Here is a 57,531-nt window from a genome sequence, read left to right on the forward strand (position 1 = left end):
CTCAGAAGTGAAACGCCGTAGCGCCGATGGTAGTGTGGGGTCTCCCCATGCGAGAGTAGGGAACTGCCAGGCATCAATTTAAGCAGTAAACTGATGTAAAAATCAGTGGTTGTAAAAGAATTCGGTGGAGCGGTAGTTCAGTTGGTTAGAATACCTGCCTGTCACGCAGGGGGTCGCGGGTTCGAGTCCCGTCCGTTCCGCCACTTATTAAGAGCCCTGAGCATTAGCTCAGGGCTTTTTCTTTGCCTGTCATTTAATTATTGCTCAATTCGCAAAAATCCTCTGCATTTTTCGCTCTTTTTCTACAAAGCGCTGAAGGTCATAATCCCCTCAGTTAACGAACATAGTGATTAAAAAGAGGAATTCTATGACTATCCCTGCATTCGGTTTAGGTACTTTTCGCCTGAAAGACGACGTGGTTATCGCTTCTGTGAAAACGGCGCTTGAACTGGGCTACCGTGCTGTCGACACTGCGCAAATCTATGATAATGAAGCGGCTGTTGGACAGGCGATTGCTGAGAGCGGCGTACCACGTAGCGAGCTGTACATCACCACCAAGATCTGGATTGAAAACCTTAGCAAAGACAAACTAATCCCAAGCCTGAAAGAGAGCCTGAAAAAACTGCGTACCGATTATGTCGATCTGACGCTGATCCACTGGCCATCTCCGGGTGATGCCGTGTCTGTCGAAGAATTTATGCTGGCATTGCTGGAAGCTAAAAAACAAGGCCTGACTCGCGAAATTGGCATTTCAAACTTTACCATTCCGTTGATGGAAAATGCTATTGCCGCGGTGGGCGCAGACCATATCGCCACCAACCAGATTGAGCTATCTCCGTATCTGCAGAATCGTAAGGTGGTTGACTGGGCGAAAGCGCACGGTATCCACATCACCTCTTATATGACGCTGGCATACGGCAAAGCGCTGAAAGATGAAGTGATTGCGCGCATTGCGGCTAAACATAATGCGACGCCGGCGCAGGTTATTCTGGCATGGGCAATGGGTGAAGGTTACTCCGTGATCCCTTCATCCACCAGGCGTGAAAACCTGGCAAGCAACCTGCTGGCGCAGGATCTGCATCTGGATGCCGAAGATAAAAATGCGATCGCGGCACTGGACTGCAACGATCGTCTGGTTAGCCCGGAAGGACTGGCTCCTGCCTGGGATTAATTACCCGATCCTTTGTACCTTTAACCCTCTTTCACAGCTCCTGCGGGAGCTGTTCTTATATATTCGCTCAAAAAGTCGATAAATGCCCGAATGCGTGTGCTGACGGCGCGATCGCTGTAGTAAACGGCGCTGAAAGGCATTTCTACCGGCAGACGTTTATCGGCCAGCAGTTCCACCAGTTCTCCCCGCGCGATCTCTTTATCAATCATATAATCTGAAAGACATGCAATGCCGTTACCGTTCAGGCAAAGTTGTTTTAACGTTTCCCCGCTGTTGGAAGAAATCCCACATTCAACCTCATGGAGCTGCCCATCGCTACAGGCTATTGGCCAGGTATTGAGCGAAACAGGTTCTGAGAACCCCAGGCACAGATGCCGTTTTAACTCTTCAACGGTCTCTGGCTTGCCAAAACGGGCAATATAATCCGGTGAAGCGATAATCTTACGATAACTGGTAAATAACGGACGCGCGCGCAGACTTGAATCTGTCAACGTGCCTGCGCGTATCGCAACATCCACTTTTCGTTCAATAAGATTGATGAACGTTTCTGAGGAGACAAGAGACAACGTTATTTCCGGATACCGTTCACGAAAAGGTTTAATCAGCGGCATCAGGAAATGCAGCATTACCGGCGTTGCCGCATCGATACGCAGTAAGCCGCGCGGGGTATTACGCGACTCCATGATTTCCGTTTCTGCGGCGGCCATTTCTTGCAGTATCTGCTGCACGCGCCTGAAATATCGCTCTCCTTCTTCAGTCAGGCTCAGCTGTCGTGTCGTACGATTAAGCAGACTGACGCCGAGCTTCATCTCCAGCTTTTTAACTGCCCGGCTGACAGCGGAATTGGCCTGTCCAAGCTGCTCTGCCGCCCGGCTGAAGCTGCCGCTTTCCACGACAGCGACAAAAATTGCGAGTTCTTCGGAGGTGGCTTTCATTTTTGCTCCTGCAGCAAAATTAAATTGATATTTTGGCTATTTTTGTCATTAAAACATCCAGGCATACTGCGTGTCATCTGATTACTGTTGTTATGGAGTTATGTATGCCTCTCGCTTTATTTGCACTGACAATAAGTGCTTTCGCTATCGGTACGACTGAGTTTGTGATTGTCGGCCTGGTGCCGACCATTGCACAACAACTGGCTGTCTCGTTACCTTCCGCCGGAATGCTGGTTTCAATCTATGCGCTGGGGGTGGCTATTGGCGCGCCGGTGCTGACCGCTCTGACCGGACGCCTGCCGCGTAAGCAGTTACTGGTTGCGCTGATGGTCTTGTTTACGGTGGGGAATTTACTGGCATGGCAGGCGCCGGGCTATATGACATTAATCGCTGCCCGTTTGCTGACGGGCCTGGCGCACGGCGTGTTCTTCTCGATTGGCTCTACCATCGCGACAAGTCTGGTGCCAAAAGAGAAAGCGGCTTCTGCTATCGCTATTATGTTTGGTGGTTTAACGGTCGCGTTGGTCACAGGCGTTCCGCTGGGCACATTTATCGGTCAGCATTTTGGCTGGCGTGAGACCTTCCTTGCGGTATCACTGTTAGGCGTGATTGCGCTGATGAGTAGTCAATTGCTGATCCCGACCAATATTCCCGGTCGGGCGGCCGCCAGCATTCGTGACCAGGTGAAAGTACTGACTCATCCTCGTCTGTTGCTGATTTACGCCGTTACAGCGCTGGGCTACGGCGGGGTATTCACGGCATTCACCTTCCTGGCGCCGATGATGCAGGATCTGGCGGGATTCTCCCCGGCAGCGGTAAGCTGGATCTTACTGGGGTATGGCGTATCTGTGGCTATCGGCAATATCTGGGGCGGTAAACTGGCGGATAAGCATGGTGCCGTGCCGGCGCTGAAATTCATTTTCGCCGCGCTGTTTGTTCTGCTGATGGTCTTCCAGGTGACGGCCTCCACGCAGTATGCCGCGCTGGCTACCATTCTGGTGATGGGGATCTTTGCCTTCGGTAACGTACCGGGGTTGCAGGTCTACGTGGTACAGAAAGCGGAACAATTTACGCCCAATGCCGTTGATGTGGCGTCAGGTCTGAACATTGCGGCGTTTAACATTGGTATTGCGCTGGGCTCCGTGATTGGCGGGCAAACGGTGGCGCATTACGGTTTGGCGCAGACGCCGTGGATTGGCGCCCTCATTGTTCTGGTGGCTTTCCTGCTGATGGGTGTCAGCGGACGTCTTGATAAACCTGTACGCATTGCTCTGGAGTAAATTATTGATGTAAGCGCCTACTTACAAAACAAACTGCAATTGTTCGTTGAAAGTGAGTGCTAAAATCCCTATAACAGAAGAACCAGTCCGGTTGAGGACTGGTTGACGTTACAGAGGTTTGAAAGTCAAAAGTGCGAAAAAACACCTATGCGATGCGCTATGTTGCCGGACAGCCCGCCGAGCGGATTTTGCCGCCCGGGTCGTTTGCGAGCATCGGCCAGGCATTGCCCGCCGGGGAACCGCTAAGCAGTGAAGAGCGGATCCGTATCCTCGTGTGGAATATATTCAAGCAGCAGCGAGCCGAATGGTTATCGGTGCTGAAGAACTACGGCAAAGATGCGCATCTGGTCCTGTTGCAGGAGGCGCAGACGACGCCTGAACTGGTACAGTTTGCCACCGCTAACTATCTTGCCGCCGATCAGGTTCCCGCTTTTGTATTACCTCAGCATCCGTCTGGCGTCATGACGCTTTCTGCCGCCCATCCTGTTTACTGCTGCCCTTTACGGGAAAGAGAACCGATTTTACGTTTGGCGAAATCAGCCCTGGTGACGGTATATCCCTTGCCGGATACCCGTTTATTAATGGTAGTAAATGTTCATGCGGTAAATTTTAGTCTGGGCGTGGACGTATACAGTAAGCAGTTACTTCCGATCGGCGACCAGATTGCGCACCATAGCGGCCCTGTCATTATGGCGGGTGATTTTAATGCCTGGAGCCGTCCACGTATGAATGCGTTGTACCGCTTTGCACGTGAGATGTCGCTGCGCCAGGTGCGTTTCACTGACGATCAGCGCCGTCGTGCGTTTGGACGACCGCTGGATTTTGTTTTTTATCGTGGGTTAAACGTGAATGAAGCCTCCGTACTGGTGACGCGCGCTTCCGATCACAATCCGCTACTCGTTGAATTCAGTCCCGGCAAACCTGAGCAATAAAGGTGCGTCAGGTCTGCCGTGGGGCAGGCCTCTGCGGGTGCTGCCCTCTATTTTTCTCATAACAGAAGGGCACTACCATGACAACGCATTCCCACCATGACAATGTTGAAAAGCAGTTTGGTTCACAGGCGAACGCCTATTTACATAGCGCCGTTCACGCAGCGGGTCGTGACTTAGCGCGGCTGGCGCAAAGGTTGTCTGATTTTTCCCACGCGAACGTACTGGATATGGGATGTGGGGCTGGACACGCGAGTTTTGTCGCTGCGCAACATGCCAACTCGGTCGTGGCATACGATTTATCCGCCAGCATGCTTGAGGTTGTCGCTGGAGCGGCGGAAGAAAGACATTTAAGTAATATTACTCTCCGGCAAGGCTATGCCGAAAAACTGCCCTTTGAAGATGCATCGTTTGAGGTGGTGATTAGCCGCTATTCCGCGCATCACTGGCACGACGTTGGTCAGGCATTGCGTGAGGTTTATCGTGTATTAAAACCCGGCGGCGTGCTGATTATCATGGATGTCATGTCGCCTGGACATCCTGTACGCGATATCTGGCTGCAAACGGTGGAGGCGTTACGCGACACGTCGCATGTCCGTAACTATTCCAGTGGCGAATGGCTGGCGATGGTCAATAACGCGATGCTGGTAACGAATACCGTGATAACCGATCGTTTATCGCTGGAGTTTCGCTCATGGGTAACGCGGATGCGTACGCCAGCGCCGTTGGTTGAAGCGATTCGATTATATCAGGCGAGTGCCCCGGTAGAGGTGAAGCGTTATTTTGAGTTGCAGGATGACGGCTCGTTTAGCAGCGATACTATCATGCTGGAAGCGCATAAAGCGGTATAGCAATTTAAAAGGCGCCGGGGGAAGCGGCGCCTTTTGGCTTTTTCGTCGGACAATATCAGGAGTCTGGCGTGCTATTGTCCTTCACAAACAACGTAAGCTGATCGCCCGGTTGTAGATTATCCGTATCATGGTTCCAGCGCATTACATCTTTGATATTCACCCCGTGACGTCTGGCGATACTGGAAAGCGAATCGCCTTTACGGACACGATAGGTAATGCTATCGCTATTGTTTGCCAGTCGTTGCGCGCTGCTGCCAGCACCTACGGTCAGGCTTTGCCCGATTTTCAGGCGCGAACCACGCAGGTTGTTCCACTGCTGCAAGTCCTTCGTGCTTACGCCAAGCCGCGAAGCAATACCGGAAAGCGTATCGCCAGAGCGCACCTTATAGCTACGGCTATTCAACGGCGTATTGTCGGCGATCAGTTGGGACTGAACGGCGTCAATCTCACCGGAAGCCAGCGACTCACGCAACTGCTCGGCATGCTTTTTGGGCACCATAACATATTGCGGACCGCTTACGCCTAAGGTAGACCCTTTTACACCGGCATTAAACGTCTTCAGCTTGCTGATAGACATGCCCGCCATATCCGCAACCTGGGCCATTTCAACTGGACTGTTTAAACGAACTCGTGCCAGCGCTCGGCTTTCATCTGTTGTTGGCAGACGTACGCCGTAGCGTTTGCTGTTTTTGAGAATTTCACTCAATGCCAGCATCTTAGGTACGTAGAGTTTTGTTTCTCTGGGCAAAGAAAGCGACCAGAAATCCGTCGGTTTTCCACGCGCTTTGTTTGCTTTAATTGCCCGCATAACACGGCCTTCGCCGCTGTTATACGCTGCAACGGTTAACAGCCAGTCGCCGTCAAACATTTTGTTCAGACGCTGCATCATGTCTAACGCGGCGGTCGTAGAGGCTACAACATCGCGACGCGCGTCATAATTACGGGTCTGCTTTAAACCATAATTGCGCCCTGTGCTCGGTATGATCTGCCAGATGCCTGCGGCATTGGCGCCAGACGTTGCGTGAGGATCAAAAGCGCTCTCCACTATGGGTAGTAGTACCAGCTCCATAGGCATGTTACGTTTCTTAACCTGCCCCGCTATCCAGTACATATACGGCTCTGCCCGTAAAGTTACATCGTGGAGATAGCTCTTATTGCGTAAATACTTCTGTTTCTGTTCGCGAATCCGGCTGTTTTCCGGAATTCCCATCTTTAGCTCGTCGCCAATGAAAGCCCACAAGTCCTGATCTGGCGCGATAGACGTTCCGTCGTCCATCCATCGTGCCTGACTCGTAAACTTTCCTGCTTCCCCTTGACCAGCTGCAGAAAGGCTCTGTGCGTGCTGTTGGACGTTGCCAGTGTTCTGAGACGTCTGGCACCCCACAAGCAGGACAGAGGCGAGTAATATCGCTTTTGCCTTCATGTGTGTGTCAATAGTTGCTTAAAAGACGACCGATCATAACGGCGAAGTTAGCGAATGACAAGTAAGAATTATCAGAACGTGTCTTTCTTTGACCTTAACCATGCAAAACGCGCTTCTGGTTGTTGCAATATTGTTTCTTTGTTTATTTCGTTAATTAAATCAATATCTTCAGTTCTTAAAAAAAGATTAATCTTACGCTCATTTTTAAGAATAACGGGTAATGTCATTTGTTTTTTTACACGTAACTCTTTAACTTTACGATAATATTCATTTATGAACGAATCGTGCGGAAGTATGCTCAATGCGAACTTAATGTTAGCTAAAGTGTATTCGTGAGCACAGCAAATGAGCGTGTCGTCAGGCAGAGAGTTAATTTTCATAAGTGACTGATACATCTGTGATGGCGTGCCTTCAAACAGTCGACCACAGCCACCAGAAAACAGCGTGTCGCCGCAGAATAAGTAAGGGTGGCTAAAGTAACAGACGTGTCCTAACGTGTGGCCCGGCGTGGCAAAAAGAGTAAATTTCTCGCCTAAAACGCGAATAGTATCGCCATCGCCAACAAGATGGGTTGCTCCCTTGTCTTGCGTTTCCGCCGGTCCATAAACCGTCATTTGCGGGAAGTGTTGCAACAGCTCCTTGACTCCGCCAACATGGTCGTGATGGTGATGCGTCAGAAAAATCGCCTCCGGCATCCACTTATGTTCAGCAATGGCCTTTAAGACGGGTGCCGCTTCGCCGGGATCAACAATCACACAGCGGCCTTCATCATTGGTCAGCACCCAGATGTAATTGTCCTGAAACGCGGGAATACTGTTAAGATTCATATATTACCTCTCAAATAATTAGCGGAAGGTTGCGATGAAACCGGCAAGGCTCTCTCAAACTGTCGTTGCGCCCGGATGTTGGGGTGAGTTGCCCTGGGGCAATTACTACCGTGAGGCGCTGGAACAGCAGCTCAATCCGTGGTTTGCAAAAATGTATGGTTTCCATTTGCTTAAAATCGGTAATTTAAGCGCAGAAATCAATTCCGAAGCGTGCGCGGTCTCCCATCAGGTGAATGTTTCATCGCAGGGGTCGCCGATGCAGGTTCTGGCCGATCCGCTACATCTTCCTTTTGCGGATAAATCCGTCGATGTTTGTCTGCTGGCGCATACTTTGCCGTGGTGTACCGACCCGCACCGTTTATTACGGGAAGCCGACCGCGTATTGATTGATGACGGTTGGCTGGTCATCAGTGGATTTAACCCGCTGAGTTTGATGGGGTTACGTAAACTGGTACCCGTTTTACGTAAAACACCGCCCTATAATAGTCGGATGTTTACCCTTATGCGGCAACTGGACTGGCTGTCTTTACTCAATTTCGAAGTGCTACATTATAGCCGTTTTCATGTCTTACCCTGGAAAAAGCAGGGAGGGCGGCTTTTAAATACGCATATCCCGGCGCTGGGCTGTTTACAGCTTATTGTGGCCCGTAAGCGGACCATCCCGCTTACGCTTAATCCGCTGCGACATAATAAAAGTAAAACCCCTATCCGCCAGACCGTTGGCGCCACCCGGCAATATCGCAAACCGGATGGCTAAGCTTCCGCCTGGTAGCCACTATCTTCCTGCGTGGGATTCATTGCCGCGGCGCGCGCCAGTTCATCACAACGCTCGTTTTCGGGATGGCCTGCATGGCCTTTGACCCATACCCATTTGATCTGATGCTGACCTAACGCAGCATCGAGACGTTTCCAGAGATCGACATTTTTTACGGGTTTCTTTTCCGCTGTTTTCCAGCCGCGTTTCTTCCAGTTATGAATCCATTGGGTAATTCCTTGCCGCACATATTGGCTGTCGGTGCTCAATGTCACTTCGCAATGTTCTTTTAACGCTTCAAGCGCGACGATCGCCGCCATCAGTTCCATACGGTTATTGGTGGTCAGCGTGTAACCTTCACTAAACGTTTTTTCATGACCGCGATAGCGTAAGATAGCGCCATAACCACCAGGCCCTGGATTCCCCAGGCAAGAGCCATCGGTGAAAATTTCTACCTGTTTAAGCATCTCTGGTAGACTTCCTGTAATTGAAATCGATAACAAAACGCAAGTCTGACATAAATGACCGATATGAGCACTGCAATTACACGACAGATTGTCCTCGATACCGAAACCACCGGTATGAACCAGATAGGCGCGCACTATGAAGGTCACAAGATTATTGAGATCGGTGCGGTTGAGGTGATAAACCGTCGTCTGACCGGTAATAACTTCCACGTTTACCTGAAGCCGGATCGGCTGGTGGATCCGGAAGCGTTTGGCGTACACGGCATCGCCGATGAGTTTCTGCTGGATAAGCCGGTTTTTGCTGATGTGGTCGATGAGTTTCTCGATTATATCCGCGGCGCGGAGCTGGTCATCCATAACGCATCGTTCGATATCGGCTTTATGGATTATGAGTTTGGTCTGCTTAAACGCGATATTCCTAAAACCAATACTTTCTGCAAAGTTACCGACAGCCTGGCGTTGGCGCGGAAAATGTTCCCCGGCAAGCGTAACAGCCTTGATGCGCTGTGTTCGCGTTATGAGATAGATAATAGCAAACGTACTTTGCACGGCGCATTGCTCGATGCCCAGATCCTTGCTGAAGTGTATCTGGCGATGACGGGCGGGCAAACGTCCATGACGTTTGCGATGGAAGGAGAGACGCAACGGCAGCAAGGTGAAGAGACCATTCAGCGAATCGTTCGCCAGGCCAGCCGGTTACGGGTCGTTTTCGCCTCTGATGAAGAGCTGGCTGCGCATGAATCGCGGCTTGATCTGGTGCAGAAAAAGGGCGGAAGTTGCCTTTGGCGGGCGTAATTTATTCCTTTTTAGGCTATAAAAATCATCCTTCGGGCGATTTTTGCAGCAACTGATTCAAAAGGTGAGAAAAAGCGTTGACGGGCGACACCGCAAACCGTAATATTCGCCTCGTTCCCAGCGGGAACATAACGGAGCGGTAGTTCAGTTGGTTAGAATACCTGCCTGTCACGCAGGGGGTCGCGGGTTCGAGTCCCGTCCGTTCCGCCAGATACAAATCTCAGGGTGTTTTTATACATCCTGTGAAGTAAAAAAACCGTATCACTGTAAAAGGGATACGGTTTTTTTTCGTCTTCAAGAAGTTCCTCCGTCTATCGTGGAATCTGACGCAAATGGGCCTACGCCTGGATGACGAACAGGATATTACCGCCACTTCTTTCACTGCCATGGTTATTTTGTCCCACTGACATTTAAGGCGCGGCCTCATGGCGGTGCTTAACCGGGATCGGGACATATTCAGCGCAGAAGCAGACTGCGTAAGGTTGATGTCACTCAGATAATCACGGAGAACCGCCAGACATGGGCATCATCACTCCAGGGCATCCCACTTCTCCAGTAACTCCACCGGGATTTCATTGATCACCTCCGAGAACCGTTTTCCCACCAGTCTTTCAGCCTGGCGTAACAGTGGGATGGTCGGGCTGCTGGGTTCACGGCTCTCAAACCAGCGACGAATGCACCGCAGGCGTTCCAGCGCATCATTACGATCGCGAATTGGCCCCGGTTCAGCATTGTGTGGGAGGGATATACCGGGGGGCGTGTTGACAGGCGGCACATCCTCTGCCCGTGCCGGAACGGCATTATCCATAACCGTGCCTGCGGGGGCTGGCGCTGGCGACGGAGGAATTTCCGGCGTGGTTGTCTGTACCACGTCAGGCAGTAGCGCCAACAACTGCCGCAGGCGTGAAAAATCTGGAGCCAGATCGCCTAATGTCTCACGCGCCCACACTTGCAGGCGTTCTGCGCTTTCCTGCGCTTCGCGAAACGCCGCCAGCGGTAATGCCCCACGGGCTTCGAGGTCGGCCAGTTGCTGGCGGACGGATTCGGGGGCCAGCGCATCAGCCGGGCGGGGAGCGGATAACGCGCGCTCGACATCCCGTACCTGCAGGCGCAGGGCGGCACTGTTTGACAGCGTGATACCGCGAATGTCTGCCATCACGCCTTCGTGATCCAGCAGCGCCGCCAGGGCATTACTGCGCGCCAGCGCCGCATCTTCAATAGATTCTGCGGATGCGCCTTCGCCGGTAAGCAGCTGTGGATGGAGTGCATCAGACCAGATTACGCTCAGTTCTGCCAGTTGTGTGAGCATTTCCGCCAGTCCCTGTGCGCCAGCCTGCTGGATGCGACTGCGCAGCAGCAGGATCAACACCCGGATATCCTTACTGCGCGTGAGCAGACGGCGCGCATCACGCTCAATTTCCGGCCAGTTCACGGCTTCCGGCGTACTGACAAAATCACCATATTGCGCCTCCGCCTGGGGGGCGGCGCGGCTGAACAGCAGCAGGTATTCCGGATCGTACTCCGGATCGGGGCCGCAGGGTTGTTCCGCGCTTACCGGTTTAGTCAGGGACATGTCCATATCATTACTCTCAGTGGGTTAAGCCGTGTTCAGGTTCAAAAATCATGCCGGTCACCGGACGGTCATGCATGGCTTTACCTGCCCAGGCCGTCCAGCCAAGCCGCTGCGCGCCGCCGATCACCGCAGGCGGTGCGGCATGAGGCTTCAACTGCAGCTCAATTTCCCAGCAATATTCAAAACCGATGAACGTACGCACCAGTTCTGTCAGCACGGGCAGATTGTTGCCGCCGGGCAGAAAACGCAGGTAATCCTCCAGCGTGAGCGGGCCGATAATTAGCCGGAATTTGTACTGCATATCCGGTACGGCCTGGCCGATAAGCGCCCCGTTGCCCAGCACCGAAGACTGCGCGGGCGTGCCCAGACGGGTGATTTCATCGTTCGCCACCGTTATCCAGTGCAGGGCGAATTCTTTCACCGCAAAAGGTACGCTGAAATAGTGTGCCAGCGTGGCGGCCAGTCCGTCAGGATTACGCGATTCGCGTACCAGATGAGCGGAGGCTGCCAGGCGAACATGATCTGACAGCGGGCTTTCGGCGCTTTCCCGTAGATCCTGCCCGCTGAGACTGGCGATATAAAACGCAAAACGGTCGTGTTCCGGTTTGTCCAGCCCGCCACCAGCGGACTGGGCGCTGCGCCATGCCTGCCAGAACTGCGTCAGCCAGCGGTGGTGAAAAATATTGGAAAAATGAACCAGCGTCGGATCGTGACGGCTCTCTGAGCGATTTAGCGCCAGCTCGGTATAGTGCAGCGGCAACGGGCCGTTTGGCCCCCACAGTCCGAGGCTGTACAGGCTCAGGTGCAGGCGTCCATCCTGCCAGCTGACCTGGGCGATTTCCCGTGGCGCAAAGGTCATCGTCGGCGTCTGTCCCAGACGGAATTTTTCCATCCGTGGCTGCCAGATACTGCCTGCCGGAGTATCACAGAGCTGGGCATCCACGCGCCGCATCAGGTTCAGGAATCCGTAACGCCATGGGGTTTTCTGCGCCTGGTCGAGAGCGCCGGTCATACGCTCCCCCGTTGCCCGGTTCTTACCGGCCAGGTCATGACATGCCCGCGTTGCATCGAGTGCAGCGTCATCTGCGAGAAGGTATTAATGGAAACATGGCGGGCAATATAGTGTTCCAGCACCAGACCGAACAGGTAAGGACTGATACCGGAAAATCCTTCTTCGTCCACGGTCAGTTCGCAACTGACGCCCCGGCCATAGACCAACAGACCGGAGCCGGGCAGGCGGCGGGTCACCGGGGTGGTTTTGCAGCCAATCAGGCTGCGCACCTGGCGCGACTGCGGGCTGTCGTGAGCCGGAATAAACAGATTCAGCAGATCGCGCAGCGCCTGGCCGCCGGTGCGGTGATCCAGATCGGCCAGCGGCAGATAATTAAACGACAACTGCCGGATCAGCCGCCAGGCCATTTCGCGTTCAGTCAGCGGCGGCTGCGGCGGGCGCGGCGGTCTGATAAGACCCACGCCCGCCACCGGGATCGCCGCATCTACGGTCAGATCATCCCGGCCATTACGTGGAATAAGGCAGGGCAGATCGCGGTTAGTTACCATTGCCGTGACGGTGATATGGCGTAGATTTTCCGGGTAGGGCGCTTCATGCTGATCAACCAGCGACAGGAAGATTTCCGAGCCGGTATAGGGGGTTCGGGTGCCATAGCGGCGGGCATTTTCTGACGAGCGGCGCGGTTCACGACGCAGTGAAAAATAACGCCCGTGGTTGCCTTCGTCATTATTACGGGTGTGATACAGCGGACGAAAAATCATCTTCCGTGTGGTTTCCGCTTCCAGGCCTTCGACTTCCTGAACAGAAAACACCTCGTAATCCAGCGGACGGGTACGATCTACCACCAGATGCTGTTCCGTCACGCTGTGAGTGACTTCAATCCGGGTGGTGGTGCGGGGAAACAGGTTGATCACCGGCGTACAGAACAGGCTGAACTGTGCAGCGTCCGTCTGATGAATCAGCCAGTCCGGCGGCAGGCGATTAAGCAGTATGACAATTTCCGCCACATTGCCCTGCACCTTTTGTAACCCGGCAGACAATCCGGTCGGGGTGAAGAAGTAAAACCGTTCCGGACAGGCGAAAAATTCATGCAGCAGATTATGGCCGTGAAACACGTTCCAGGCGAGCGGCAGCAGCCCCTGCCCTGGCTCCAGCCCTTCGTGCGCCACCGGGTGTTGAAGATTCACATTCAGTTCGCCGTCAAAGTGACCGGGTTCACCGGCCAGTGTGGCGACGGCGCTGGTATGCAGCAGCTCAAACAGGTGTGACGCAATGCGTTCTTCGCCGCAGAGGTAAAAGGGCAGCCGTGCCGGACCGGCCAGCTCGCTGAAAGTCAGTTCCCCGAAGGTTCGCAGGGTGATGCGCAATGCCCCGGCGACATGAATATTAGGCGGCAGATAGCGGTGCAGGGCGGGCATATCCGGTGGCGCGGCGGTCAGGCGTACCTCCTCGATGGACAGCGGCCACAGCGTGACGTCCTGGCTGCTGCGAAACTGGCAGGCGGTATTTTCGCCTTCCGGGATAGGGGAAACGAACGCGGTATCGCGCGGCACGGTGACCCCTTTCGCCAGGTCGCCTTCCTGCGTATCGGGATACAGCTTTACCACTGCCATCGATGGCGTGGGGGTGACGTAATTGGGGCTGACGACTTCCAGTAACCGCTGTGTGAAGCGGGGAAACTCGGCGTCAATTTTTAGCTGAGTACGGGCGCTCAGAAAGCTGAACGCCTCGATCATGCGTTCCACATACGGGTCGGCAATATCGCTTCCCTGCATCCCCAGTCGGGCGGCAATTTTGGGATGGAGGGTGGCGAACTCAGCACCGGTCTCCCGCAGGTAGCTCAGTTCGCGGTTGTAATACTCCAGTAGCCGTGGATCCATGAATAATGCCCTGTATTAAAAGAACGTAATGCGGCTCAGTTCCATATCCAGCGCGCTGCGTACCATAAACTCCGTGGGATACGGCTGCGTCAGAATTTGTCCGCGAATTTCAAACTGTAGCGTGTTATAGCTACCCTGCCGGGTTTTATCGAGCAATGGCGTGACCCTGAGTGTGGCGGCGTTCAGCCGGGGTTCGAAACGAATAATGGCGCGCCGGATCGCCTCGCTGATATCGTCCCACTTATGCTCATACATAAAGCTGCCCGCCAGCGGCGGCAGGCCATAGTTGAGCACTGACGCCGCCGCCTGCGGATAGCGCCGGGCGTCGATGTCACCCTCGTGGCTAATGGTATTGAGCAAAAAGGAGAGATCCCGACGAATGATCTCCTTCAGTTGTACCGGCGTGACGCTGATATCCCGGTCAATTTTCTGATACGGAGCATTGTCACACAGCCGATCAAATAGGGTGGGCAGCAGGTGGTTAGCGGGTGTAAAACGAGACGTGCTCATGCGCCATCGTTTTCCTGAGCATGAAAGGTACAATGGGCCATGTCCAGCAGGCTGATATCGCCGTGGCTGGTCAGCCAGACTTTCTGCCCCAGCGCCCGCACGGTGGTTTCGCCGGGACCGTCCTGCCAGGCGGTTTCCCGGCACAGACGCAGGGCGTCAGATGCACTTTCCGAACCGCTGTAACGGGTAAAGAGCCAGGCACCGTGCGTATCGCCATTCATCAGGGTGATATTAATGGGTTTCCACAGCAGATCGGTCAGGCGCGTCGGTTGCGGCGATTCCAGCGAGCGTATTTGCGAAAACGGTAGCCAGATATACACGCCGCCGGTGACCAGCTCAAGTACCGGGCCAAGGCGGGAATCGCTGTCGCTCGCCCAGTCAAACGCGCCGCCGTTCCACTGCCCGCCCGTGTCTGTTATGGCTTCCAGTGCGGTATTACGGTGTTTATCAACCTCACCGGTATCGTCATGACAGGCGAGTGCCGCCAGCAGTGACTCCACCCAAACGGGCTGCGGCAGAAGGAAACCGGGTCGTTGTTCACCCTGAAAAACGGTGCGGCGGAACATTTCGCAGCGAACCAGCTCCCGGTACAGCCGGGCCTCCTGGGTATAATTAGCCTCCATCCTGGCGCATAGCTGAAGCTGGTGTAGCGCCCGCGACCAGTCTCCGGCCACACACAGCAACTGAAACAGGCTGTGGCGGCAGAGCGCCTTCGCCGGATTTTCCCGAACCTTCTGCTCCGCCATCTGAATCCCCTCCGCAATAGAGTATTCCTGTAGCAGCGCGGACAGGGTAGCAGGAAGCGTGTCAGTTTTTTTCATAGGCGGTATTTCCATTTTTCTGTGTCGGAGTGATTCGGTAGTGGCTATCGATGCCAATAATACGATGCTCGCGGCGGGTCAGATCGGGCAGTATCTCGCTATGTGCGGTTTTCCCCCCCAGTTCCGGCGAGAGCAGTTGCAGGATATCGGGCATTGATTCCATCACCAGCCAGTGCATTTCACCCTCACCGGTCGTGTCCAGCGTATCCAGAATGGCATCAATACCGGGCGCGCCTGCCACCATATCCTGTAACGTGTCGGTGTCGCCCTTTTTATCGTATAACGACGTCAAATCCTGGGTGACAGCGTCTTCATTTCGGGGAAACGGTTTAGCACGGAGGGGCTTTTCCTGCCCGGAGGGCTGCAATGCCTGCTGATATTCCTGGTAAAGCTGGTGTAGCGTGCTATCCGCCTCATGGCCGGTGTAAGAGGGCGCGGTTTCCCGGACGGGAATAATATCGAACGGGTTCTGCGGATTGAGCTGTTGTTGTTTAAACCAGTCCAGATCCAAGTACTCAGCAACGGATTCAGATGACTGAACCAACTGAGGAAACGAAACATCGGGACGGGACTCATCATTGGTGCGGGCAAGGCACCAGGATGACAGACCCCATTCAATCGTATCTCCATCATTCAGCCGCATACGGTGATGAGGTTCCATCACCTGCTCATTGACGGCACAGCACAGTTCATCAGAGTGATTAACAATCCACCACGCCTCTTCGTGGCGAACAAGACTGAGCGCGATATCGTCTTTCCCATGTTGCTCAAAAAGCGGAATGTAGGGGGCGGCGGCAGTAAATACGATGTATGTCCCTGCGGGATACTGTGCGTTATCCGTTATACCCTGCGACTGTATTTTCCGTAATTCCCACATGTCTTGTTTCATTATGTCCCTTAAATGTATTTATTTTTCTGGAGGAAACGTTTAGGGAGTTTTAATTCATAAATAATTTTAACTAAATTCATAGGGAGTCATTATTGATGACACCCTTTTTATTATTTTCGTCGTGAATGAATTGTTGTATGCATAGATGTCTTTTTTGAAATATTATTTCTTTTAATTCTGTAATTGCGATTTTTATCTTGCTGTTCATTGATTATTTAATATTAACAGCTTGGTTGCTAATTAGTCCCTGATCTGTATCATTGTTTTGTTTCGATATTTTTTCGAGGCTATCAATAAAGAATTGTTTATATATTTATATGCATTGATGCATTATTTTTATGAATTTTTATGTCACAAGGCATAACACATGGAAACTCCTGTTTCACGCAGTGCGTTGTATGGAAAACTGGCCGGCCCACTATTCCGGTCGCTGGAATCGGCAACGGCATTTTGCAAACTACGCTCTAATCCCTGGGTTGAGCTGACTCACTGGCTGCACCAGTTAACACAGCAGCCCGATAACGATATTCTCCACGTTCTTCGGCATTACCAGATCCCTCTTTCTGATGTGGAGAAAGCGTTACTCCGGCAACTGGATATGCTGCCCGCCGGGGCCAGCGCCATTAGTGATTTTTCTCACCATATCGATCTCAGCGTTGAAAAGGCCTGGATGCTGGCGAGCGTCCGTTACGGCGATAACAAAATTCGCAGCGGCTGGTTGCTGCTGGCCTTGTTGACCACGCCAGAACTGCGTCGGGTACTGAGCAGTATCTGCGCGCCGCTGGCCACGCTTCCGGTTGATGAACTGACTGAAATACTGCCCTCGTTGATCGAAACATCGCCGGAAGCGCAGGAGCGCCCTTACGACGGCTCCGGCCTGGCATCAGCCATTCCCGGTGAAAGCAGTCAGGCGATTCCCAACGGCGGGCAGGACGGTAAATCCGCGCTGGCAAAATACTGTCAGGACATGACGGCACAGGCGCGCGACGGCAAAATCGACCCGGTGACGGGGCGTGAGCATGAAATCCGCACCATGACGGATATTCTGCTGCGCCGTCGCCAGAATAATCCACTACTGACTGGTGAGGCGGGCGTCGGGAAAACGGCGGTCGTCGAAGGTTTTGCCCTGGCGATTGCGCAGGGGGAAGTGCCGCCCGCGCTGCGGGAAGTACGGCTGCTGGCGCTGGACGTTGGCGCTCTGTTGGCCGGAGCCAGCATGAAAGGCGAGTTTGAATCGCGTCTGAAAGGGTTACTGGAAGAGGCCGGGCGCTCGCCGCAGCCGGTTATTCTGTTTGTTGATGAAGTTCACACTCTGGTGGGCGCGGGCGGCGCATCCGGCACGGGCGATGCCGCTAACCTGCTGAAACCGGCGCTGGCGCGCGGCACCCTGCGGACTATCGGCGCCACCACCTGGAGCGAATACAAGCGCCATATTGAGAAAGATCCGGCACTGACCCGGCGTTTTCAGGTGTTGCAGATTGCCGAACCGGAAGAAATCCCCGCAATGGAAATGGTGCGTGGTCTGGTGGATACGCTGGAAAAACACCATAACGTACTGATTCTGGATGAGGCGGTACGTGCGGCGGTACAGCTTTCTCACCGCTATATTCCCGCCCGGCAGTTGCCGGATAAGGCCATCAGCCTGCTGGATACCGCCGCGGCCCGCGTGGCGCTGACGCTGCACACGCCGCCTGCCAGCGTACAGTTCCTGCGCCAGCAGCTAAAAGCGGCGGAAATGGAACGGTCGCTGTTGCAGAAGCAGGAAAAAATGGGGATTCAGTCAGATGAGCGGCGCGATGTGCTGACGGCGCGAATTTTCTCGCTCAACGATGAACTGACTGCATCCGAATCCCGCTGGCAGCGGGAGCTGGAACTGGTACATACGTTGCAGAAACTGCGTCTCGCAGAGTCTGATGCTGATGACAAAACCACGCTGCAACAGGCCGAAACGGCGCTAAGGGAGTGGCAGGGCGACGCGCCGGTGGTGTTCCCGGAAGTCAGCGCGGCGGTGGTCGCGGCGATTGTCGCCGACTGGACCGGTATTCCTGCCGGGCGCATGGTGAAAGATGAGGCCAGCCAGGTGCTGGAACTGCCTGCCCGACTGGCGCAACGCGTTACCGGGCAAGACGGCGCGCTGGCGCAGATTGGTGAACGTATTCAGACCGCCAGGGCGGGACTGGGCGATCCACGCAAACCGGTGGGCGTGTTTATGCTGGCCGGGCCGTCCGGTGTCGGTAAAACCGAAACCGCGCTGGCGCTGGCGGAGGCTATCTACGGCGGTGAGCAAAACCTGGTAACCATCAATATGAGCGAGTTCCAGGAGGCTCACACCGTTTCCACACTGAAAGGCGCGCCGCCCGGCTATGTGGGCTATGGCGAGGGTGGTGTGCTGACGGAAGCGGTGCGTCGCCACCCCTGGAGCGTAGTGCTGCTCGACGAGATCGAAAAAGCGCACCATGACGTCCACGAACTCTTCTATCAGGTGTTTGATAAAGGGGGCATGGAGGACGGTGAGGGAACACATGTCGATTTCAAAAACACCACGCTACTACTCACCACCAACGTGGGTTCCGACCTCATCAGCCAGATGTGTGAAGATCCGGCCTTAATGCCCGATGCTACGGGGCTTAAAGAGGCGCTAATGCCGGAATTGCGCAAGCATTTCCCGGCGGCATTTCTGGGCCGCGTGACGGTGATCCCTTACCTGCCGCTGGATGAAACGTCGCGTGGCGTGATTGCCCGTCTGCACCTTGACCGGCTGGTGGCGCGGATGGGTGAACAGCACGGCGTGACGCTGACGTATAGCGAGGAACTGGTCGCACATATTGTGGCGTGCTGCCCAATGCATGAAACGGGCGCGCGGTTGCTGATTGGCTACATCGAACAGCACATCCTGCCACGACTGTCGCGCTACTGGTTGCAGGCCATGACGGAAAAAGCCGCTATCAGGCAGATTGATATCGGCGTTAATGGTGATGAGCAGATTGTTTTTGAGACAACCTCGCAGGAGGGAATATGCCAAAAGAGTTAAGTGGTGCGCAGTGGGTTTATGGCGTGACTAAGTTTGTCGGCGGAAATACAGATAAACCCCACTGGTCAATTGATGGGCATTAAATATGACATTACGTTACCCGGCGTTATTGACTCCTTTGCTAATGATGTTCGCTTTCAGTGTTCATGGCGAACCGCCTTTACCACAGGATGTGCAGCATTTTCTGAGCAATGCAGAGATGTGCCAGCATCTGGCCGGCGAATGGGACAGTTCTTTACCGGAAGAGGATAAAAAAGACATAGAAAAGGGCATTAATACCTGGTGCCCTCCGGCGAAAAAAGCACTTCCTGGGTTACGGGAAAAGTACAAAGAAAACAAAGAGATTATAAAAAAACTCTCTGAGTATGATTTTTAAAAACTGTACCGGTATACCGCTCCCCTTGCGGCAACCAGTTGACTAAAAAGGAAATGAAGGATTATGGCTATCAACAATAGCGCGCAGAAATTCATCGCGCGCAACCGCGCGCCGCGCGTGCAGATTGAATATGACGTAGAGATTTACGGCTCTGAGAAAAAAATCGAGCTGCCGTTCGTGATGGCGGTGCTGGCCGATCTGGCCGGGAAACCGCGTGAAGAACTGCCGCCGGTGACGGATCGCAAATTCCTCGATATTGATATTGATAACTTCAATGAGCGCATGAAAGCCATTGCGCCGCGCGTGGCGTTCGCTGTGCCGAATACGCTGACGGGTGAAGGTCAGTTGATGGTCGATATCACGCTGGAAAATATGGACGACTTTTCGCCGGCACAGATTGCCCGCAAGGTGGACGCCCTGAACCAGTTACTGGAAGCCCGCACTCAACTGGCGAACCTTCAGACCTACATGGATGGCAAGGCCGGGGCGGAAAATCTGGTCAATAAACTGTTGCAGGACCCGACTCTGCTGAAAACGCTGGCGAATGCGCCGAAATCGGCCGCTACCCAGCAAGGTGTGTCAGCGGATAATGAATCAGCGGAATAATGTCGAATTTTTAAGGAATTTTCATGGCAAACAGTAATATGCAGGCAACCGACGCGGTTGCTCAGGATACCGTCTCCGCATCCGGTGAATTTGATGCGTTGCTGAATCAGGCCTTCCGACCCAAGACTACCCAGGCGGCAAAAGCCGTGGAAGCCGCGGTGCAGACGCTGGCGCAACAGGCGCTGGCGAACACGATCACCGTCAGCGATGACGCCTATAAAAGCATCAGCGCTATTATTGCGCAGATCGACTTTAAACTGACCGAACAGATCAAACTGATTCTGCAACATCCCGACTGGCAGAAGCTGGAATCCTCGTGGCGCGGTATGGAGCATCTGGTTTACAACACCGAGACCGACGAAAAGCTGAAAATCCGCTTCATGAATCTGTCAAAAGATGAATTGCGGCGCAACATGAAGCGTTACAAGGGCATCGCCTGGGATCAAAGCCCGATGTTCAAGAAACTGTATGAAGCCGAATACGGCCAGTTAGGCGGCGAACCTTATGGCTGTATCATTGCGGATTACTACTTCGACCATACACCGCCCGATGTGGATCTGCTTGGCTCTATCGCCAAAGTCGCCGCGTCGGCCCATGCGCCGTTTATTGCCGGGGCTTCCCCCTCGGTACTGCAAATGGACTCCTGGCAGGAGCTGGCGAATCCCCGCGACCTGACTAAAATCGTCACTCAGAACCTGGAATATGCGCCGTGGAACTCCCTGCGGGCCAGCGAAGACTCCCGTTATATTGGCCTGACGATGCCGCGTTTTCTTGCCCGCCTGCCGTATGGCGCAAAAACTAACCCGGTAGACGAGTTTGATTTTGAAGAAGATGCGGATGGTTCTGACCATACCAAATACGTCTGGAGCAACGCGGCCTACGCGATGGGCGTAAACATCAACCGTTCTTTCAAACACTACGGCTGGTGTACGTTGATTCGCGGTGTGGAATCAGGCGGTGCGGTGGAAAATCTTCCCTGCCATACCTTCCCGACTGACGATGGCGGCGTGGACATGAAATGCCCGACCGAAATCGCCATCTCTGACCGCCGCGAGGCTGAACTGGCGAAAAACGGTTTTATCCCGTTGATCCACCGTAAAAACTCAGACTATGCCGCCTTTATCGGCGCACAGTCGCTGCAAAAACCACAGGAATACTACGATCCAGACGCGACGGCCAACGCCAACCTGTCCGCCCGTCTGCCGTACCTGTTCGCCTGCTCGCGCTTCGCGCACTTCCTCAAATGTATCGTCCGCGACAAAATCGGTTCCTTTAAAGAGCGTGAGGATATGCAGCGCTGGCTGAACGAGTGGATCATGAATTATGTCGACGCCGATCCGGTGAACTCCTCGCAAGAAACTAAAGCCCGTCGTCCGCTGGCTGCCGCTGAAGTAGTGGTGGAAGAGGTCGAAGGCAATCCAGGTTATTACGACGCGAAATTCTTCCTGCGTCCGCATTTCCAGCTTGAAGGGCTGACGGGATCGCTGCGCCTGGTGACAAAACTGCCGTCAGTGAAGCAGGGCAATGCCTGATATATATTTTATGAATGTTTAAGCGAGTGAAGACAGAGAAGATAGAGAATATAAAGAGGGATATGAAGAAAAGAATTTCGTCTCGCCCACGGTCTCGTAAAGGTGGGGTACGTAATGATGACACATATCCGAATGCCAGTAACAATGCCGAAGCTTTTTATATCATTGAGTAGGAAATACATATTATGACCATAAGCCCAACTTTTCATCTGTTACCTGGTATTGTTCTGCTCTTTTCACAATATGCTGTAGCCTGGGAAGTCAGTTGCCCGGCTGTTATTGATACTCAGTCTTCTGCTGTGAGCCTGAAGTCTGATGTCCCAGCGGCGTGGCAGCTTTCTCCCCGATATATGTCGCGTTTATGGTTAAGTAGTATTGGGGTAACGCAGGGTAAACCTGAAAACCTGATGGATCTCAAACCAGAGACTAAAAAAGTAAACGGTGAAAATTGGTCTGTATGGGAAACAGAACGTGTTAGCGATAAAGAAACCGATCGCTATTGGGTTTCGTGTATTTATGGTCATGAACAGATATGGTTGACGCAACCAATACCTGCTTCTTCTACTCGCTGTAAGACTCGTAATTTTGAGGGATCGCCAGAAGACCAGTCTGTATCTTTTATCTGTAATTAGCGATTTGAGACGTGAAAATTTCAGTACAGGTTATGGTTTTTATTATCGGAAGTTATGAAGCATTATTTATATGCATTAAATAATGCAAATTCATAAAATAACTAAATACATTATCGGTACCGGAAAAATATACAGTCCTCTGTTCTCCTGAAGTTATTGGAGAAGGATTCTGTACGGCAATGATTTATCTATAAACAAAAAGATATAGATAAAATCAGGTTTATTTTAAGTAAAACTTAATAAGGATATAAAAATGGCTTATGACATTTTTCTGAAAATTGACGGCATCGACGGTGAGTCGATGGATGACAAACACAAAAATGAAATTGAAGTACTGAGCTGGCGCTGGAATATCCATCAGGAATCCACCATGCACGCCGGTAGCGGCCTCGGCTCCGGTAAGGTCTCCGTCACCAACCTGGATTTTGATCACTATATCGACCGCGCCAGCCCGAACCTGTTCAAATACTGCGCCTCCGGCAAGCACATTCCGCAGGCCATTCTGGTTATGCGTAAGGCTGGCGGCAATCCGCTGGAGTACCTCAAGTATACCTTCACCGACCTGATTGTCGCCGTGGTTTCCCCGAGCGGCAGCCACGATGGTGAAATCGCCTCCCGTGAAACGGTCGAGCTTTCTTTCAGCACTGTGAAACAGGAATACGTGGTGCAGAACCAGCAGGGCGGCAGCGGCGGCACTATCACCGCAGGTTACGACTTCAAGGCGAACAAAGAAATTTAACGGCTGTTTTTCCGGCCAGATGTTATGTCTGGCTGGTTTTATTGTTTTGATTTTAAAGGAATTTACAGTGAATAAATGGCGTAACCCCACTCGGTGGTTATGTGCGGTAGCTATGCCTTTTGCACTGCTCCTGCTTTCCGGATGCGGCAGTAGCGATTCGCTACCTGACCCCTAATCGCAGCGGCTTGGCCTGAGCGTGAAAGCGTTTTACAAGGTGAATTCTGACAATCAGAAGAAAGCGGCGTCCATGAAGATACGTGTTGAGAATTAATGAGCTACACAGAATTTTTAGAGGGTAAGCAAAATGAACAGACCTTCATTCAATGAAGCGTGGCTAGCTTTTAGGAAGGTGAATCATTCCGTCGCTGATGTGGGTAGCATTATTGGTGGAAACGTTGGGAAAAATATAACTGGTGGTTATTTTCAAAATGCCTGTCCTATTCGAATGAGCTATGTTTTGAATGCGACAGGATTCCCAATAGCCCGTAACTCCCCGTATGCAAAGGTTAGTGGTGCCGATAATAAATTCTATATTTATCGTGTGAATGATATGATTGATCATCTTACTCATAATATGGGCAAGCCTGATCTTATTGTTAATAATCCAAAACAGAGTGACTTTATAGGGAAGAAAGGAATTATCGTAGTAAAAGGGCATGGCTGGAGCAATGCCAGAGGACACGTTACATTATGGAATGGCAGTATCTGTTCAGATCAGTGCCACTTATTAAATGACCCAGATAATGGACCATTTGTTCCTGAAGTTGGGACTCTGTGGATACTGCCATGAAATGGTTAATATTAGTTACTTTCAGCATAAGTGGAATGCTGGTATGGCAGCCATCTTTTGCACAAGAAGCATTGACCACACAATATTCACAGTCGGAACTCTTAAAAAATTGGGCGCTGAGTCATTGTCTGGCATTAGTATACAAAGATGATGTCGTTAAAAACGATGCCAGAGCTACGGCCAGTGCTTACCTTGAATATGGTAAACAATCTGTGGAGATTTATCATGAAATTGATGAGATTGCGAAAAAATATTCAGGGTTGAAATATAATGGCTCGATATCATCAGATTTTAATACCATGAAGTGCATAGATTTTATCCACGACAGTGAATTAAATGAATTAATTGAAAGGCGTGTCGAGAAGTAAAATTCAAAGATATTAAAAGCATATGTTCTCTTGCTCTGATGAATTTATGGGTAATAGAGAGCTGTACAGTAATAGTTAATCTGTTCACCTAATAAAGCAGATAAATCAGGGCCTTATTTAGGTAGTTAAAAGGATAGTAGATATGTCTTATGATATTTTTCTGAAAATTGACGGCATCGACGGTGAGTCGATGGATGACAAACACAAAAATGAAATTGAAGTACTGAGCTGGCGCTGGAATATCCATCAGGAATCCACCATGCACGCCGGTAGCGGCCTCGGCTCCGGTAAGGTCTCCGTCACTAATCTGGAATTCGAGCATTATATCGATCGCGCCAGCCCGAACCTGTTCAAATACTGCGCCTCCGGCAAGCACATTCCGCAGGCCATTCTGGTTATGCGTAAGGCTGGCGGCAACCCGCTGGAGTACCTCAAGTACACCTTTACCGATCTGATCGTTGCGGTCGTTTCACCTAGCGGTAACAGAGAAGGCGAAATCGCGTCTCGCGAGCGAATTGAGCTCTCCTTCAGCACCGTGAAACAGGAATACGTGGTGCAGAACCAGCAGGGCGGCAGCGGCGGCACCATCACCGCAGGCTACGACTTCAAGGCCAACAAAGAAATTTAACGGTTGTTTTTCCGGCCAGATTTATATCTGGCCGGATTTATTGTTTTGATTTTAAAGGAATTTACAGTGAATAAATGGCGTAACCCCACTCGGCGGTTATGTGCGGTAGCTATGCCTTTTGCACTGCTCCTGCTTTCCGGATGCGGCAGTAGCGATGCGTTACCTGACCTCGAATCACAGCGACTCGACCTGAGCGTGAAAGCCTCTGATAAGGTGAATCCTGACAATCAGAAGAAGGCCGCGCCCATTGAGATACGTGTTTATGAACTAAAAAATGACGCCGCTTTCACGACAGCTGATTACTGGTCGCTCCATGACAACGACAAATCCGTCCTTACCGACGATTTAGTGCGTCGCGACAGCTTTATTTTGCGTCCCGGCGAAGAGAAAAAACTGCGTCGCCCGCTGAATGCGCAGACCACGGCAATCGGCGTACTGGCCGGATACCGTAACCTGGCCAAATCGGTCTGGCGGGTAACCTACAAAATCCCGGAAGCCCCGGAAAAAGCCTGGTACAGCAGCTTCGTACCGGGGAAAGGAAAAGTGCAGTTGGAGGCGGAACTGGAACAAAGCGCCATTGTAATTACGGAACGGGATAAATGAATTATGAGCTGGAATGACCGCGTAGTCTGGAGTGAAGGACAATTTTTACTGCCGCAGATGTTTCAGCAGCAAGAGCGTTATCTGGAACACGTCATGCATTACCGCAGCCTGCCGCTGACCCCCTTTTTCTGGGGATTCAGCCACTACAATATTGATGGCGAAGCGCTGAACATCGGTAAACTGATACTGAAAGAGGCATCAGGGATTTTTCCTGACGGCACGCCGTTTAACGCACCGGACCATACCCCGCTGCCGCCGCCGCTGACCATCCTGCCGGAGCACCTGAACCAGCAGATTTGTCTGGCGGTACCGGTACGCGCGCCGAACAGCGAAGAAACTACGTTTGACAATAACCCGGAATCACTGGCGCGTTTCTCGGTACACGAACACGACATCCGCGACGCCAACTCGCTGGGACGTGGCGCGCAGTTATTACAGCTCAGTCACCTGCGCCTGCGGCTGCTGCCGGAAAAGGCGGTGACGGGCGCCTGGATTGGCCTGCCGCTGACCCGCATCACCGGGCTGAATCCTGACGGGCGGATAGATATCGACCACGACCTGATCCCGCCCATCATTAATTATCAGGCCAGTTCACTGATGTGTACCTGGCTGTCGTGGATCAACGATCTCATCCGGATGCGGGCCGATTCGCTGGCGGAACGGCTGACCGGCAGCGACAACCACGGCCATGAAGCAGCGGAGGTCTCCGATTACCTGCTGTTGCAAATTCTCAATCGCTTTGAGCCGCTGTTGATTCACCTGGCGAAAACCCCGCTGGCCCCGGAAGTGTTGTATCGCTACCTGTCCGAACTGGCCGGGGAACTCTCCACCTATGTGCGTCCACAAACGCGACGGCCCGCTGAATACAAAGAGTACAAACACCTGACGCCCTATGCCGGGTTGAAATCACTGGTTGATGAGGTGCAGTTCCTGCTGAATGCAGTACTGATCCGGGGCGCGCAGCGCATCGAGCTGAAAGAGGGGACTTACGGCATCCTGAATGCGGTGGTGGCTCCTTCCGATCTTGCCGATTTCAGCACGCTGGTACTGGCGATAAAGGCTTCAATGCCGACCGATGTGCTACTGCAACATTTTGCCGCCCAGACCAAAATCGGGCCATCCGATCGCCTGCCGGAACTGATCCGCTCGCATCTGCCGGGGCTGGCTTTGCAGGTTTTGCCTGTACCACCGCGCCAAATCCCGTTTCAGGCCGGATACATCTATTACGACATCCGCCGCGAGGGAGCATTGTGGGAACACATTGCCCGTTACGGCGGGATGGCCATGCATACCGCCGGGGAATTTCCGGGGCTGGAGACAGAACTGTGGGGAGTGCGCGATAAATGACAGACAGTACCCTGACGCCGCCAGCGGCGGACATGATGTCCTTTTTGTCCACCACGCCGGAACATAAGAACAGTGAATATGAAACGCCGGTACACACCAGCCAGCGCACGGAACTCAATGTCATCGTTGAAGACGGTCCGGACAGCAAACTCCGGCTGGCTGAAATCAGCGCGGCGGCTAACCCGTTGCTCGCCGCTGCCCGGCCTTTATTGTGCGCTCTCGCAGCCATGCCCGCTAAACTGGATGCGGCCCTGGTAGAGCCTTACCGTAATCTGCTGGTACGCGAGATGCATCTGTACCAGACATTATGCGATCAGGCGAACCTGCGGCGCGAGCACGTACTGGCGGTACGTTACTGCCTGTGTACGGCGCTTGATGAAGCCGCCAATAACACAACCTGGGGACGGCGCGGCGTCTGGGCCGGAAAAAGCCTGCTGGTAACATTTCATGGTGAAAGCGAAGGCGGGATAAAACTTTTCCAGATCATCGGGCGTCTGGCGGCCAGCTTCCAGGAACATGGCAACGTACTGGAGGTTATCTACCACCTGCTGGGGCTGGGATTTGAAGGCCGCTACAGCGTGCAGCCAGACGGGCGTAAGCAACTGGACAATATTCGCCAGCAATTGCTGACACAGCTTTCACAGCGTCGCGATCCGGTCATGCCCGCGCTCTCGCCTGACTTTCAGGGGGCGATAAGCGGACGACTGCGGCGGATGCGCCGGGTGCCGGTCTGGCTGAGCGCCGGGATAGCCCTGTTGGCGATGCTGACGCTGTTTGGCCTTTACAGCCACCGGATGGATGTGCAGACCGTCACCGTACAACAGCATATTGATGCGATTGGTATAAAACTGCCGCCGCCGCCCGTGCCGGTTCATAAGCTGCGGCTGAAAATCCTGCTGGCAAACGAAATCGCCCGTGGCCTGCTGACCGTGGACGAAGATGACCAGCACAGTAGGGTGGTCTTCCGTGGCGACGCCATGTTTGTACCGGGACAAAAAACGGTGAGTGACGCAATCCGGCCAGTGATTAACAAAGCGGCGCGGGAAATCGCCCGCGTGGGCGGCGCAGTCACTGTAACGGGTCACACTGACAGCCAGCCCATTCATTCGGCTGAATTCCCATCCAACCTGGTGCTGTCGGAAAAACGGGCGGCGGAAGTTGCGGCGTTGCTGACCTCCGGCGGCGTACCTGCCGGACGGGTACATATCGTCGGCAAGGGCGATACGGTGCCGGTGGCGGATAACGGCAGTAAAGCCGGGCGGGCGAAAAACCGTCGGGTGGAAATTCTGGTAGTGGAGTGAATGAATGATAAAAAAATCGACCTATGATGTGTCTCATCATTCGGCAATATGTGGCGTGACGGGGGATTATTATCGGATCTCAGCGACATATCACATAAAACGATCTATCCGTGTTTTTTTGATCATTTTATGTTGTTTATTACCCGGTGGCGTTTTTGCCGGGTCCCTGATTAACGCAGGATTCATTTCCCCCGATAATGTCAATCTCAGTACGCAGGATTTTCTGAAATTTTATGCCATTGACAACGTACAGAAAAAAGACAATACACTGATGTATATGCTGGGGGTGGCGGATGCTACAGAAGGTAAAGCCTGGTGTGGATATGGTCAGGTTGACAGTATAACAATAAACCATACTGTGCTGACCTGGCTTGAACAGCACGCGGTGACAAAGCCTGATGTAAGGGCTTCAATACTAATAGAGGAAGCATTAGTTAAAAATTTTCCCTGTCAGAGGACAGACCCCTCTATAAAAATTGCTTCCCGGTCATCTCCCATTTTATCCCTGACTCCGGATGCGCTTAATCTTTCAGGTAATGACTTTTTTAAATTTTGGGTATCTGGTAATCAACTGGATAAACTCAGGGCGGGTATCTATCTGCTTGGCGTGGAGGATGCAACGGAGAAAAAACTATGGTGTGGATACGATTTATTTAAGACGCTAACATTAAATGAATTAGTCTATGTTTCTCTTAAAAATAAAACCAATGAGGAACTGAATTCTCGCGCGGCTGAACTTATCATAAATAAATTAATAGAGTATCCCTGTAATATATAAAATCATTCAAGTTGCATCAAGGCGGCAAGGGAGTGAATCCCCAGGAACGTACATTAGTTCGTGACTGGGGTGAGCGAGGAAAGCCAACACACATGCAGCCTGAAGTATGACAGGTATACCCTGTGATAATGTTATCGCTGCCAGTTCAGATAAAGTCTTGGTGGTAAAGGATTGATATGTTTAAGGTGATGGTCTGTCTGTTGGTGGGTATTCCTGCCATTTCTTATGCGCAGGGTTATGGGTGTGCTACGGTTGGAGCATCAATGGAGTCATCGTTATTTGATGCCATAAAAAATGACCTGAATATAGATGTCGCTACTATTATAAAGGATAAAACAAAGTGTATCTAAGGTCTATGCAGAATCTCTGGCCAGGATGGATTATGAAAAAGATAAGGCCAAAAATAAAGTGGCAATATTAGATAAAAAATCCTATTCCGATAGTTACTATGAAAATCAGGTTAAATCTATCGTGGCAAAATATACCTATATTAACAAAGATAAAGAAAAAGATATTTTCATTGCATCCAGCTTCATGAATGCTGATGAGTGTTCTGTAAGATTTAATGGTTATATTACTTTATCCAGGGAATTTTAAAATATTGATTATTGGGTGGCGAGTCGAAATATAATGCAAAAATTTCTTAGTCTGCTTTTTTCCCGGCGCGCGCTGGCAGTTGTGGGCGTTCTGGTTCTGGCGCTGCTGGTCTGGTTTGTCGGGCCGCTGGTGTCATTTGATACCCTGCGCCCGCTGGCCTCCGTGGGTAGCCGGGTAGTGACCATTGCCCTGTTGCTGATGTTGCTGGTACTGTGGCTGGTCAACTGGTCGATGAGTATCATCGGCATCAGTGTCCTGTGCCTGGCGATTGGCTTCGTCACACCGCTGCTGGCCCTGGGCGATGTCCATCCGTTTGCGCCGCTGTGGGTCCGCCTGACATTAATTGGTTTCATCCTGCTGATGTACGCGCTGTACGGCCTGTACCGGCTGTGGCGTGCGCTACGTATGGATGAACAACTGCTGCGTCGCTTCCTGCATCCGCGCGGGGAAGAGGTACCGGTGGCTGGCGAGATCAAAGCCGACCTGCGCACCGTCAACCATATTGTCACGCAGGCCATCCGGCAACTGCGGCAGTTGCGCGTGGACATGCCCGGCTGGCGTAAAATTTTCGAGGGTAAACGCTTTCTGTATGAGCTGCCGTGGTTCATGGTGGTCGGCAGTCCCGGCGATGGCAAAACCACGGCCCTGCTGAACACCGGATTGCAGTTCCCGCTGGCGGAGCAAATGGAGCAGACCTCGCGTATCCTGACAGTGCCGGGTGGCGGCACGCTACACTGCGACTGGTGGTTTACCAACGAAGCAGTGTTGATTGATACGGCCGGACGCTACGCCCGCCACGATGACGGCGGAGAAGTGAGCGCCGCGCAGCGTAACGCCGGAGAGTGGCAGGGCTTTCTCGGTCTGCTGCGTAAACATCGCCCCGGCGCGCCGCTTAACGGCGTGATCCTGACGCTAAACGTGGCGGATTTAACCGCGCAGTCACCGGCGGAACGCCTGGCGGCCTGCGCTGCCTTACGTGCGCGGCTGGCCGATTTGCGTGAGACGCTGGGCATTCGCTTCCCGGTCTATCTGGTGGTCACCAAAATGGATCTGTTGCCGGGCTTCAGTGACTATTTTCGCACGCTGACCAGCCATCTTCGCGCACAAATCTGGGGCTTCTCGCTGCCGTACAGCCGCAGGCGAAAAGCGGGCGACCCGCAGGCGAAAAGCGGGCGACCCGCAGGCGCTGCACGCCGCCTGCGCGCAGGAGCTGGCACGCCTGACGCTGCGGCTGGATCAGGGACTGGATACCCGGTTACAGGAAGAGTACGACCTTAAAAGCCGCCAGCGGCTGTATACCTTCCCGCGTGAGTTCGCCGCCCTCGGCGAGCCGTTGCTGGAGGCTATTGAACAGATCTTCCTCGATTCAAAATTCGATGCCACGCAACTGAATAACACGCTGCGCGGGGTCTTTTTCACCAGCGCCGCGCAGGCGCAGGCCGACGCCGTGGCCGACCAGTTGAGTATCTGGCAGCGCTTTGTCCGGGCGATAAAAACCGCCCGTGGCGAATCCTCCACCTCTCTCCCACACGCTCTGCCGGACGGCAATCGCAGCTACTTTCTGCATGACCTGCTGACGCAGTTTATTTTCCGTGAAGCGCACCTGGTGGAGCCAAACCTCCAGTGGGCCTGGCGTTACCGCCTGCTGCGCCTCGGCGGGCACCTGCTGGTACTGGTGCTGGCATTCCTGCTGTGGCAGGGGATGCAGACCAGCCAGCAGACCAACGGCGACTATCTGAATGAAATCAGCGCCCGCGCGACCCGGCTGGATGGTGAAGTGAAAGCCTACACCGGTAAACCGGCGATGGCTCCCGTCCCGGCACTGCTGGACAGCGCAAGGGAACTGTCCGCCTGGCCGGAACTGGACCCGGACGCGCCGCCGCTGACCTGGCGCTACGGCCTGTACAGCGTACCGCCGGTAACCGACAGCGTGGCGTCGCTGTACAACCGTCTGCTGGATCAACTGCTGCTGCCGCCGCTGGTGAAACGGATGGAGTATGTGCTGGCGGACGCCATTGCCCGTCAGGACAGTAAAGCGGCCTACGATGCCCTGCGCATCTATCTGCTACTGAATCTGGATAAAGATCACGAAGATAAATACAACGCGGCGGAGATCCAGTCGTGGGTGATTAACGATCTGGGGAACAGCGACAGCGTGGCCGGGTTCGGCGGGCGCGCCGCCGTGCTGACGCATATCGAAGCGCTGTTTGACGGCAGCCGGGTGGTGCATTCACCGTATGAGAAAGATGAGGCGCTGATCCGCCAGGCGCGGGCATTCCTCGACGGTCACACCAGTACCGAGCGTATCTACGCGCGGGCGCTGGCGGCAATGGAGAGCGAAGCGCCGCAGGAGTTCACGCTGGTACGCGCCGTCGGCGCGGATGCGGGAACGGTGTTTGTGCGTAGCAACGGCGCGCCGCTGGATCGGGGCGTGCCGGGTATTTTTACCCGTGAAGGATACCGGGAGCTGTTCGACAAACGATTACCGGAATTTGTGGCGGCGGCGACGGCGAACGATGGCTGGGTGATGGGCCGGGAGAGTACGCCAAAAAAGCTGACTGACAGCCTGCGCAGCCAGATACCGGGGCAGGAGCAGTCTGTCGCCCGCGAAGTCCGCCGTTTGTACCTGACGGAATATGCCCGCCGCTGGCAGGATTTTCTGGACAGTATCCATAGTATCAACAGTGCCGGGGAAGAGGGCAGTTCCGGCCTGGCCTATGATTTACAGGTGCTGCGCACCCTGGCGTCGCCGGACTCACCGCTGATGCGGCTGGGAAAAGCGGTGGTGGAGCAGACCACGCTGGTGCCGCCGCCGGACCCGCAGGCCAGACAGAAACAACTGGCGCAGCGCGCATCCGGTAACGCGGGGAAAGTGGTACAGACGGCAAAACTGTTCCAGGATATTCACCCGGAAGAACGGCTGGAAAAAACGCTGGTGGATGACCGTTTCGCCGCGCTGCGCGAGGTCATTGCCGGGCGGACGGACGGCGGACAGAGCGGCAGTGGGACGATGCAGATCGCTTCGCTGCTGACCATGCTCAACGAGTATTACACCCAACTGACCATTGCTGATAGCGCGCTGGCAGCGGGGACGTTGCCAGCGCGCATTACTGCCGCAGACAAGTTGCAACTGGAGGCGGCGAAACTGCCCGCGCCGCTGAAAAACATCCTGCTGGATCTGACGAAGCAGGGAACGCGAAAAATCAACGCCGGGACCGGCGATGTGCTGAACACTCAGATGGAGGCGATGATGGGCGACGACTGCCGTGACGCCATCGACGGGCGCTATCCGTTCGCCGACAGTCCGCAGGAGGTCAGCGCCGAGGACTTTAACCGCATCTTCGCCAGCGGTGGCGTACTGGATGCTTTCTGGAGCAAACAACTGGCTCCGCTGGCGGACACCGCCAGCGACCCGTGGCGCTACAAACCGACCGAAGGCAACATGACGTTGCAGGGGCCGGATTTAACGCCGTTTCAGCAGGCGAAGCAGATCCGCAGCGTGTTTTTTAACAGCGAGGGCGGGAAAAAATTTTCCTGGTCGATGCAGATTAGCGTGGTGGATATGGACCCGGCCATCACGGAACTGGTGATTGATATCGACGGCCAGGTGCTGCGCTACGCCCATGGTCCGGACCGGCCCCTGAAAGTGACGTGGCCGGGACCGCGCAACGGCTCGATGGCGGAAATCACCGCCAGCCCGCGTATTCGCCAGGACACCTCAACGCTACTGACCGGCGGGCCGTGGGCGCTGTTTCATCTGCTGGACGCCGGAATGGTACAGGAAACGGCGGTGCGGGGGCGGCAACTGGTGGAATATGATTTTGACGGTCGTCGGGTGGTGCTGGAAATCACCGCCGGGCGGGATTTTAACCCGGTCAGCCGGGAGCTGTTGCAGAACTTCAGTTGCCCGGCGAGGGCGCTGTAATGCGCCGGCCAGCGGTGGTATCAGCCCCGGCGATGTTCGGCAGGCTGCCGGACCAGCGCGACTATGTGCGCTGGCGGGTGGGCGCTGAAGAGGGACGAATATGGCAGGACTGGCTGAACCGCCAGACGTGGGTGGGCAGCGGGCGGCATATCGTGTTGCCTGAAGGCCAGACGACCGATGAAGAGCGTGACGGCTGGATGCACCTGTCGCCGCGTGGCGAACATGATATGCCCGCGCCGGAACACCATCCGCTGCCGTGGAGCTTTGTAATGTCGCCGGGATTTTTGCCGATGGGTGGGACGACTGACTGGCTGACCGGAGTGCTGATGGCGTCACGGGATAGCGTGGGACGCCCGTGGCCGCTGGTGATTTACCAGCGCTGCGGTCGGGAGTGGCTGGACGAGAGTTTGCAGGAGACGCAGGGCTGGCTGTACTGGCTGGCGAGGCTGGCGGCGCAGCATATCACGCCGGACACGATGCGGCGCGGGCGGCTGACGGAGCAGGTGGACCAGCTATGGGCGATGTGGCAGCCGGGGCCGTGGTGGGCGCAGTGGCTGCGTGGGTTACGACGTACATCGCAGCGCAGCCGGGAACTGACCGGGCTGCCGGATGAAGCACCGGTAGTAGAACTGCCGGGCGTGCGTTATCTGCCGTGGCCGGGCTGGCCGGGTAAGACGCTGGGGCAGGCAACACCGGGGCAAGGCTGGTTCTGGCAGCAGAACAGTGAAGGGCGGTATGTGGATGCGCTGCGACTGGTGGAGAATAACAGGAGGGAAGAGTGAAAGACTTATGGCAGACAGCACTGAACACGCAAGAACAAAATAGTTTCGCTGCAACCTGTAAGCCAGAAGATAATTTGTTGTTAAACGGTGTATTTTTGTGGGTTGAAACCACAGGTGCGGGTCATGCTTTTGTCTCTGTACATATGGATAATTCTGTTTATTTGTACACTTACGGGCGGTATGGAAGGACTGGCTCTAGTGCGACTGTCGGAGATGGTATTTTAAACTTCTTTGAAGATGAAGATGCCCGATCTTATTATCGTTATGAGCTATATCAGATGGAAGCACATGTGTTTGAAATAAATGATGCTAATCCGATATTGGTTCGTGAATTTTTTGAAAAATTGTGGAATGCAGCAAAACCACCTGTTCCTACAAAATCAATGACGGACAGGGTAAAGTTGCGGGGGCGTACAATTGATATTTATGATGTAACCGGAAATAATTGTACGACACACTCCGTTGAGGGGATTAAATATTCTGGTTCGAAAATATTTGAGACAAAATATATATTACCTTCTATACAGTCATCATTTGGGGTATCTGCTTCGCCACAGTTAACAGTTGACACAGAGATAGATTTCACGATCCCTTTCTCATTACAACAATACCTTATTGAGAAAAGTTCTGATTTTTCATCAATGTCAGTAATGAATATGACCAGTGAATTCAGGCAACAATATCCTAATATTGGTGATAAAAGTGGAGCAGCACAGGGATTGAGCGCTGTACTGATGGGGGTGGGAGCAAAAAGTTCTGCTTCATCAGGTACCTCGTCGCCATATTCTGGTGGTACATCTGGCGGTTCTCTGGGGAGTTCATACAATGACAAATAAATTCTGGATACGCTGGGGGATTATTTTATTTATCTCTGCCATTTATTATATTGTTGTTTTTTATTTTAATATTATATTTGCAGTGAACTACTCGGAAACGATGAGCATGGGAGGGGATTTTAGTTCGTCCCAGTGTGTCTGGTTTGCCAGACAACTCTTATCGGATCATAATTATGTGTTCATTGTTTCAGTTGTGGGTTTTTTAATTTGTATGCCACTTATTTTGCTGGCTTTCAAAAAAATAAGATAAGCATTGCATTTTTTTTGAAACGTAAGCGCTTTTTTGTGCTTTTTAAAATATGTTTGTGCCAGTGGAATGTTATTTCCGACTGCCAAATACTGCGCTTAAATTTAGTATTAAAGGAGCAAATACCATGAGTTTTGTATCCACAAATAATAAATCCGGTATGGGGGGGCTGACGACAACCACGCCGCCGATAACAGGTGAAAACAGTGGAACTACAGCAGGTTCGGTTGCCGGAAGCGTGGCGGGAGCCGCAGAAGCGGCAGTGGAACAGGCGCTGGGATCTCTGATGGGCGACCTGCCTGAACCGTCGGGGTTGGTGAAAGCAGCGGTGGCTGCGGCGGCACAGGCTGCGGCAGCGGCGGGCGCGGCGCAGGATGTGATATCGGCACTAATTTCTGGTGCAACCAGCGGGCCGGGCGCACATAACGTGACGGTCAGCGGCAGCGCAGTTCCACCGCAGATGCTGCTGTTTTCCAGTCTGAACGGCTCGGAAGCTCTCGGTAGCTTGTTTACCTACATCGTACAGCTAAAAACGCCCGACACCCTGAATCTGGGCTATGTCTCCCCCGCAGCCAACCTGCCGCTTAAAGCCATGGTGGGCAAAGATTTGTGCGTCAACATCGAACTGGATGGCGGCGGCAAACGGCATATCAGCGGGCTGGTCACGGCGGCGCGGGTGGTGGGCCATGAAGGGCGTTCTGTTACCTATGAGCTGCGTATGGAGCCGTGGGTAAAACTGCTGACCCACACCAGCGACTACAAGGCATTCCAGAATAAAACCGTGGTGGACATTCTCGATGAAGTGCTGGCTGAGTATCCGTATCCGGTGGAAAAGCGACTGGTGGAAAGCTACCCGGTACGCACCTGGCAGGTACAGTACGGTGAAACTGATTTTGATTTTCTTCAGCGACTGATGCAGGAGTGGGGCATCTACTGGTGGTTTGAGCACAGCGAGGACAGCCACACGCTGGTGCTGGCGGATGCCATCAGTACACATCACGCCTGCCCGGATTCACCGGAGGTAGAATGGCATCAAAAAGGGTTAAAGCTGGATAAAGCATTTATCCACACCATTATAGCCAATGAAAGTCTGCGTACCGGGCAGTGGGTACTGGATGATTTTGACTTTAAAAAACCGCGCTCGCGGCTGGCGAACACAGTGGCAAACCCGCGTGAAACCGGCCATGCCAGTTACGAACACTACGAATGGCCGGGCGATTATTTCGACAAGGGCGAAGGCGAAATGCTGACGCGCATTCGTATGGAAGCGCAGCGCAGCCCTGGCAGCCGGGTTCACGGTGCCGGGAATATCCGTACGCTGATGACTGGCTACACCTTTGCGTTGATGAATCACCCTACGGCAGAACTCAACCAGGAATATCTGTTGGCGCAGACTACGCTGTTTGTGCAGGACAACGCGCAGCACAGCGGGCAGGACCAGCACTTTACCTTTTCCACCCGTTTTGAACTGCACCCGACCCGTGAGGTGTTCCGCCCGCAGCGGACGGTGAGCAAACCCCACACCAAAGGGCCGCAGAGCGCCATCGTCACCGGCCCGGCGGGCCAGGAAATCTGGACGGATCAGTACGGGCGGGTAAAGGTGCAGTTTGGCTGGGACCGTTACGGCAAAATGGATGAAAACAGCTCCTGCTGGATACGCGTCAGCTACCCATGGGCGGGCAAAGGCTTCGGGATGATCCAGATCCCGCGTATCGGCCAGGAAGTGCTGGTGGATTTCAAAAACGGCGATCCGGATCTGCCGATCATCGTGGGGCGTACCTACAACCAGGACACCATGCCGCCGTGGGGACTGCCGGGAATGGCGTCGCAGAGCGGGATCTTCAGCCACTCGCTGTATGGCGGGCCAACGAACGGCAACATGCTGCGTTTTGACGACAAAACCGGCGCGGAGGAAGTGAAGTTCCACGCGGAAAAAGATCTCAACACCACGGTGAAGAATAATGAAACGCATACGGTTATGGTGGATCGCACTAAAACCATTATTAAAAATGAAACCAACAGTATTGGTGAGGACAGAAACACCACGGTAACGAAGAATGACGGCCTTTCCGTAAAACTGGCGCAGACGATCAATATCGGCACCACTTATCGTCTAGATGTTGGCGATCAATTCACGCTTCGCTGCGGCAATGCGGCGCTTGTTTTACATAAGGACGGCTCCATTGAGTTTTGTGGCAAGCAACTGATGTTACATACCAGCGATGTCATGCAACTGATTGGTAAAGGTATTGATATGAACCCGGATGGCGGCACAGCCGTAACCGCCGATGATATTGCCCCCCTTCCCACCTCTGAATGATCTGAATTAAACCTGGAGTTCTCATGGATCGACCATACCGCATACAGGAAGGGTGTTTTGTCCTGCCTGAAACATTTACGGATCGCAGCGTTAATATTTTTATCCTGGAGGGCAATGAACGAACATCGCCCAGTCTGAATATTTCCCGCGATACGCTAAAACCTGATGAAGACCTGCCCGCCTATATTGACCGCCAGATTGCGCTGATGAAAAAAAATCTCGGTCAGCACCGGGTATTGTCGCGAGCGCCTGCACAGGCAGGAACGGGCAATAATGCCCTTATGGGGGAACAAATTGCCGCCACCCATAAATCCGGGAAAACGGAAGTGTACCAGCGTCAGGCCGGGTTTATTGCAACCCCTGGCAAGGTACTGGTCTTCACCCTGACCAGTCCCCGTCCTTTTGATGATAAAGCAGACCTACTCTGGAACACCTGGCTGGCAGGCTTTCAGCCGGATAAAAACGAATAATCACACGGAGGTGTGACCATGTATGAAGCAGCCCGTGTGGATGATCCTATCTACCACACCAGCGCGCTCGCCGGGTTTCTTATCGGCGCTATCATCGGCATCGCCATTATCGCGCTTGCCGCCTTTGCCTTCTTTAGCTGCGGTTTTCTTGCCGGGCTGATTCTGGGTTTTATGGCCGATCAAATAGCCTCCGGGGTATTGCAACTGGGCGAAGCCATCGGGCGCTCCATCCACCACACGGCAGGAAAAATCCTCACCGGTTCGGAGAATGTCAGCACCAACAGTCGCCCGGCGGCGCGCGCGGTACTGAGTACGGTGAAATGCGATAACCATATCGCAGAAAAACGCATCGCCCAGGGGTCGGAAAATATCTACATTAACAGCCAGCCCGCCGCCCGTAAGGATGACCACACCGAATGCGACGCGGTGATTGAAGACGGTTCGCCGAATGTGTTTCTGGGCGGCGGTACGCAGACGGTACTGGAAATCAGTTCTGAAATTCCGGACTGGCTGCGCAAGGTGGTGGATGTATTGTTTGTCGTGGCGAGTCTGCTCGGCGGGCTGGCCGGGGCGTGGCGGCAGGCGGCAAAGCTGGGGACGAAATTTGGCACTAAATGTGCCGCTAAGTTTATCGGCGGGGAGCTTGCCGGGATGGCCGTGGGTGAGGCTATCAGCGGGCTGTTCAGCAATCCGGTGGATGTGACCACCGGGCAGAAAATCCTGCTGCCGGAAACGGACTTCACCCTGCCCGGTCGCCTGCCGGTCACCTGCTCGCGTTTTTACGCCAGCCACCTGGAAACCGTGGGACTGTTGGGACGGGGCTGGCGGCTGAACTGGGAAACCAGCCTGCGCGAGGACGATGAACACATCACGCTGACCGGCGTACAGGGGCGGGAACTGTGTTACCCGAAAACGATGCTGACGCCCGGCCACCAGATATTTGACCCGGAAGAACAGTTATACCTCAGCCGCCTGCATGACGGGCGTTACGTGCTGCATTACACCGATCGCAGCTATTACGTATTTGGTGATTTTGACAGTGACGGCATGGCATACCTGCTGTTTATGGAGACGCCGCACCGCCAGCGCATTGTCTTCGGGCACGAAGGAGGCAGACTGGTACGGATAGCCTCCAGCAGCGGGCATCACCTGTTACTGCACCGCACACAGACCCCGGCAGGGGAGCGGCTGTCGCGAATTGAACTGGTGCAGGGCGGCACCCGTGGCAACCTGGTAGAGTACCGGTATGACGATAACGGTCAACTGACCGGCGTGGTGAACCGGGCGGGAACGCTGGTGCGGCAGTTTGCTTATGAAAACGGGCTGATGACGGCGCACAGCAATGCGGCGGGGTTCACCTGCCGCTACTGCTGGCAGGAACTCGACGGCGCGCCGCGCGTGACGGAGCACGACACCAGTGACGGCGAACATTACCGCTTTGACTATGATTTTGCCGCAGGCACCACCACCGTCACCGGCAGGCAGGGGGAGTCATGGCAGTGGTGGTACGACAGGGAGACGTATATCACCGCGCACCGGACGCCGGGCGGTGGAATGTACCGCTTCACGTACAACGAAGACCACTTCCCTGTCAACATTGAGCTGCCCGGCGGTCGCACGGTGGCGTATGAATATGACATCCAGAACCGGGTGGTGAAGACGACAGATCCGGAAGGCCGGGTGACGCAGACGCAGTGGAACGGCGAGTTCGACGAAATCACGCGCACGGCGCTGGACGATGACGCTGTCTGGAAAACGCAGTACAACGCCCACGGCCAGCCAGTGCAGGAGACGGACCCGGAAGGGCGGGTGACGCAGTATGCTTACGATGAACAGGGGCAGATGTGCAGCCGGACGGATGCGGCGGGCGGCACGGTGGTGACGGCGTTCGACAGCCGGGGGCAGATGACGCGGTACACCGACTGTTCAGGGCGCAGCACCGGATATGACCACGATGAGGACGGCAACCTGACGCGGGTGACGGACGCCGAAGGGAAGGTGGTGCGCATCAGTTACAACCGACTTGGGTTGCCGGAGACGGTGAACTCACCGGGGAAACAGCAGGACAGGTATACCTGGAATGCGCTGGGGCTGATGAGCAGCCACCGGCGCATCACGGGGAGCGTGGAGAGCTGGCGGTATACGCCGCGCGGTCTGCTGGCGGCGCACACGGATGAGGAGAAGCGCGAGACGCGCTGGCAGTACACGCCGGAAGGCCGGGTGACCGCGCTGACCAACGGCAACGGGGCGCAGTACCGGTTCAGTCACGATGCGGACGGCAGGCTGGTGCGTGAGGTGCGCCCGGACGGACTGAGCCGTACTTTTATCCTGGACGACAGCGGTTATCTGACGGCGATACAGACCACGGGCACGCAGGGCGGCGTGCGGCGGGAGACGCAGCAGCGGGATGCGCTGGGCCGTCTGTTACGGACGGAGAATGAACACGGCCAGCGGACGTTCAGCTACAACCGGCTGGACCAGATAACGGCAGTGACGCTCACGCCCACGGAGGCGGGGCAACAGCAGCACCGGATGCAGGCCGACACGGTGCGTTTTGAGTATGACCGCAGCGGCTGGCTGACGGCGGAGCACGCGGGGAACGGTAGCATACGTTATCAGCGCGACGCGCTGGGCAACCCGACGGACATCACGCTGCCGGACGGGCAGCACCTGACGCATCTGTATTACGGGAGCGGGCATCTGTTACAGACGGCGCTGGACGGCCTGACGGTGAGCGAGTATGAGCGCGACAGCCTGCACCGTCAGATAATGCGCACGCAGGGGCAGCTTGCGACGTACAGCGGCTACGACGACGACGGGCTGCTGAGCTGGCAGCGCAGTCTGGCGCCCGGCAGTGCCCCTGTTCTTCCCGGCCAGCGCCCGGCGCGGCAGGGCTGCGTGACGTCGAGGGACTATTACTGGAACAACCACGGCGAGGTGGGCACGATTGACGACGGCCTGCGTGGCAGCGTGGTGTACAGCTATGACAGAAGCGGTTACCTGACCGGGCGCTCAGGTCAGATGTATGACCATGACCGTTATTATTACGATAAGGCGGGCAACCTGCTGGATAACGAAGGGCAGGGTCCGGTGATGAACAACCGGCTGCCGGGCTGTGGTCGTGACCGTTACGGTTATAACGAGTGGGGCGAGCTGACCACGCGGCGCGACCAGCAACTGGAGTGGAACGCGCAGGGGCAGCTGACGCGGGTCATCAGCGGCAACACGGAGACGCACTACGGCTACGATGCGCTGGGGAGGCGAACCCGCAAGGCGACGTACGGGCGGCACACGAGCCATACGGCGCGGAGCCGGACGGACTTTGTGTGGGAGGGGTTCAGGCTGTTGCAGGAGAACGTGCAGCAGCAGGGCTGGCGGACCTATCTGTACGATGCGGAACAGCCGTACACGCCGGTGGCGAGCGTGACGGGGCGGGGAGAAAGCAGGCAGGTGTGGTATTACCACACGGACGTGACGGGCACGCCGCAGGAGGTGACGGTGGCGGACGGGACGCTGGTGTGGGCGGGGTATATCAGGGGGTTTGGAGAGAATGCGGCGGACATCAGCAACAGCGGGGCGTACTTTCACCAGCCGCTGCGGCTGCCGGGGCAGTATTTTGACGACGAGACGGGGCTGCATTACAATCTGTTCAGATATTATGCACCGGAGTGTGGACGGTTCGTCAGTCAGGATCCGATTGGGTTAAGGGGCGGGTTAAACCTTTATCAGTATGCGCCGAATCCGATTAGATGGATCGATCCTTTAGGACTTGCTATCCTGGAGCATCAATCTAATTTTGATGCGGCAAGGAGAACCGGATTTGAAAATGCGGGTATGACAAACCCTGAGGATGTCACTTTCTCGAAAGTCGATCCCAAAACTGGTACTGTTGTTGAGTTTAAAGGTCCAAATGGGGCTAAAGTTGCTTATGATGCACCTCATGCAGATATGGATGTGACAGCAGGGCATGATAAACCACATGTTGGTTGGCAATCCGCAGGAAAAAGAGGTTCCGGAGGAGCTAATAGAGGTAATATTACTTATGATGGCCCACAACATCCGCATCGCTCTGACTCTAAGGGAGATGATAAATGTTAAATTCAAATATGTCTGAACTTAGAATCGAACTGGAGAATGCGATTAAAAATCTCGGTATTCATGACTATCGTGTCGATAAACCCGAACAAATCGTTTCTGAGATAAAAGAGATATATGTTAATGGTAATCCTAGAACCTGGTGGTTATCATTAAAACATAGACAATATGTCTTTTCTTATACCGATAATTCTGGATATAAAAACATATCACAAATAGTAAGCAAACAACTCAATGAAAGCAATGTAATCAACAAACATATATTTTTGATTGCTGATGAAGATAATGAGCAAATATATGTATATAACGTTCCTCTTAACTCCCTGCCTGAAATTATAGAAAATTGCAGATATTTTGAATATTATGTTGCAGATCATGAACTATCTTGGCTTATATGTGAAAATGATCATGGTGATTTGATTGTATGTTCAACCATTAAATAAAGCGTGAGTGCTCTTTAGCGATATAGTTGCCTGTATTTAGGCGTTACTAGCCGAAGATGGCACGATTGTCTGGCAGGGGAAACAGCAACTCTGAGGTCGGGAAGATAGCATAACCCATTAACCTGGATAGATCCGCTAGACCTGAATCCAGTTGATGCGACAGGTTATAGTGTTTATGGTTTATTTGCTCCTGGAGCAAATAAACCTTATTACATTGGTATTACTAATGATATGGATCGACGAAGGGCCGAGCATTAAAGCACTGGCAGGTTATCAAAAGAAAATGGAAGGATGCTGCCACTTGATGAAAATGTAATCTAATGGAAAGTCAGAGGTTACGAGCAATATTATATAGAGAAATATAAAACCAGAACCGGAACCATAGGTGAAAAAAATTCCTCAACAAATAGAGAGAATAAATATAATTCATTTGATCATGGGCGAACAGATCCCAGCGCACAAGCATTTAAAAACTCTTAAAATAGTAAGGGAGTTGGCTCCTATAGGGGGAAATGCGGATGAGTTATTTTAAAGTTTGGGACTGGGATAAGAAGCTGAGAACGATGTTGCGCTTTGTGAAGCTCGGAGACATATTTTGTTTTAAATTAGATGGAGATAGATATTGTTTTGGCAGGATAATATCTAAAATAATAACTGGGCATGTTGCTGAGTTATTTGATTATATGTCAGCCGCTCCAGAAATTACAGAAAAAAAGATTAATAAGGTAAAAAGAATTTATTCGCCCATTGTAATTGATACTTATGGCTTGTTTGATAAAAAGGTATACAAAGATGGTGACTGGAGAGTTATTTGTCATCAGAGTAACTTTTCCCCTATAGATGTTGAAAATGTATATTTTACATACGGTCTTGAAAGTTTATGTAAAAGAGTTGATGTGTTTGGTAATGAAATTTCCATATCTAAAGAGGAATCTCTAAAATATCATAAGTTAAGTCCATATGGTGATTTTGATATTAAAAAGCTATTAAATAATATCTGAAGATAAAGCCGGGACAGATCCTCAAATCTTCCCGGCTTTTATTATTTAACCCCCATCAAATCCCGCCTTCGAGCCTGCTCCGCTTAATCACCGGAATATCTCCGGTATCGTTCAGCGCCCCCGGAAAGGTTTTCAGCCACGCTTTCACCTTCTTTTGATTAATAAAAGTCATGCTCATCCCTTCAATACAGCCTCACAGTTCGCGGGTATTTTGCAGCGTGATCACGATGCAGTCTTTCATCACCCGAATTTTAACGGGCATCCCGTTAATAAACCCGGCCTGCGGCATCCATTCGCCGCATAAACGAACTGAACGTCCCTCAACCCATGAATAGAACTCACAGTGGGTAAAATCCGGCACAGTATCAGCGCGAGTTTGCGTATGACGACAACGACTACATGACGATGCCCCGGGAGCCGGCCAGTGATGAGCAACCGGCTGCCGGGACAGTATTTTGACGACGAGACGGGGCTGCATTAAAATCTGTTCAGATATTATGCACCGGAGTGTGGTTGGTTCGTCAGTCAGGACCCGATAGGGCTGAAAGGGGGATGGAACCGATATCATTATCCTCTGAATCCTATTACAGATAGTAATCTTCTTGGTCTTATTACTTGTGGTACTGATAGAGGTGATCCTGGCACGTTATTAAGATGAATAATGGTTGAAAATAATTGCATTAGTGAATACTCATTTATGTCTTTACCTACAAAAAGTAACGGATTTGCTTGCTGGAATTGTGTTGACGAATGTAAAGGAAATCAAGGCTATTGATTTTTTTACTACAGGAATAAGTATGGTTAACGATAAGGATACAGCTGTATTAATTAGTGAGTTAATGTTGAGATTCGGTAAGGAAGTTGATGAATCTGTTGCTGTTGTTCAGTCCCGTTGTGATGAGAGTGAATTTAAGGCATATCGAGAAGCGGTTGGTTTTACCATGGATGAAATTCTTATTAAAATAATGAATCCATTATATGAAAAACATCCAGAAATAAAACCAAAAGGATTGAAATAAAACATCTGGAACCGGATGAATAATGTGTAAAAGCCGGAGGGGTTATCTTTTCCCGGCTTTTTATTATCAATTACTCATTAACTCCTGTTCCGTTCTTTTGCGTTTGATCACCAGAATATCCCCGGTATCGTTCAGCGCCCCCGGAAAGGTTTTTAGCCACGCTTTCACCTTCTTTTGATTAATAAAAGTCACGCCCATCCCTTCAATACAGACAAAGAGTCCGCGGGTATGCTGCGGCGTGATCACGATGCAATCCCTCATTACCCGCACCTTGACGGGCATCCCGTTAATAAACCCCGCCTGCGGCATCCATTCACCGTACAAACGAACTGAAAGTCTCTCAACGCGTGAGTATGTAAGTATCCCGCATAATCGAGCCATTCACATTTAGAGATCATCCGACATAATCAATCTGCCAACGCAGGAGATCGCTATGCGTAAAGCCCGTATTACTGCGCACCAGATCATCGCTGTGATTAGATCAGTCGAATCCGGACTGACTGTTAAAGATGTCTACCGGGAGGCCGGTATTTCTGAAGCCACCAGGGACAACTGGAGGTCTGGATACGGCGGCAGGGATACGCGTGGAATCACAAAAGGCTCCACCGTATTTACTGTCTGCTCAAGCTGAATTTTCGCCGTAAGGGTAAACAACGGCTGCCGGTACGCAATCCCTCGCCACTGGTCACGCCGGAAGCGCTGAACCAGAGCTGGTTTATGGGCGTCGTTTTCGCACGTTCAATGTTGTTGATGACTGTAATCGTGAAGCGTTGTCGATTGAAATCGATCTGAATCTGCCAGCTCTGCGAGTGGTCCGTGTACTCGACAGGATTACAGCAACCGCGGTTATCCGGCCATGCTGCGTATGGATAAGGGACCGGAATTTATCTCGCTGGCACTGGCTGAATGGGCAAAGAAACATGTAGTAAAGCTGGCGTTTATCCAGCCGGGTAAGCCGAAGAAAAACGTTTTCATCGAGCGTTTTAACCGGACATACCGTACAGAAATACTCAATTCTTATCTGTTCAGAACGCTGAATGAGGTGCGGGAAATTACGGATAAAGGGTTATCAGAATATAACTGCGAACGTCCATATGAATCGCGGAACAATATGATACCGGAGGAATATCGCCAATAACGTTATCTGGCCGGAATCTTAAAAATGCATGGAACTAAAACGGGTCTATTTACAGGGGCACCTGCGATGAATTTCGCTGCACTGAAAAGCGATACCGGATGAGAGTTGCTTCAAATTAATGTGCCATGTTCACGGGGAGGTGGTGCGACGTTTGCATAATCCAGCAAGAACTGAAAGGAAGGGGAGAGCTTTTTCATGCCTGTATAATCAGTCTGGCCTGTGTCAGTCAGCTCTTAGTGTTGAGACTCTCGTTGGAGCGTTATAATTGCTTTTCCGTTTCGGAAAACAAGATTTTCCATTAAAGATCTTCCCTGCGAGGAAAAGTTAACTAATAATCTTACCGTCGAGTTAGGAGATGTAGGAGATGTAGGAGATGTAGGAGATGTATGTTTAAATATAAACAATGTTGCAACGATGCCTGATAATTATCCTCTCTTCGAAGATAAGTTTCCCACACCCAGTGTGGTGGGTTTCATTGTAATGTTATCACTTGAATGTAAATGGAAGGTATAATTGCTTTTTGACTGGCATTCTATTCCACCCTGACAATACGATGTTAACATCAATGCTGGTTATATTGGCAATAACGCAATTTTTTCAGATTAAGAGGTGCTCTGATATATAGATTTTTATGACATTACTTGTTTGAATTGGTAACAAATACCAATAAGTACAAGTTGTTATTACCAGCCAGGGATTTTCCCATATGGTAAAATTTGTTATGACATCATAACATTCTGGGTATGCGATTTTAACTTAGTTTTAAAGAGGTATTTTTTCAATGAAAAACATAAAAAAATTAATTATCGCAAGCGTGTTGAGCATGATAACTGCTAGTTGTTATGCTGGTTCAATCGTGGTGGGCTCAGAGCAACAAAGTTCAGTGGATATTGGCTTTGTCTCTCCCCAGCAGTTGAGCGTAACATTTGCTCCAGTGGCGGGCTTAAAGGCTGGGGTGATTAAGTCTAATACGGATATTGCGACTATTGCAGTTAGTTCTGTTGCTGCTAAACAATTCGCGATCGCAGCGGATTTTAAGGCAAAGAATGTCATGAATGGCGATACATGGACTTTATATGGTAAAAATACTGGCAAAGGAATCAGAGTGTACTTCTATGGTGAGACAACCTCACCAAAGGGGGATGTAAATTACAATGGGCATCAGTGGATCATATATGATATTAACGACAAACTTGGTGTTAAACTAGCTGGAGATCAGAATATCCCAGCTGATGTCTTCCCAATGACTGTAAACATAGCGGCATATCAAGCTTAATAGTAAGCAACTTCTATTAAGTATTATTAAGTCTTAAAGTATTCCCAGCCACAGGCTTTTCTGTACGGTGAGTTTTGGTATGACATTATTCATTCTTGATGTGCTGGGGGATTTTGAAAAGGTGGTTTTTCGATGAAAAATGTAAAAAATTTAATTATCGCAAGTGCATTAAGCATTATGGCTGCTAGTTGTTATGCCGGCTCGCTCGTGCCGAATACAAGCACTGGCGTGTCGGCGGATGTAAATTTCAGTAATCCTGGACAACTACAAGCACAGCTTACTCCAGTGTCTGGCTTGGTGGCAGGTCCTCATCAGGGTGATGAGGCTATTGCTATACTTACGGCAAGCGGTTCGAGCAAACAATACGTGGTAACGGGAGATTATTCTAAACCTGAAACAGTGGGCAACGACAGCGATGTGTGGACGGTAACTGGTAAAAGTGGTAATACCATTAAAGTTACCTTTGGGGGGGGGAGCCTGTGCCAATAAAGGTTCATTAGTGGATGGTGCTTCGCATAAGTGGTGGGTATATAACATGACAGATAAAGTCGCTGTGAAATTGTCTGGATCACAAACGGTAAAGGCTGATACTTATCCAGTGACGATACACATAGCGGAGTATCAAGCTTAATAGTAAACAACTTTTATTGCGCCTTATTAAGGCGCAATAAATATCAAGTCATACATTTTTTTATAACTTGTAATATGAAAATTATTAGTTTTGGTGTAATGGCGGCTGTTTTATTCGTCTCTAATTCTATAACTCCTCCAGTGTATGCCTCTGAGCAGAAATTAAATTTAAACACTAAATCATTCAGCGTGAAGCTGGGGGCTACACGGGTGATTTATCACGCTGGTACAGCTGGAGCCACGCTCTCGGTGAGCAACCCGCAGAATTACCCTATTTTGGTTCAGTCTTCAGTCAAAGCAGCAGACAAAAGTTCGCCTGCTCCCTTTTTGGTGATGCCGCCTCTATTTCGTTTAGAAGCGAACCAGCAGAGTCAACTGCGTATTGTCCGTACTGGTGGTGACATGCCAACGGATCGTGAAACTTTACAGTGGGTCTGTGTAAAGGCGGTACCACCCGAAAATGAACCGTCGGATACACAGGCTAAGGGCGCGACCCTTGACCTCAATTTGTCCATCAACGTCTGTGATAAGCTGATTTTCCGCCCGGATGCCGTGAAGGGGACGCCGGAAGATGTTGCAGGAAATTTAAGATGGGTGGAGACGGGCAACAAACTTAAGGTGGAGAACCCCACCCCGTTTTACATGAATTTAGCCTCCGTCACAGTAGGGGGAAAGCCCATTACAGGGCTTGAGTATATCCCCCCCTTTGCTGACAAAACACTAAATATGCCAGGTGGCACTCGTGGTGATATCGAGTGGAGAGTTATTACAGACTTTGGTGGTAAAAGTCATCCGTTCCACTACGTCCTTAAATAAATCCAGGGGCTTAGCGGCAGAATATGAAGTTCAAACATCCTGCCTTGCTACTGTTTATCGCGGGAGTAGTTCACTGCGCAAATGCGCACGCTTACACATTCGATGCATCAATGTTGGGCGATGCAGCGAAAGGGGTTGATATGTCGCTCTTTAACCAGGGGGTACAACAGCCAGGGACTTATCGCGTGGACGTGATGGTGAATGGTAAACGTGTCGACACCCGTGATGTGGTGTTCAAATTGGAAAAGGATGGGCAAGGAACGCCTTTTCTGGCTCCTTGTTTGACGGTCAGTCAGCTTTCACGCTACGGCGTAAAAACGGAAGATTACCCTCAGTTGTGGAAAGCAGCAAAGACCCCAGATGAGTGTGCGGATCTGACCGCCATTCCACAGGCTAAAGCGGTACTGGATATCAATAATCAGCAACTGCAACTGAGTATTCCGCAGTTGGCGTTGCGTCCGGAGTTTAAGGGGATCGCTCCTGAAGATCTCTGGGATGATGGTATTCCGGCGTTTCTGATGAACTACAGTGCGAGGACAACGCAGACGGATTACAAAATGGATATGGAGAGGCGTGACAACTCTTCCTGGGTACAACTGCAACCGGGAATCAATATAGGTGCGTGGCGTGTCCGCAATGCGACCAGCTGGCAGCGGAGTGGTCAACTGTCGGGGAAGTGGCAGGCAGCATATACCTATGCTGAGCGTGGACTGTACTCACTAAAAAGTCGTCTGACTCTGGGGCAAAAGACTTCGCAGGGGGAGATATTTGATAGTGTGCCATTTACCGGTGTGATGTTGGCATCGGATGACAACATGGTGCCCTACAGTGAGCGGCAGTTTGCTCCGGTAGTGCGTGGGATTGCCCGCACGCAGGCTCGGGTGGAGGTCAAACAGAATGGTTACACCATTTACAACACCACCGTGGCGCCCGGACCGTTTGCACTGCGGGATCTGTCGGTAGCAGACAGTAGTGGTGATCTGCATGTCACCGTGTGGGAGGCCGATGGCAGTACACAAATGTTTGTGGTGCCGTATCAGACCCCGGCGATAGCACTGCACCAGGGATATTTGAAGTACAGCCTGTTGGCGGGCCGATACCGATCGTCAGACTCTGCAACGGATAAGGCGCAGATCGCGCAGGCTACGTTGATGTATGGTCTGCCGTGGAATCTCACTGCATACGGCGGTATACAGAGTGCAACGCACTATCAAGCTGCATCGCTTGGTTTGGGGGGATCTCTCGGGCGGTGGGGGAGTTTATCTGTCGATGGAAGCGACACACACAGTCAGCGTCAGGGGGAGGCGGTACAGCAAGGAGCCTCCTGGCGACTGCGTTACAGCAACCAGCTGACTGCGACGGGGACAAATTTTTTTCTGACGAGATGGCAGTATGCCTCGCAGGGCTATAACACCTTATCCGATGTGCTCGACAGTTATCGACATGATGGCAACCGTCTATGGTCGTGGCGAGATAATTTGCAGCCGAGCTCGCGTACCACCCTGATGTTGAGTCAGTCATGGGGGAGGCATTTGGGCAATCTGAGTTTAACCGGTTCCCGTACCGACTGGCGTAATCGTCCCGGTCATGATGACAGCTACGGACTGAGTTGGGGAACCTCTATCGGAGGGGGCTCGCTGTCATTGAACTGGAATCAAAACAGAACGCTGTGGCGCAATGGCGAGCACCGTAAAGAGAACATAACCAGCCTGTGGTTCAGTATGCCATTAAGCCGCTGGACGGGGAATAATGTAAGTGCTAGTTGGCAGATGACTTCACCATCACACGGTGGTCAGACGCAACAAGTGGGGGTCAACGGAGAGGCATTCAGTCAGCAACTGGATTGGGAGGTGCGTCAGAGTTACCGTGCCGATGCCCCGCCAGGTGGTGGTAATAACAGCGCATTGCACTTGGCATGGAATGGGGCTTACGGCCTGTTAGGTGGTGACTATAGCTACAGCCGGGCGATGCGCCAGATGGGAGTCAATATCGCGGGAGGTATAGTTATCCACCATCATGGTGTGACGCTGGGGCAACCTTTGCAAGGCTCAGTGGCGCTGGTTGAAGCGCCAGGGGCCTCGGGGGTGCCAGTTGGCGGCTGGCCTGGCGTTAAGACGGATTTTCGTGGCGACACCACAGTGGGCAACCTGAACGTCTATCAGGAGAATACAGTCAGCCTCGATCCGTCGCGACTACCGGATGACGCAGAGGTCACACAAACCGATGTGCGCGTGGTGCCAACCGAAGGGGCGGTGGTGGAAGCGAAGTTTCACACTCACATCGGGGCCAGGGCACTGATGACGCTGAAACGGGAAGATGGTAGCGCCATTCCTTTCGGGGCGCAGGTTACAGTCAATGGGCAGGATGGCAGTGCTGCTCTGGTGGATACTGATAGCCAGGTTTATCTCACTGGTTTGGCGGATAAGGGCGAACTGACGGTGAAATGGGGAGCACAGCAATGTCGGGTTAACTACCAGCTACCTGCCCACAAGGGAATCGCGGGCTTGTATCAAATGAGCGGTCTCTGCAGATAGCCGATTCTGAAGGAGAGAATAATGTGGATGAAAATACAGCGAGTGAAAACGGTTATCTATAGCGTAAGCTTACTGGTCGCTGCCAGTAGCTTGATGCCGATAGCGAACGCCGCAGAAAAACTTCAGACAACGCTACGTGTAGGGACTTACTTTCGGGCTGGGCACGTGCCAGATGGGATGGTGCTTGCGCAAGGCTGGGTGACTTATCACGGCAGTCACAGCGGGTTTCGGGTATGGAGCGATGAGCAAAAGGCGGGTAACACGCCTACCGTATTGCTGCTGAGCGGGCAACAGGATCCTCGCCATCACATTCAGGTTCGCCTGGAGGGTGAGGGGTGGCAACCAGATACAGTGAATGGTCGTGGCGCCATTTTAAGAACCGCTGCAGATAACGCCAGTTTCAGTGTGGTCGTTGATGGTAATCAGGAAGTGCCTGCGGACACCTGGACGCTGGATTTTAAGGCCTGTGCATTGGCGCAGGAGAATACGTAGCCGTCTGTTCCACTCATACTTCCTGTATCAGTGAATAAGGCGAATACTGTATATCAGGCTCGAGGATGTATTGAAAATTTACTCAAGGTAAATATGGTTAGCAATCTTCATTGCAGAAAAATCAATTGCTGATTGATTTTAAAATCTGAAATTCATCTTTTTTTGTAGGGAGAGGAATATTATGTTTCGTAAAATAATTTAACGGACACTGATGCCTTTATTATTTTCTGTTTTGTGGATTTGTTTGATTCACTCTTTTGTGAGCGGGGCTTTATAAGCCCCTGGTATAAGGTTTGTTTATCTGTCAGGTATTCATATGTGATATTTAAGATTTTATGTTTAGGGGGCTTTTTCTTGTCCCCTCAGGCGTAAAAATAATTTATTTTTTACATAAAGGAATAAAGCATATGTCTTATGCACGACATTTACCGGTATTAATGTATCACCATGTCAGTGATAAACCCGGACAGATAACCTTATCTCCCCGTACGTTCCGGGCGCAGATGAAATGGCTGGCTGAATCTGGCTGGAAAACCGTTACCGCTGCAGAGGTGGAAGCTTTTTATCATGGTGCAAGATTGCCTCGTAAAAGCGTCATGCTGACCTTTGATGGCGGCTGGCTGGATAACTGGTTGCAGGTTTTTCCGGTGCTGCAGGAGTTTAATCTGCATGCGCATCTCTTTCTTGTGACCAGTTTGATCAGTGACGGACCGGTCCGTATTCCTGCAGGCGAACCGGTGTACTCTCATGATGAGTGTCAGATGCTGGTTAAACAAGGCCGGGCTGATGAGGTCATGCTGCGTTGGTCAGAGGTTCGGGAGATGCACCTCAGTGGCCTTGTTGAGTTTCACTCGCACACGCACACCCACCGACGCTGGGACCAGAAACCTGTGTCCCGTAATCCGTCGGATTTGCTTCGTGTCGATATTCTTCTTAGTCGTAAGCGGATGAGGGAGATGCTGGGTTACTGCAGTCAGCATCTGTGCTGGCCTGAGGGCTGGTATTGTTCTGACTATATTCATGTGGCTGAAGAGCTGGGGTTCACATACCTGTATACCACAGAAAGGCGTATGAACAATCCAGTCATCGGTTCACAGCGTATTGGTCGTATCAACACAAAGGAGCGAAAGAATGTGGGCTGGCTGAAACGTCGTCTGTTTTATCACACCACGCCCGGATTTTCTTCGCTGCTGGCCCGGCATAAGGGGGCACGTCGGATAGCTGACTGAGCCGGAGACCAGGATGAAAGTGCTGCATACCGAATCCTCCCCCATCATCGGCGGGCAGGGGTTGTAGGCTATATCCCAAATGATGGTGCTGATTTTGAGCAGAAATAAGATAACACCGGAGGCCGTGATAGACCCGGTTGCGCAGAATCTGGAGGCCGCAGGTCACTGGCGCAGGGCTTCTACCCGCTGGCTTTTGGTCATGGGAGATTTTGAATGTACAGAGGCCCAGCGGGAGTGGTTGTTGTTGCGCCGGAATTATTGCCTTGCGCAGATATCTTCCCCTGGCACCAGTAAAGCTGGATATCAGCGACGTGACGAAATGAGAGGAGCCTGCACATAGGTTTATGTTTTGAGTAAGCGTCTTATTTAAACCGTCTGTTCTGTTTCCTCCACTTTCACAAATAATGTCGAACCGGGTGGGGGGGACTCAAGTAAGAATAATCTGGCGATGTTTTGCTTGTTTCCACGGGATACTTTGTTAGGTGAACGATACAATTAATGCGTTCCAGACTGCGTCACAGAAAAGGACAATGCCTTTGCAGAACGGGCGCATGACAATGAACCACTTTATTATTGGTATCTGGTTCGGCGACAACCTTGACGATCACTTCCGAGATAGGGTATTTACACTGAGTGGTAAACAGGTTCAATTAGTAACCGGAGATGGATGCAAAATCATGATCGATTCAGATGCTATTTTGCAGCCAATAGATTTTTTATTAAGATGATATCAAGGACATTGAGGCACACAATGACGCATCAGTAAGTCGTTGATAGCTCCTTTAATATAAGAATTTCTTTTATCAACGGAAGATAATGATGGAACTGATCAATAATCGTGGTATGCGAGACTGGATGATATTTATTAAAGTGGCGGAAGTAGGGAATCTTTCCCGGGCTGCGCGGGAATTAGATATTAGCATTTCTGCTGTCAGTAAATCGCTTAGCCGCCTTGAGAATTCTATTGAGGTTACTTTACTTCGGCGCGATTCACATCACTTAGAACTGACTGGAGCTGGTCAGACAGCCTATGCAAGCATGAAAAGGATAACATCTTCCTTTCAGTCCTTGCTGGATGAATTGCGAAATCCGGATAAAATTATCAGAGGGAGTATAAAATTTTCGGCTCCGGCTATTGTCTGTGAGTTTCTTGCCAATAAGTGGATATGGGAATTTACAGCTAGCTATCCGGATACAAAAATCTACCTGGATTCACGAGAGCGTAGCGATTTTTTTAGTAAATCCCTGGAGTTTGATGAGCTGGTTTTTAAAAGTGGCATAATCGAAAGTGAGGATCTCGTGTATCGAAAGATAAGCCCTTTAAAGTTGGTTCTTTGTGCGAGTCCGAAATATATCAGAAAATATGGCAGGATCTCACATCCTGGCGATTTGGAAAATCACATTATTGTGGGTCTTCACAACCATGGTCTTTCCGGACCTCTTACTCTTTTCCGTCAAGATGAATCATACACTATTAGTGGCGCTGTTAATGTTCATTTATCTTCCAATAATCTTTTGAGTGTTCTTAATTTGGTTTTAGAAGGAAAGGGTATCAACCTTATGACTCCGGCCTGGCTTGCCACCAAATACTTAAAAAATAATGAACTTGAAATTATACTTCCTGAATGGAGGGTCCCAGATCTCCCCATTTATCTTGTATGGCGTCATCGCCAGTATTATTCTCCTTTATTTCAACGCTTTCTGTCTTTTATTGAAGATAAATGGAATAATCGCCCACAAATTGATTTTCTGAATGATGATTAACCCGTTTGGAATGGTTTTGACACGTTCCTGACTTAAACCCACATGATGATGACTGAATTGAGGCATCGAGATATGCGACTGGCCAGCCAGTCGTCTTTTGACGATGCCCAATACAAAACATGATGCCGACTGACGGAAATGATAATACCCGGAAACAGGACGGGACTGTTTTTGGGCAGCCGGAAGTTAAGCCCATACCAGAAACGTTGCAGTGTACTGAAAAATGGCGCCAGGTTGCACTGTAAGTATCCCGCATAATCGAGCCATTCACATTTAGAGATCATCCGACATAATCAATCTGCCGACGCAGGAGATCGCTGTGCGTAAAGCCCGTATTACTGCGCACCAGATCATCGCTGTGATTAGATCAGTTGAATCCGGACGGACTGTTAAAGATGTCTACCGGGAGGCCGGTATTTCTGAAGCCACCAGGGACAACTGGAAGTCTGGATACGGCGGCATGGAAGCTTCTGATATTAAATCTTGAGGATGTCAACGCCAGGATTTATGGTCGTTTTTCGCTATTTTTAATATCCGCTGTTTGATCACTTCTGCTGTCCGCTTTCCGCCATTTCATCTTCACTGATTGGCGTTGCGCTTTTGGTCAGCGCCCCGACTTTGCATTTTTCCTTCAGTTGGTAACTTTCTCCTTTGATATTCAGTGTGGTTGAGTGATGCAGTAGCCGATCCAGGATCGCTGTTGCCAGCACGTTATCACCGAACATCTCTCCCCAGTCTGCGAAGCCTTTGTTTGACGTCAGGATAATGCTCGCTTTTTCATACCGTCGGTTCAGCAGTCGGAAGAACAGACTGGCTTCCTCACTGGTCATTGGCAGGTAACCTACTTCGTCCAGGATCAGCCCCCGCGCATAGCTCAGTTGTTGTAGCTGGCGCTTCAGGCGGTTTTCCAGCTTCGCTTTCATCAGCGTCTACCAACCTGTCCTGCGGCATGAACAACACCCGATGGCCCACATCTGCCGCTTTCACACCGGGGGCAGCGGCCAAGTGGGTTTTCTCCACTCCGGGGGCCCCAGCAGGATCACATTCACGCAGCGCTCCACGAACGCCAGACCGGCCAACTCCCGGACGACCTTATGATCGATGCCTGGCTGGAAGCTGAAGTCGAACTGCTCCAGCGTTTTGACTCATGGCAGACGAGCCTGTTTCAGCCGGGATTCCATTCCGCGCTGATGTCTGCCGTTCTATTCCTGCTGCAGCGCCATGCACAGGAATGTCGACTTATTTTGGGCTGACAGAGGCATTGGTCGTTAAGACTTGTATATTCATGTTGCTTACTCGCACAAAAGGGGGAAAGGAACCGTAAACAACATTGGCAGGTAAGGGACTGGCATCAATTTGAATGGTGTTTTTTTATAACATTATGTTTTAAAAGGTGAATTATATTTTCATGGTGAATTATTCTGTTTTCTATTGTTGTTTATGGAGCATTTAACCAATATTTCAGCTAAAAATAGTGTATTATATTGATTACACTTTGCTGGAGAGGTGTAAACATCAAGCATAACCATATGATGTATATAGGTTTTTGTTTACTGATATCATATTTTTAACAGATATTGAGCAAGTAAATCTGATCTAACTGTAACTTTAGTTTTCTAAATTAATTACCTTGCTTACTTTTTTTTACCTGGTTTTGTAAAACCTCATAATGATCAGTCTATTTGTGGCTTTGTTTAAGGTTTATTTGGTTTTGTAGTCTGAATTGTATCTCCCTCCTGGAGGGCTTTCTTTAGATTCTCTGTCTCCTACGTTGTTATGTTACGTATTTGTTGCTTTGAAGGAGGGGGAAATACAGTTCCATTTATCTGAGTAAGTCAGGTACACAGTAACAACTTTCTTATGAAGAATTTCCAAAATTTTTACTGCGGCGTTATTAATTGTTCAGCGATTCTTACAGATCTGTCGTTCGCTTTTAGTGAATGAAATCCGTGGACTTTTATTTACTAATTTTTTCTTTTCTGAAAAAAACAGAGGTATTGAGCGAAAAATTTTATTCCGTATGATGCCCTCCACACAAAATGTATTAACACTGAATCGTAATTTGCTTCTTTATGCTGATAACTTTCTGTCTATGCTAATACTAAAATTTAGATGACTTTTATACGGTAAAATCTGGTATGAATTTTAAAGATACTCTTCCCGGGGTGTTTCTCTGTGTCGCTATGTTTGCATGTGGTCATGCCAGGGCGAATATGCTCGTTTATCCCATGGCGGCAGAAATTAATAGTAGCCGCGAAGAGGCCACCTCGCTGTTCGTCTATTCTAAATCAGATCATGTGCAATATATTCGAACAAGAATCATGCGTATTGAACATCCTGGTATGCCACAGGAGAAGGAGGTACCAGCAGGGAATGATATAGAGACAGGACTTGTTGTCTCCCCGGAGAAATTTGCCCTTTCCCCGGGAACAAAAAAAACAATACGTGTTATCAGTACTCAGGCACCGGAAAGAGAGGAAGCCTGGCGGGTATACTTCGAGGCTGTTCCTGAACTGGAAGATGATCCACAGGCAGGTGGAAAGCAAAATTCATCCGTAAGTGTGAATCTTGTCTGGGGGGTGTTGCTGCGTGTTTCTCCGTCAGACCCCAGGCCTGCGCTGGTAACGGACGGTCACCACCTGCTGAATACGGGAAATACCCGGCTTTCTCTTATTCGGGCCGGCAACTGCGACACCACATGCCACTGGCAGAATATAGACAAAAGTATTTATCCCGGCGGGAGTGCTGATATTCCGGCCGGAATAAAAAGTAATGCATTTCGTGTGGAATATCGTACGGGTGCAAATTCACCGGTAATCTCTGCTGATTTAACAGCAGCCGGAAAGTAAAAACACACGGAGCGTACGCTATACCCTACATTTATTCTCAGGGGGAGCGGATGTATACCGGGTGTACATATATCACTGTAATAAACAACAAAGCAAGGTTATTTTTTATGAACATGAAAACATCTTTTATTGCCGCGGCTGTGGCATTGGCCACCGTTTATTCTTTTTCTGTTTCTGCGGTTCAGAAGGATATTACCGTCACTGCCAATATTGACAGTAC

At 51.7% G+C, this 57,531-nt stretch carries 52 protein-coding genes, 2 tRNA genes and 9 pseudogenes (1 of these 63 only partly in view); 50 read left to right on the top strand and 13 right to left on the bottom strand.

The window, feature by feature from the left end; all coding sequences use genetic code 11:
• Positions 1-126: 126 nt before the first annotated feature.
• Positions 127-203 (top strand) — tRNA-Asp (locus ACLJRE_RS17645).
• A gap of 164 nt (positions 204-367) precedes the next feature.
• Positions 368-1,171 carry a 2,5-didehydrogluconate reductase DkgB gene (gene dkgB / locus ACLJRE_RS17650; protein ID WP_000154880.1) on the top strand — a complete coding sequence of 268 codons (804 nt, stop codon included), beginning with the start codon at positions 368-370 and terminating at the stop codon, positions 1,169-1,171.
• 20 nt (positions 1,172-1,191) lie between these two features.
• On the opposite strand, the gene yafC is transcribed toward dkgB, so the two are convergent.
• Positions 1,192-2,106, bottom strand: coding sequence for a DNA-binding transcriptional regulator YafC (gene yafC / locus ACLJRE_RS17655; RefSeq protein ID WP_000648536.1), 915 nt, complete (start codon positions 2,104-2,106; stop codon positions 1,192-1,194).
• Positions 2,107-2,210: 104 nt separating this feature from the next.
• Here yafC and ACLJRE_RS17660 point away from each other — a divergent pair, with 104 nt between their 5' ends.
• The 3 genes from ACLJRE_RS17660 to ACLJRE_RS17670 all read left to right on the top strand — a co-directional run bounded on the left by ACLJRE_RS17660 (position 2,211) and on the right by ACLJRE_RS17670 (position 5,166).
• Positions 2,211-3,386 (top strand): MFS transporter, encoded by a 1,176-nt coding sequence (locus ACLJRE_RS17660; RefSeq protein ID WP_058108934.1) that lies wholly within the window; start codon positions 2,211-2,213, stop codon positions 3,384-3,386.
• Positions 3,387-3,517: 131 nt separating this feature from the next.
• The gene (locus ACLJRE_RS17665; RefSeq protein WP_001230970.1) at positions 3,518-4,318 is read left to right on the top strand and encodes an endonuclease/exonuclease/phosphatase family protein; all 801 of its coding nucleotides are present in this window, start codon (positions 3,518-3,520) and stop codon (positions 4,316-4,318) included.
• A gap of 77 nt (positions 4,319-4,395) precedes the next feature.
• Positions 4,396-5,166: a class I SAM-dependent methyltransferase gene (locus tag ACLJRE_RS17670; RefSeq protein WP_000207221.1), complete on the top strand. Its 771-nt coding sequence runs from the start codon at positions 4,396-4,398 to the stop codon at positions 5,164-5,166.
• 55 nt (positions 5,167-5,221) lie between these two features.
• Here ACLJRE_RS17670 and mltD read toward each other — a convergent pair whose 3' ends face one another.
• Both mltD and gloB read right to left on the bottom strand, forming a co-directional pair.
• Positions 5,222-6,589 carry a murein transglycosylase D gene (gene mltD, locus ACLJRE_RS17675; RefSeq protein ID WP_000644706.1) on the bottom strand — a complete coding sequence of 456 codons (1,368 nt, stop codon included), beginning with the start codon at positions 6,587-6,589 and terminating at the stop codon, positions 5,222-5,224.
• 71 nt (positions 6,590-6,660) lie between these two features.
• The gene (gene gloB / locus ACLJRE_RS17680; RefSeq protein WP_001052773.1) at positions 6,661-7,416 is read right to left on the bottom strand and encodes a hydroxyacylglutathione hydrolase; all 756 of its coding nucleotides are present in this window, start codon (positions 7,414-7,416) and stop codon (positions 6,661-6,663) included.
• A 34-nt stretch (positions 7,417-7,450) separates the two neighbouring features.
• Here gloB and ACLJRE_RS17685 point away from each other — a divergent pair, with 34 nt between their 5' ends.
• Entirely contained in the window at positions 7,451-8,173 is a 723-nt protein-coding gene (locus tag ACLJRE_RS17685; RefSeq protein WP_000801238.1) for a class I SAM-dependent methyltransferase, read from the top strand.
• On the opposite strand, the gene rnhA is transcribed toward ACLJRE_RS17685, so the two are convergent.
• Positions 8,170-8,637 (bottom strand): ribonuclease HI, encoded by a 468-nt coding sequence (gene rnhA / locus ACLJRE_RS17690; protein WP_000917872.1) that lies wholly within the window; start codon positions 8,635-8,637, stop codon positions 8,170-8,172. The two genes, ACLJRE_RS17685 and rnhA, sit on opposite strands and share 4 nt — an antisense overlap.
• A gap of 63 nt (positions 8,638-8,700) precedes the next feature.
• Here rnhA and dnaQ point away from each other — a divergent pair, with 63 nt between their 5' ends.
• Both dnaQ and ACLJRE_RS17700 read left to right on the top strand, forming a co-directional pair.
• A complete protein-coding gene (dnaQ, locus tag ACLJRE_RS17695) occupies positions 8,701-9,432 on the top strand; it encodes a DNA polymerase III subunit epsilon (RefSeq protein ID WP_001562201.1) in 732 nt (243 codons plus the stop codon).
• Between the two features lie 133 nt (positions 9,433-9,565).
• Positions 9,566-9,642: transfer RNA gene (locus ACLJRE_RS17700), tRNA-Asp, on the top strand.
• Between the two features lie 319 nt (positions 9,643-9,961).
• On the opposite strand, the gene ACLJRE_RS17705 is transcribed toward ACLJRE_RS17700, so the two are convergent.
• Genes ACLJRE_RS17705 through tagK form a run of 6 tightly spaced genes read right to left on the bottom strand, consistent with a single transcriptional unit; the run spans position 9,962 to position 16,117 of the window.
• A complete protein-coding gene (locus ACLJRE_RS17705; RefSeq protein WP_023212861.1) occupies positions 9,962-11,011 on the bottom strand; it encodes an ImpA family type VI secretion system protein in 1,050 nt (349 codons plus the stop codon).
• Positions 11,012-11,021: 10 nt separating this feature from the next.
• The gene (gene tssG / locus ACLJRE_RS17710; RefSeq protein WP_000145239.1) at positions 11,022-12,017 is read right to left on the bottom strand and encodes a type VI secretion system baseplate subunit TssG; all 996 of its coding nucleotides are present in this window, start codon (positions 12,015-12,017) and stop codon (positions 11,022-11,024) included.
• Positions 12,014-13,897 (bottom strand): type VI secretion system baseplate subunit TssF, encoded by a 1,884-nt coding sequence (tssF, locus tag ACLJRE_RS17715; protein ID WP_023212862.1) that lies wholly within the window; start codon positions 13,895-13,897, stop codon positions 12,014-12,016. Before tssF ends, tssG begins: the two co-directional genes overlap by 4 nt.
• A gap of 15 nt (positions 13,898-13,912) precedes the next feature.
• A complete protein-coding gene (gene tssE / locus ACLJRE_RS17720; RefSeq protein WP_000108008.1) occupies positions 13,913-14,407 on the bottom strand; it encodes a type VI secretion system baseplate subunit TssE in 495 nt (164 codons plus the stop codon).
• The gene (locus tag ACLJRE_RS17725) at positions 14,404-15,228 is read right to left on the bottom strand and encodes a type VI secretion system accessory protein TagJ (RefSeq protein ID WP_023212863.1); all 825 of its coding nucleotides are present in this window, start codon (positions 15,226-15,228) and stop codon (positions 14,404-14,406) included. The genes tssE and ACLJRE_RS17725 overlap by 4 nt, the downstream gene beginning before the upstream one ends.
• Entirely contained in the window at positions 15,215-16,117 is a 903-nt protein-coding gene (tagK, locus tag ACLJRE_RS17730; protein WP_023212864.1) for a type VI secretion system-associated protein TagK, read from the bottom strand. The genes ACLJRE_RS17725 and tagK overlap by 14 nt, the downstream gene beginning before the upstream one ends.
• 367 nt (positions 16,118-16,484) lie before the next feature.
• Between tagK and tssH the strand changes: the two genes are divergently transcribed.
• From tssH to ACLJRE_RS17855, 25 genes and pseudogenes are all read left to right on the top strand, one after another.
• Positions 16,485-19,148, top strand: a complete 2,664-nt coding sequence (gene tssH, locus ACLJRE_RS17735; protein ID WP_000449786.1) for a type VI secretion system ATPase TssH — start codon at positions 16,485-16,487, stop codon at positions 19,146-19,148.
• An 85-nt stretch (positions 19,149-19,233) separates the two neighbouring features.
• Positions 19,234-19,524 (top strand): hypothetical protein, encoded by a 291-nt coding sequence (locus ACLJRE_RS17740; protein WP_000175471.1) that lies wholly within the window; start codon positions 19,234-19,236, stop codon positions 19,522-19,524.
• Between the two features lie 63 nt (positions 19,525-19,587).
• Positions 19,588-20,130 (top strand): type VI secretion system contractile sheath small subunit, encoded by a 543-nt coding sequence (tssB, locus tag ACLJRE_RS17745; protein WP_000996818.1) that lies wholly within the window; start codon positions 19,588-19,590, stop codon positions 20,128-20,130.
• Positions 20,131-20,153: 23 nt separating this feature from the next.
• Positions 20,154-21,662, top strand: a complete 1,509-nt coding sequence (gene tssC, locus ACLJRE_RS17750) for a type VI secretion system contractile sheath large subunit (RefSeq protein ID WP_000013884.1) — start codon at positions 20,154-20,156, stop codon at positions 21,660-21,662.
• Positions 21,663-21,676: 14 nt separating this feature from the next.
• Positions 21,677-21,835, top strand: coding sequence for a BPSL0067 family protein (locus tag ACLJRE_RS17755; RefSeq protein WP_001632431.1), 159 nt, complete (start codon positions 21,677-21,679; stop codon positions 21,833-21,835).
• 12 nt (positions 21,836-21,847) lie between these two features.
• Positions 21,848-22,294 (top strand): STY0301 family protein, encoded by a 447-nt coding sequence (locus tag ACLJRE_RS17760; protein ID WP_001602342.1) that lies wholly within the window; start codon positions 21,848-21,850, stop codon positions 22,292-22,294.
• 253 nt (positions 22,295-22,547) lie between these two features.
• On the top strand, positions 22,548-23,033 hold the full coding sequence (locus ACLJRE_RS17765; RefSeq protein ID WP_000312802.1) for an Hcp family type VI secretion system effector: 486 nt from the start codon (positions 22,548-22,550) through the stop codon (positions 23,031-23,033).
• 67 nt (positions 23,034-23,100) lie between these two features.
• Positions 23,101-23,295, top strand: a pseudogene (locus ACLJRE_RS17770) (type VI secretion system lipoprotein TssJ); the annotation flags it as partial.
• A 42-nt stretch (positions 23,296-23,337) separates the two neighbouring features.
• Positions 23,338-23,823, top strand: a complete 486-nt coding sequence (locus ACLJRE_RS17775) for a type VI secretion system amidase effector protein Tae4 (RefSeq protein ID WP_001081548.1) — start codon at positions 23,338-23,340, stop codon at positions 23,821-23,823.
• On the top strand, positions 23,808-24,191 hold the full coding sequence (locus tag ACLJRE_RS17780; RefSeq protein ID WP_000379083.1) for a type VI secretion system amidase immunity protein Tai4: 384 nt from the start codon (positions 23,808-23,810) through the stop codon (positions 24,189-24,191). Before ACLJRE_RS17775 ends, ACLJRE_RS17780 begins: the two co-directional genes overlap by 16 nt.
• A gap of 142 nt (positions 24,192-24,333) precedes the next feature.
• On the top strand, positions 24,334-24,819 hold the full coding sequence (locus ACLJRE_RS17785) for an Hcp family type VI secretion system effector (RefSeq protein ID WP_023212865.1): 486 nt from the start codon (positions 24,334-24,336) through the stop codon (positions 24,817-24,819).
• A 66-nt stretch (positions 24,820-24,885) separates the two neighbouring features.
• Positions 24,886-25,422, top strand: a complete 537-nt coding sequence (tssJ, locus tag ACLJRE_RS17790) for a type VI secretion system lipoprotein TssJ (RefSeq protein WP_023212866.1) — start codon at positions 24,886-24,888, stop codon at positions 25,420-25,422.
• A gap of 3 nt (positions 25,423-25,425) precedes the next feature.
• Entirely contained in the window at positions 25,426-26,769 is a 1,344-nt protein-coding gene (tssK, locus tag ACLJRE_RS17795) for a type VI secretion system baseplate subunit TssK (protein ID WP_023212867.1), read from the top strand.
• A complete protein-coding gene (tssL, locus tag ACLJRE_RS17800) occupies positions 26,766-28,070 on the top strand; it encodes a type VI secretion system protein TssL, long form (RefSeq protein WP_000132489.1) in 1,305 nt (434 codons plus the stop codon). The genes tssK and tssL overlap by 4 nt, the downstream gene beginning before the upstream one ends.
• Before the next feature lie 4 nt (positions 28,071-28,074).
• Entirely contained in the window at positions 28,075-28,848 is a 774-nt protein-coding gene (locus ACLJRE_RS17805) for a Rap1a/Tai family immunity protein (RefSeq protein WP_023212868.1), read from the top strand.
• A gap of 188 nt (positions 28,849-29,036) precedes the next feature.
• Positions 29,037-29,445: pseudogene (locus ACLJRE_RS17810) on the top strand (Shiga toxin A subunit).
• A gap of 33 nt (positions 29,446-29,478) precedes the next feature.
• Positions 29,479-33,370 (top strand): annotated as a pseudogene (gene icmF, locus ACLJRE_RS17815) (Type VI secretion protein IcmF).
• The gene (locus ACLJRE_RS17820; protein WP_001254131.1) at positions 33,370-34,152 is read left to right on the top strand and encodes a TagF domain-containing protein; all 783 of its coding nucleotides are present in this window, start codon (positions 33,370-33,372) and stop codon (positions 34,150-34,152) included. The pseudogene icmF and the gene ACLJRE_RS17820 overlap by 1 nt, the downstream one beginning before the upstream one ends.
• Entirely contained in the window at positions 34,149-34,988 is an 840-nt protein-coding gene (locus ACLJRE_RS17825; protein WP_000654209.1) for a hypothetical protein, read from the top strand. The genes ACLJRE_RS17820 and ACLJRE_RS17825 overlap by 4 nt, the downstream gene beginning before the upstream one ends.
• Positions 34,989-35,362: 374 nt before the next feature.
• The gene (locus ACLJRE_RS17830; RefSeq protein WP_000011516.1) at positions 35,363-37,555 is read left to right on the top strand and encodes a type VI secretion system Vgr family protein; all 2,193 of its coding nucleotides are present in this window, start codon (positions 35,363-35,365) and stop codon (positions 37,553-37,555) included.
• A gap of 23 nt (positions 37,556-37,578) precedes the next feature.
• Positions 37,579-38,025: a DcrB-related protein gene (locus tag ACLJRE_RS17835; RefSeq protein WP_000375833.1), complete on the top strand. Its 447-nt coding sequence runs from the start codon at positions 37,579-37,581 to the stop codon at positions 38,023-38,025.
• A gap of 18 nt (positions 38,026-38,043) precedes the next feature.
• Positions 38,044-42,123, top strand: coding sequence for a polymorphic toxin type 47 domain-containing protein (locus ACLJRE_RS17840; RefSeq protein ID WP_023136378.1), 4,080 nt, complete (start codon positions 38,044-38,046; stop codon positions 42,121-42,123).
• The gene (sciX, locus tag ACLJRE_RS17845) at positions 42,117-42,563 is read left to right on the top strand and encodes a protein SciX (protein WP_000935097.1); all 447 of its coding nucleotides are present in this window, start codon (positions 42,117-42,119) and stop codon (positions 42,561-42,563) included. Before ACLJRE_RS17840 ends, sciX begins: the two co-directional genes overlap by 7 nt.
• 385 nt (positions 42,564-42,948) lie before the next feature.
• Positions 42,949-43,095 carry a hypothetical protein gene (locus tag ACLJRE_RS17850; RefSeq protein WP_000723740.1) on the top strand — a complete coding sequence of 49 codons (147 nt, stop codon included), beginning with the start codon at positions 42,949-42,951 and terminating at the stop codon, positions 43,093-43,095.
• On the top strand, positions 43,082-43,564 hold the full coding sequence (locus tag ACLJRE_RS17855; RefSeq protein WP_000120036.1) for an Imm26 family immunity protein: 483 nt from the start codon (positions 43,082-43,084) through the stop codon (positions 43,562-43,564). The genes ACLJRE_RS17850 and ACLJRE_RS17855 overlap by 14 nt, the downstream gene beginning before the upstream one ends.
• 193 nt (positions 43,565-43,757) lie before the next feature.
• Here the strand turns inward: ACLJRE_RS17855 and ACLJRE_RS17860 are convergent, their stop codons facing one another.
• Positions 43,758-44,042, bottom strand: a complete 285-nt coding sequence (locus ACLJRE_RS17860) for a SymE family type I addiction module toxin (protein WP_223195126.1) — start codon at positions 44,040-44,042, stop codon at positions 43,758-43,760.
• Here ACLJRE_RS17860 and ACLJRE_RS17865 point away from each other — a divergent pair.
• Together ACLJRE_RS17865 and ACLJRE_RS17870 are read left to right on the top strand one after the other, a co-directional pair.
• Positions 44,001-44,174, top strand: a pseudogene (locus ACLJRE_RS17865) (RHS repeat-associated core domain-containing protein); the annotation flags it as partial. The gene ACLJRE_RS17860 and the pseudogene ACLJRE_RS17865 overlap by 42 nt on opposite strands.
• A gap of 130 nt (positions 44,175-44,304) precedes the next feature.
• Complete coding sequence (locus tag ACLJRE_RS17870; RefSeq protein ID WP_077905328.1) at positions 44,305-44,583, top strand: hypothetical protein; 279 nt, start codon at positions 44,305-44,307, stop codon at positions 44,581-44,583.
• A gap of 66 nt (positions 44,584-44,649) precedes the next feature.
• Here the strand turns inward: ACLJRE_RS17870 and ACLJRE_RS17875 are convergent, their stop codons facing one another.
• Complete coding sequence (locus ACLJRE_RS17875) at positions 44,650-44,964, bottom strand: SymE family type I addiction module toxin (RefSeq protein ID WP_072102253.1); 315 nt, start codon at positions 44,962-44,964, stop codon at positions 44,650-44,652.
• A 52-nt stretch (positions 44,965-45,016) separates the two neighbouring features.
• Here ACLJRE_RS17875 and ACLJRE_RS17880 point away from each other — a divergent pair, with 52 nt between their 5' ends.
• From ACLJRE_RS17880 to ACLJRE_RS17935, 12 genes and pseudogenes are all read left to right on the top strand, one after another.
• Complete coding sequence (locus ACLJRE_RS17880; protein WP_001224065.1) at positions 45,017-45,214, top strand: transposase; 198 nt, start codon at positions 45,017-45,019, stop codon at positions 45,212-45,214.
• Positions 45,148-45,759 (top strand): annotated as a pseudogene (locus ACLJRE_RS17885) (integrase core domain-containing protein); the annotation flags it as partial. The gene ACLJRE_RS17880 and the pseudogene ACLJRE_RS17885, both read left to right, overlap by 67 nt.
• Before the next feature lie 743 nt (positions 45,760-46,502).
• On the top strand, positions 46,503-46,997 hold the full coding sequence (locus tag ACLJRE_RS17890) for a Saf-pilin pilus formation protein (protein ID WP_001642697.1): 495 nt from the start codon (positions 46,503-46,505) through the stop codon (positions 46,995-46,997).
• Between the two features lie 132 nt (positions 46,998-47,129).
• Entirely contained in the window at positions 47,130-47,486 is a 357-nt protein-coding gene (locus tag ACLJRE_RS17895; RefSeq protein ID WP_223353120.1) for a hypothetical protein, read from the top strand.
• 216 nt (positions 47,487-47,702) lie between these two features.
• The gene (gene safB / locus ACLJRE_RS17900) at positions 47,703-48,443 is read left to right on the top strand and encodes a pili assembly chaperone SafB (RefSeq protein WP_023182371.1); all 741 of its coding nucleotides are present in this window, start codon (positions 47,703-47,705) and stop codon (positions 48,441-48,443) included.
• A 23-nt stretch (positions 48,444-48,466) separates the two neighbouring features.
• Positions 48,467-50,977, top strand: a complete 2,511-nt coding sequence (locus tag ACLJRE_RS17905) for a fimbrial biogenesis outer membrane usher protein (protein WP_023212872.1) — start codon at positions 48,467-48,469, stop codon at positions 50,975-50,977.
• A 21-nt stretch (positions 50,978-50,998) separates the two neighbouring features.
• A complete protein-coding gene (afaD, locus tag ACLJRE_RS17910; RefSeq protein WP_000266936.1) occupies positions 50,999-51,469 on the top strand; it encodes an AfaD family invasin in 471 nt (156 codons plus the stop codon).
• 407 nt (positions 51,470-51,876) lie between these two features.
• Positions 51,877-52,698, top strand: a complete 822-nt coding sequence (locus tag ACLJRE_RS17915) for a polysaccharide deacetylase family protein (RefSeq protein ID WP_000119391.1) — start codon at positions 51,877-51,879, stop codon at positions 52,696-52,698.
• An 82-nt stretch (positions 52,699-52,780) separates the two neighbouring features.
• Positions 52,781-53,018: pseudogene (locus tag ACLJRE_RS17920) on the top strand (PerC family transcriptional regulator); the annotation flags it as partial.
• Positions 53,019-53,514: 496 nt separating this feature from the next.
• Positions 53,515-54,462, top strand: coding sequence for a LysR family transcriptional regulator (locus tag ACLJRE_RS17925; RefSeq protein WP_000970302.1), 948 nt, complete (start codon positions 53,515-53,517; stop codon positions 54,460-54,462).
• A 119-nt stretch (positions 54,463-54,581) separates the two neighbouring features.
• Positions 54,582-54,701: pseudogene (locus ACLJRE_RS17930) on the top strand (hypothetical protein); the annotation flags it as partial.
• A gap of 80 nt (positions 54,702-54,781) precedes the next feature.
• Positions 54,782-54,943 (top strand): annotated as a pseudogene (locus ACLJRE_RS17935) (transposase); the annotation flags it as partial.
• A gap of 64 nt (positions 54,944-55,007) precedes the next feature.
• Here ACLJRE_RS17935 and ACLJRE_RS17940 read toward each other — a convergent pair.
• Positions 55,008-55,598: pseudogene (locus tag ACLJRE_RS17940) on the bottom strand (ATP-binding protein).
• Here ACLJRE_RS17940 and ACLJRE_RS17945 point away from each other — a divergent pair.
• The 3 genes from ACLJRE_RS17945 to tcfB all read left to right on the top strand — a co-directional run.
• A complete protein-coding gene (locus tag ACLJRE_RS17945; protein ID WP_000564358.1) occupies positions 55,557-55,715 on the top strand; it encodes a hypothetical protein in 159 nt (52 codons plus the stop codon). The pseudogene ACLJRE_RS17940 and the gene ACLJRE_RS17945 overlap by 42 nt on opposite strands.
• Positions 55,716-56,600: 885 nt before the next feature.
• Positions 56,601-57,311, top strand: a complete 711-nt coding sequence (gene tcfA / locus ACLJRE_RS17950) for a fimbrial chaperone TcfA (protein ID WP_001009501.1) — start codon at positions 56,601-56,603, stop codon at positions 57,309-57,311.
• A gap of 50 nt (positions 57,312-57,361) precedes the next feature.
• Positions 57,362-57,531: the 5' portion of a fimbrial protein TcfB gene (gene tcfB, locus ACLJRE_RS17955; RefSeq protein WP_000287954.1), read on the top strand. The gene runs 406 nt beyond the window's last position; only the first 170 of its 576 coding nucleotides appear in the window; the start codon lies at positions 57,362-57,364; its stop codon lies off the right edge, out of view.

It is taken from the genome of Salmonella sp. SAL04157 (assembly GCF_046551635.1).
GTDB classification, from domain to species: Bacteria; Pseudomonadota; Gammaproteobacteria; order Enterobacterales; family Enterobacteriaceae; genus Salmonella; species Salmonella enterica.

What these genes read in the sequence shown, in the direction of transcription:
- dkgB (WP_000154880.1), top strand. Translation starts at nt 368, where the DNA reads ATGACTATCCCTGCATTCGGTTTAGGTACTTTTCGCCTGAAAGACGAC.
- yafC (WP_000648536.1), bottom strand. Translation starts at nt 2,106, where the DNA reads ATGAAAGCCACCTCCGAAGAACTCGCAATTTTTGTCGCTGTCGTGGAA.
- ACLJRE_RS17660 (WP_058108934.1), top strand. Translation starts at nt 2,211, where the DNA reads ATGCCTCTCGCTTTATTTGCACTGACAATAAGTGCTTTCGCTATCGGT.
- ACLJRE_RS17670 (WP_000207221.1), top strand. Translation starts at nt 4,396, where the DNA reads ATGACAACGCATTCCCACCATGACAATGTTGAAAAGCAGTTTGGTTCA.
- mltD (WP_000644706.1), bottom strand. Translation starts at nt 6,589, where the DNA reads ATGAAGGCAAAAGCGATATTACTCGCCTCTGTCCTGCTTGTGGGGTGC.
- gloB (WP_001052773.1), bottom strand. Translation starts at nt 7,416, where the DNA reads ATGAATCTTAACAGTATTCCCGCGTTTCAGGACAATTACATCTGGGTG.
- ACLJRE_RS17685 (WP_000801238.1), top strand. Translation starts at nt 7,451, where the DNA reads ATGAAACCGGCAAGGCTCTCTCAAACTGTCGTTGCGCCCGGATGTTGG.
- rnhA (WP_000917872.1), bottom strand. Translation starts at nt 8,637, where the DNA reads ATGCTTAAACAGGTAGAAATTTTCACCGATGGCTCTTGCCTGGGGAAT.
- dnaQ (WP_001562201.1), top strand. Translation starts at nt 8,701, where the DNA reads ATGAGCACTGCAATTACACGACAGATTGTCCTCGATACCGAAACCACC.
- ACLJRE_RS17705 (WP_023212861.1), bottom strand. Translation starts at nt 11,011, where the DNA reads ATGGACATGTCCCTGACTAAACCGGTAAGCGCGGAACAACCCTGCGGC.
- tssG (WP_000145239.1), bottom strand. Translation starts at nt 12,017, where the DNA reads ATGACCGGCGCTCTCGACCAGGCGCAGAAAACCCCATGGCGTTACGGA.
- tssF (WP_023212862.1), bottom strand. Translation starts at nt 13,897, where the DNA reads ATGGATCCACGGCTACTGGAGTATTACAACCGCGAACTGAGCTACCTG.
- tssE (WP_000108008.1), bottom strand. Translation starts at nt 14,407, where the DNA reads ATGAGCACGTCTCGTTTTACACCCGCTAACCACCTGCTGCCCACCCTA.
- ACLJRE_RS17725 (WP_023212863.1), bottom strand. Translation starts at nt 15,228, where the DNA reads ATGAAAAAAACTGACACGCTTCCTGCTACCCTGTCCGCGCTGCTACAG.
- tagK (WP_023212864.1), bottom strand. Translation starts at nt 16,117, where the DNA reads ATGAAACAAGACATGTGGGAATTACGGAAAATACAGTCGCAGGGTATA.
- tssH (WP_000449786.1), top strand. Translation starts at nt 16,485, where the DNA reads ATGGAAACTCCTGTTTCACGCAGTGCGTTGTATGGAAAACTGGCCGGC.
- ACLJRE_RS17740 (WP_000175471.1), top strand. Translation starts at nt 19,234, where the DNA reads ATGACATTACGTTACCCGGCGTTATTGACTCCTTTGCTAATGATGTTC.
- tssB (WP_000996818.1), top strand. Translation starts at nt 19,588, where the DNA reads ATGGCTATCAACAATAGCGCGCAGAAATTCATCGCGCGCAACCGCGCG.
- tssC (WP_000013884.1), top strand. Translation starts at nt 20,154, where the DNA reads ATGGCAAACAGTAATATGCAGGCAACCGACGCGGTTGCTCAGGATACC.
- ACLJRE_RS17755 (WP_001632431.1), top strand. Translation starts at nt 21,677, where the DNA reads ATGTTTAAGCGAGTGAAGACAGAGAAGATAGAGAATATAAAGAGGGAT.
- ACLJRE_RS17760 (WP_001602342.1), top strand. Translation starts at nt 21,848, where the DNA reads ATGACCATAAGCCCAACTTTTCATCTGTTACCTGGTATTGTTCTGCTC.
- ACLJRE_RS17765 (WP_000312802.1), top strand. Translation starts at nt 22,548, where the DNA reads ATGGCTTATGACATTTTTCTGAAAATTGACGGCATCGACGGTGAGTCG.
- ACLJRE_RS17775 (WP_001081548.1), top strand. Translation starts at nt 23,338, where the DNA reads ATGAACAGACCTTCATTCAATGAAGCGTGGCTAGCTTTTAGGAAGGTG.
- ACLJRE_RS17785 (WP_023212865.1), top strand. Translation starts at nt 24,334, where the DNA reads ATGTCTTATGATATTTTTCTGAAAATTGACGGCATCGACGGTGAGTCG.
- tssK (WP_023212867.1), top strand. Translation starts at nt 25,426, where the DNA reads ATGAGCTGGAATGACCGCGTAGTCTGGAGTGAAGGACAATTTTTACTG.
- tssL (WP_000132489.1), top strand. Translation starts at nt 26,766, where the DNA reads ATGACAGACAGTACCCTGACGCCGCCAGCGGCGGACATGATGTCCTTT.
- ACLJRE_RS17805 (WP_023212868.1), top strand. Translation starts at nt 28,075, where the DNA reads ATGATAAAAAAATCGACCTATGATGTGTCTCATCATTCGGCAATATGT.
- ACLJRE_RS17820 (WP_001254131.1), top strand. Translation starts at nt 33,370, where the DNA reads ATGCGCCGGCCAGCGGTGGTATCAGCCCCGGCGATGTTCGGCAGGCTG.
- ACLJRE_RS17830 (WP_000011516.1), top strand. Translation starts at nt 35,363, where the DNA reads ATGAGTTTTGTATCCACAAATAATAAATCCGGTATGGGGGGGCTGACG.
- ACLJRE_RS17835 (WP_000375833.1), top strand. Translation starts at nt 37,579, where the DNA reads ATGGATCGACCATACCGCATACAGGAAGGGTGTTTTGTCCTGCCTGAA.
- ACLJRE_RS17840 (WP_023136378.1), top strand. Translation starts at nt 38,044, where the DNA reads ATGTATGAAGCAGCCCGTGTGGATGATCCTATCTACCACACCAGCGCG.
- sciX (WP_000935097.1), top strand. Translation starts at nt 42,117, where the DNA reads ATGTTAAATTCAAATATGTCTGAACTTAGAATCGAACTGGAGAATGCG.
- ACLJRE_RS17855 (WP_000120036.1), top strand. Translation starts at nt 43,082, where the DNA reads ATGAGTTATTTTAAAGTTTGGGACTGGGATAAGAAGCTGAGAACGATG.
- ACLJRE_RS17860 (WP_223195126.1), bottom strand. Translation starts at nt 44,042, where the DNA reads ATGCAGCCCCGTCTCGTCGTCAAAATACTGTCCCGGCAGCCGGTTGCT.
- ACLJRE_RS17875 (WP_072102253.1), bottom strand. Translation starts at nt 44,964, where the DNA reads ATGGCTCGATTATGCGGGATACTTACATACTCACGCGTTGAGAGACTT.
- ACLJRE_RS17880 (WP_001224065.1), top strand. Translation starts at nt 45,017, where the DNA reads ATGCGTAAAGCCCGTATTACTGCGCACCAGATCATCGCTGTGATTAGA.
- ACLJRE_RS17890 (WP_001642697.1), top strand. Translation starts at nt 46,503, where the DNA reads ATGAAAAACATAAAAAAATTAATTATCGCAAGCGTGTTGAGCATGATA.
- ACLJRE_RS17895 (WP_223353120.1), top strand. Translation starts at nt 47,130, where the DNA reads ATGAAAAATGTAAAAAATTTAATTATCGCAAGTGCATTAAGCATTATG.
- safB (WP_023182371.1), top strand. Translation starts at nt 47,703, where the DNA reads ATGAAAATTATTAGTTTTGGTGTAATGGCGGCTGTTTTATTCGTCTCT.
- ACLJRE_RS17905 (WP_023212872.1), top strand. Translation starts at nt 48,467, where the DNA reads ATGAAGTTCAAACATCCTGCCTTGCTACTGTTTATCGCGGGAGTAGTT.
- afaD (WP_000266936.1), top strand. Translation starts at nt 50,999, where the DNA reads ATGTGGATGAAAATACAGCGAGTGAAAACGGTTATCTATAGCGTAAGC.
- ACLJRE_RS17915 (WP_000119391.1), top strand. Translation starts at nt 51,877, where the DNA reads ATGTCTTATGCACGACATTTACCGGTATTAATGTATCACCATGTCAGT.
- ACLJRE_RS17925 (WP_000970302.1), top strand. Translation starts at nt 53,515, where the DNA reads ATGATGGAACTGATCAATAATCGTGGTATGCGAGACTGGATGATATTT.
- ACLJRE_RS17945 (WP_000564358.1), top strand. Translation starts at nt 55,557, where the DNA reads ATGATCGATGCCTGGCTGGAAGCTGAAGTCGAACTGCTCCAGCGTTTT.
- tcfA (WP_001009501.1), top strand. Translation starts at nt 56,601, where the DNA reads ATGAATTTTAAAGATACTCTTCCCGGGGTGTTTCTCTGTGTCGCTATG.